This is a genomic window from Arthrobacter sp. AL05, assembly GCF_029960715.1.
Classification (GTDB): Bacteria; Actinomycetota; Actinomycetes; order Actinomycetales; family Micrococcaceae; genus Arthrobacter.
This window is the reverse complement of sequence record NZ_JASBRC010000011.1, coordinates 65,863-122,910: the sequence shown is the minus strand read 5'-3', so window position 1 is coordinate 122,910 and position 57,048 is coordinate 65,863. Positions and strand designations below refer to the sequence as shown.

Annotated in this window: 55 protein-coding genes, 1 other RNA gene and 1 riboswitch (2 of these 57 cut by a window edge); of the genes, 32 read left to right on the top strand and 24 right to left on the bottom strand. The window is 64.9% G+C overall.

Going from position 1 to position 57,048, the window contains the following annotated elements; all coding sequences use genetic code 11:
* Positions 1-646: the 5' portion of a polysaccharide biosynthesis protein gene (locus QK287_RS14055; RefSeq protein WP_282360477.1), read on the bottom strand. It extends 590 nt beyond the left edge of the window; 646 of the gene's 1,236 nt are visible here — the first part of the coding sequence; it begins with the start codon at positions 644-646; the stop codon falls past the left edge of the window.
* Between the two features lie 166 nt (positions 647-812).
* Between QK287_RS14055 and QK287_RS14050 the strand changes: the two genes are divergently transcribed.
* The 4 genes from QK287_RS14050 (at position 813) to QK287_RS14035 (ending at position 5,280) form a co-directional block, all read left to right on the top strand.
* Positions 813-1,580, top strand: a complete 768-nt coding sequence (locus QK287_RS14050; RefSeq protein WP_282360476.1) for a glycosyltransferase — start codon at positions 813-815, stop codon at positions 1,578-1,580.
* 54 nt (positions 1,581-1,634) lie between these two features.
* Positions 1,635-2,633 carry a dTDP-glucose 4,6-dehydratase gene (gene rfbB / locus QK287_RS14045; RefSeq protein ID WP_282360475.1) on the top strand — a complete coding sequence of 333 codons (999 nt, stop codon included), beginning with the start codon at positions 1,635-1,637 and terminating at the stop codon, positions 2,631-2,633.
* Between the two features lie 3 nt (positions 2,634-2,636).
* Entirely contained in the window at positions 2,637-4,049 is a 1,413-nt protein-coding gene (locus QK287_RS14040) for a bifunctional dTDP-4-dehydrorhamnose 3,5-epimerase family protein/NAD(P)-dependent oxidoreductase (RefSeq protein ID WP_282360474.1), read from the top strand.
* A 163-nt stretch (positions 4,050-4,212) separates the two neighbouring features.
* A complete protein-coding gene (locus tag QK287_RS14035; RefSeq protein WP_282360473.1) occupies positions 4,213-5,280 on the top strand; it encodes an acyltransferase in 1,068 nt (355 codons plus the stop codon).
* A 63-nt stretch (positions 5,281-5,343) separates the two neighbouring features.
* Here the strand turns inward: QK287_RS14035 and QK287_RS14030 are convergent, their stop codons facing one another.
* Complete coding sequence (locus QK287_RS14030; protein WP_282360472.1) at positions 5,344-6,945, bottom strand: DUF2142 domain-containing protein; 1,602 nt, start codon at positions 6,943-6,945, stop codon at positions 5,344-5,346.
* A gap of 197 nt (positions 6,946-7,142) precedes the next feature.
* Between QK287_RS14030 and QK287_RS14025 the strand changes: the two genes are divergently transcribed.
* Complete coding sequence (locus tag QK287_RS14025) at positions 7,143-7,631, top strand: GtrA family protein (protein WP_282360471.1); 489 nt, start codon at positions 7,143-7,145, stop codon at positions 7,629-7,631.
* A 207-nt stretch (positions 7,632-7,838) separates the two neighbouring features.
* Here the strand turns inward: QK287_RS14025 and QK287_RS14020 are convergent, their stop codons facing one another.
* The 4 genes from QK287_RS14020 to QK287_RS14005 form a co-directional block, all read right to left on the bottom strand.
* Positions 7,839-9,434, bottom strand: coding sequence for a DUF2142 domain-containing protein (locus tag QK287_RS14020; RefSeq protein ID WP_282360470.1), 1,596 nt, complete (start codon positions 9,432-9,434; stop codon positions 7,839-7,841).
* Positions 9,435-9,549: 115 nt separating this feature from the next.
* Positions 9,550-10,632 (bottom strand): substrate-binding domain-containing protein, encoded by a 1,083-nt coding sequence (locus QK287_RS14015; RefSeq protein WP_282360469.1) that lies wholly within the window; start codon positions 10,630-10,632, stop codon positions 9,550-9,552.
* Positions 10,622-12,307 (bottom strand): DUF2142 domain-containing protein, encoded by a 1,686-nt coding sequence (locus tag QK287_RS14010; RefSeq protein ID WP_282360468.1) that lies wholly within the window; start codon positions 12,305-12,307, stop codon positions 10,622-10,624. The genes QK287_RS14015 and QK287_RS14010 overlap by 11 nt, the downstream gene beginning before the upstream one ends.
* A gap of 67 nt (positions 12,308-12,374) precedes the next feature.
* A complete protein-coding gene (locus tag QK287_RS14005; protein ID WP_282360467.1) occupies positions 12,375-14,741 on the bottom strand; it encodes a GH25 family lysozyme in 2,367 nt (788 codons plus the stop codon).
* Positions 14,742-15,342: 601 nt separating this feature from the next.
* On the opposite strand from QK287_RS14005, the gene QK287_RS14000 reads away from it, so the two are divergent.
* The 13 genes from QK287_RS14000 (at position 15,343) to ssrA (ending at position 25,657) form a co-directional block, all read left to right on the top strand.
* On the top strand, positions 15,343-16,566 hold the full coding sequence (locus QK287_RS14000) for an ATPase, T2SS/T4P/T4SS family (protein ID WP_282360466.1): 1,224 nt from the start codon (positions 15,343-15,345) through the stop codon (positions 16,564-16,566).
* Positions 16,566-17,420, top strand: coding sequence for a type II secretion system F family protein (locus QK287_RS13995; protein WP_282360465.1), 855 nt, complete (start codon positions 16,566-16,568; stop codon positions 17,418-17,420). The genes QK287_RS14000 and QK287_RS13995 overlap by 1 nt, the downstream gene beginning before the upstream one ends.
* Positions 17,417-18,358 carry a type II secretion system F family protein gene (locus QK287_RS13990; RefSeq protein WP_282360464.1) on the top strand — a complete coding sequence of 314 codons (942 nt, stop codon included), beginning with the start codon at positions 17,417-17,419 and terminating at the stop codon, positions 18,356-18,358. The genes QK287_RS13995 and QK287_RS13990 overlap by 4 nt, the downstream gene beginning before the upstream one ends.
* A 54-nt stretch (positions 18,359-18,412) precedes the next feature.
* Positions 18,413-18,667, top strand: a complete 255-nt coding sequence (locus QK287_RS13985) for a hypothetical protein (RefSeq protein ID WP_226774394.1) — start codon at positions 18,413-18,415, stop codon at positions 18,665-18,667.
* Between the two features lie 3 nt (positions 18,668-18,670).
* Complete coding sequence (locus QK287_RS13980; RefSeq protein WP_226774395.1) at positions 18,671-19,069, top strand: TadE/TadG family type IV pilus assembly protein; 399 nt, start codon at positions 18,671-18,673, stop codon at positions 19,067-19,069.
* Positions 19,050-19,604, top strand: a complete 555-nt coding sequence (locus tag QK287_RS13975) for a hypothetical protein (protein ID WP_282360462.1) — start codon at positions 19,050-19,052, stop codon at positions 19,602-19,604. Before QK287_RS13980 ends, QK287_RS13975 begins: the two co-directional genes overlap by 20 nt.
* Complete coding sequence (locus QK287_RS13970; RefSeq protein WP_282360461.1) at positions 19,601-20,071, top strand: hypothetical protein; 471 nt, start codon at positions 19,601-19,603, stop codon at positions 20,069-20,071. The genes QK287_RS13975 and QK287_RS13970 overlap by 4 nt, the downstream gene beginning before the upstream one ends.
* Positions 20,072-20,136: 65 nt before the next feature.
* The gene (prfB, locus tag QK287_RS13965; RefSeq protein WP_226774398.1) at positions 20,137-21,252 is read left to right on the top strand and encodes a peptide chain release factor 2; all 1,116 of its coding nucleotides are present in this window, start codon (positions 20,137-20,139) and stop codon (positions 21,250-21,252) included.
* Positions 21,253-21,449: 197 nt separating this feature from the next.
* Complete coding sequence (gene ftsE / locus QK287_RS13960; protein WP_226774399.1) at positions 21,450-22,208, top strand: cell division ATP-binding protein FtsE; 759 nt, start codon at positions 21,450-21,452, stop codon at positions 22,206-22,208.
* A complete protein-coding gene (gene ftsX, locus QK287_RS13955; RefSeq protein WP_282360459.1) occupies positions 22,205-23,119 on the top strand; it encodes a permease-like cell division protein FtsX in 915 nt (304 codons plus the stop codon). The genes ftsE and ftsX overlap by 4 nt, the downstream gene beginning before the upstream one ends.
* A gap of 25 nt (positions 23,120-23,144) precedes the next feature.
* Positions 23,145-24,569, top strand: a complete 1,425-nt coding sequence (locus QK287_RS13950; protein WP_226774401.1) for a M23 family metallopeptidase — start codon at positions 23,145-23,147, stop codon at positions 24,567-24,569.
* Between the two features lie 108 nt (positions 24,570-24,677).
* The gene (smpB, locus tag QK287_RS13945; RefSeq protein WP_226774402.1) at positions 24,678-25,148 is read left to right on the top strand and encodes an SsrA-binding protein SmpB; all 471 of its coding nucleotides are present in this window, start codon (positions 24,678-24,680) and stop codon (positions 25,146-25,148) included.
* A 140-nt stretch (positions 25,149-25,288) separates the two neighbouring features.
* Positions 25,289-25,657, top strand: a transfer-messenger RNA (tmRNA) gene (gene ssrA, locus QK287_RS13940).
* 109 nt (positions 25,658-25,766) lie between these two features.
* Here ssrA and QK287_RS13935 read toward each other — a convergent pair.
* The 12 genes from QK287_RS13935 to QK287_RS13880 form a co-directional block, all read right to left on the bottom strand.
* The gene (locus QK287_RS13935) at positions 25,767-25,901 is read right to left on the bottom strand and encodes a hypothetical protein (protein WP_256446742.1); all 135 of its coding nucleotides are present in this window, start codon (positions 25,899-25,901) and stop codon (positions 25,767-25,769) included.
* Between the two features lie 47 nt (positions 25,902-25,948).
* Positions 25,949-26,320: a hypothetical protein gene (locus QK287_RS13930; RefSeq protein ID WP_226774403.1), complete on the bottom strand. Its 372-nt coding sequence runs from the start codon at positions 26,318-26,320 to the stop codon at positions 25,949-25,951.
* Positions 26,321-26,381: 61 nt separating this feature from the next.
* The gene (locus tag QK287_RS13925) at positions 26,382-26,759 is read right to left on the bottom strand and encodes a CrcB family protein (protein ID WP_226774404.1); all 378 of its coding nucleotides are present in this window, start codon (positions 26,757-26,759) and stop codon (positions 26,382-26,384) included.
* Positions 26,756-27,214 (bottom strand): CrcB family protein, encoded by a 459-nt coding sequence (locus QK287_RS13920; protein ID WP_282360457.1) that lies wholly within the window; start codon positions 27,212-27,214, stop codon positions 26,756-26,758. The genes QK287_RS13925 and QK287_RS13920 overlap by 4 nt, the downstream gene beginning before the upstream one ends.
* A 29-nt stretch (positions 27,215-27,243) precedes the next feature.
* Positions 27,244-27,957: a metal-dependent transcriptional regulator gene (locus QK287_RS13915; RefSeq protein WP_282360456.1), complete on the bottom strand. Its 714-nt coding sequence runs from the start codon at positions 27,955-27,957 to the stop codon at positions 27,244-27,246.
* Positions 27,958-27,973: 16 nt separating this feature from the next.
* Positions 27,974-29,260, bottom strand: a complete 1,287-nt coding sequence (locus tag QK287_RS13910) for an Nramp family divalent metal transporter (protein ID WP_282360455.1) — start codon at positions 29,258-29,260, stop codon at positions 27,974-27,976.
* Positions 29,261-29,430: 170 nt separating this feature from the next.
* The gene (locus QK287_RS13905; protein ID WP_282360454.1) at positions 29,431-30,189 is read right to left on the bottom strand and encodes a class I SAM-dependent methyltransferase; all 759 of its coding nucleotides are present in this window, start codon (positions 30,187-30,189) and stop codon (positions 29,431-29,433) included.
* Positions 30,190-30,322: 133 nt separating this feature from the next.
* Entirely contained in the window at positions 30,323-31,801 is a 1,479-nt protein-coding gene (locus QK287_RS13900; RefSeq protein WP_226774408.1) for an aminotransferase class V-fold PLP-dependent enzyme, read from the bottom strand.
* Between the two features lie 34 nt (positions 31,802-31,835).
* Positions 31,836-31,949: riboswitch (SAM riboswitch) on the bottom strand.
* 106 nt (positions 31,950-32,055) lie between these two features.
* Entirely contained in the window at positions 32,056-32,868 is an 813-nt protein-coding gene (gene hisN, locus QK287_RS13895) for a histidinol-phosphatase (RefSeq protein ID WP_226774409.1), read from the bottom strand.
* A gap of 52 nt (positions 32,869-32,920) precedes the next feature.
* The gene (locus QK287_RS13890) at positions 32,921-34,036 is read right to left on the bottom strand and encodes a ribosome small subunit-dependent GTPase A (RefSeq protein ID WP_282360453.1); all 1,116 of its coding nucleotides are present in this window, start codon (positions 34,034-34,036) and stop codon (positions 32,921-32,923) included.
* Entirely contained in the window at positions 34,020-35,450 is a 1,431-nt protein-coding gene (gene aroA / locus QK287_RS13885; protein WP_282360452.1) for a 3-phosphoshikimate 1-carboxyvinyltransferase, read from the bottom strand. Before aroA ends, QK287_RS13890 begins: the two co-directional genes overlap by 17 nt.
* Before the next feature lie 7 nt (positions 35,451-35,457).
* Entirely contained in the window at positions 35,458-35,973 is a 516-nt protein-coding gene (locus QK287_RS13880) for a DoxX family protein (RefSeq protein ID WP_226774413.1), read from the bottom strand.
* A 335-nt stretch (positions 35,974-36,308) separates the two neighbouring features.
* On the opposite strand from QK287_RS13880, the gene QK287_RS13875 reads away from it, so the two are divergent.
* Positions 36,309-37,157 (top strand): sigma-70 family RNA polymerase sigma factor, encoded by an 849-nt coding sequence (locus QK287_RS13875; RefSeq protein ID WP_348774714.1) that lies wholly within the window; start codon positions 36,309-36,311, stop codon positions 37,155-37,157.
* Positions 37,154-37,414, top strand: coding sequence for a mycothiol system anti-sigma-R factor (gene rsrA / locus QK287_RS13870; protein WP_226774415.1), 261 nt, complete (start codon positions 37,154-37,156; stop codon positions 37,412-37,414). The genes QK287_RS13875 and rsrA overlap by 4 nt, the downstream gene beginning before the upstream one ends.
* A gap of 262 nt (positions 37,415-37,676) precedes the next feature.
* Here rsrA and QK287_RS13865 read toward each other — a convergent pair whose 3' ends face one another.
* From QK287_RS13865 to QK287_RS13850, 4 genes are all read right to left on the bottom strand, one after another.
* On the bottom strand, positions 37,677-38,297 hold the full coding sequence (locus tag QK287_RS13865; protein ID WP_253032402.1) for a PadR family transcriptional regulator: 621 nt from the start codon (positions 38,295-38,297) through the stop codon (positions 37,677-37,679).
* On the bottom strand, positions 38,297-39,124 hold the full coding sequence (locus tag QK287_RS13860; RefSeq protein ID WP_282360449.1) for a DUF4097 family beta strand repeat-containing protein: 828 nt from the start codon (positions 39,122-39,124) through the stop codon (positions 38,297-38,299). The genes QK287_RS13865 and QK287_RS13860 overlap by 1 nt, the downstream gene beginning before the upstream one ends.
* 129 nt (positions 39,125-39,253) lie before the next feature.
* On the bottom strand, positions 39,254-39,853 hold the full coding sequence (locus QK287_RS13855; RefSeq protein ID WP_226774418.1) for a GDSL-type esterase/lipase family protein: 600 nt from the start codon (positions 39,851-39,853) through the stop codon (positions 39,254-39,256).
* 134 nt (positions 39,854-39,987) lie between these two features.
* Positions 39,988-43,839: a multifunctional oxoglutarate decarboxylase/oxoglutarate dehydrogenase thiamine pyrophosphate-binding subunit/dihydrolipoyllysine-residue succinyltransferase subunit gene (locus QK287_RS13850; RefSeq protein ID WP_282360448.1), complete on the bottom strand. Its 3,852-nt coding sequence runs from the start codon at positions 43,837-43,839 to the stop codon at positions 39,988-39,990.
* A 326-nt stretch (positions 43,840-44,165) separates the two neighbouring features.
* Here QK287_RS13850 and QK287_RS13845 point away from each other — a divergent pair, with 326 nt between their 5' ends.
* The 6 genes from QK287_RS13845 (at position 44,166) to QK287_RS13820 (ending at position 51,308) form a co-directional block, all read left to right on the top strand.
* Positions 44,166-45,635, top strand: a complete 1,470-nt coding sequence (locus QK287_RS13845; protein ID WP_282360447.1) for a GuaB1 family IMP dehydrogenase-related protein — start codon at positions 44,166-44,168, stop codon at positions 45,633-45,635.
* A gap of 324 nt (positions 45,636-45,959) precedes the next feature.
* Positions 45,960-47,297, top strand: a complete 1,338-nt coding sequence (locus QK287_RS13840; RefSeq protein WP_282360446.1) for a hemolysin family protein — start codon at positions 45,960-45,962, stop codon at positions 47,295-47,297.
* Positions 47,294-48,361 (top strand): hemolysin family protein, encoded by a 1,068-nt coding sequence (locus QK287_RS13835; protein ID WP_282360445.1) that lies wholly within the window; start codon positions 47,294-47,296, stop codon positions 48,359-48,361. Before QK287_RS13840 ends, QK287_RS13835 begins: the two co-directional genes overlap by 4 nt.
* Positions 48,362-48,458: 97 nt before the next feature.
* A complete protein-coding gene (locus tag QK287_RS13830) occupies positions 48,459-49,424 on the top strand; it encodes a zinc ABC transporter substrate-binding protein (RefSeq protein WP_282360444.1) in 966 nt (321 codons plus the stop codon).
* A 177-nt stretch (positions 49,425-49,601) separates the two neighbouring features.
* A complete protein-coding gene (locus QK287_RS13825; protein WP_226774423.1) occupies positions 49,602-50,417 on the top strand; it encodes a metal ABC transporter ATP-binding protein in 816 nt (271 codons plus the stop codon).
* Positions 50,418-51,308, top strand: coding sequence for a metal ABC transporter permease (locus tag QK287_RS13820; protein WP_282360443.1), 891 nt, complete (start codon positions 50,418-50,420; stop codon positions 51,306-51,308). It begins immediately after the preceding gene.
* Positions 51,309-51,321: 13 nt separating this feature from the next.
* On the opposite strand, the gene QK287_RS13815 is transcribed toward QK287_RS13820, so the two are convergent.
* Complete coding sequence (locus QK287_RS13815; RefSeq protein WP_282360498.1) at positions 51,322-51,789, bottom strand: Fur family transcriptional regulator; 468 nt, start codon at positions 51,787-51,789, stop codon at positions 51,322-51,324.
* 105 nt (positions 51,790-51,894) lie between these two features.
* Here QK287_RS13815 and QK287_RS13810 point away from each other — a divergent pair, with 105 nt between their 5' ends.
* Positions 51,895-52,551 (top strand): MBL fold metallo-hydrolase, encoded by a 657-nt coding sequence (locus QK287_RS13810; RefSeq protein WP_282360441.1) that lies wholly within the window; start codon positions 51,895-51,897, stop codon positions 52,549-52,551.
* A gap of 13 nt (positions 52,552-52,564) precedes the next feature.
* Here QK287_RS13810 and QK287_RS13805 read toward each other — a convergent pair whose 3' ends face one another.
* A complete protein-coding gene (locus tag QK287_RS13805; RefSeq protein WP_226774426.1) occupies positions 52,565-53,692 on the bottom strand; it encodes a PLP-dependent cysteine synthase family protein in 1,128 nt (375 codons plus the stop codon).
* 48 nt (positions 53,693-53,740) lie between these two features.
* Between QK287_RS13805 and QK287_RS13800 the strand changes: the two genes are divergently transcribed.
* From QK287_RS13800 to QK287_RS13780, 5 genes are all read left to right on the top strand, one after another.
* A complete protein-coding gene (locus QK287_RS13800; protein ID WP_282360439.1) occupies positions 53,741-54,619 on the top strand; it encodes a sulfurtransferase in 879 nt (292 codons plus the stop codon).
* 98 nt (positions 54,620-54,717) lie between these two features.
* Positions 54,718-55,230 (top strand): MarR family winged helix-turn-helix transcriptional regulator, encoded by a 513-nt coding sequence (locus QK287_RS13795; RefSeq protein WP_282360438.1) that lies wholly within the window; start codon positions 54,718-54,720, stop codon positions 55,228-55,230.
* Positions 55,231-55,376: 146 nt separating this feature from the next.
* Positions 55,377-55,607, top strand: a complete 231-nt coding sequence (locus QK287_RS13790) for a hypothetical protein (RefSeq protein ID WP_226774429.1) — start codon at positions 55,377-55,379, stop codon at positions 55,605-55,607.
* 99 nt (positions 55,608-55,706) lie between these two features.
* Positions 55,707-56,879 (top strand): NAD(P)-dependent alcohol dehydrogenase, encoded by a 1,173-nt coding sequence (locus QK287_RS13785; RefSeq protein ID WP_253032415.1) that lies wholly within the window; start codon positions 55,707-55,709, stop codon positions 56,877-56,879.
* On the top strand, positions 56,876-57,048 hold the beginning of the coding sequence (locus QK287_RS13780) for an HIT family protein (RefSeq protein ID WP_282360437.1). 256 nt of this gene lie beyond the right edge of the window; the window shows 173 of its 429 coding nt (coding positions 1-173); its start codon is at positions 56,876-56,878; its stop codon lies beyond the right edge, outside the window. Before QK287_RS13785 ends, QK287_RS13780 begins: the two co-directional genes overlap by 4 nt.

Genomic DNA, 57,048 nt, shown 5'->3' with positions numbered 1-57,048 from the left:
TGATGCCCGCTGTTTTCGCCTGGGTCTTGAGTTGGCCGAAGGATTCGCGCAGGTCCGCTGGCAACCACTGGCCACCTGCAGAGTAGCGCCGGTGGAAGCCGACGAGGGCCAGGACCGTCGCTACCGCGAGGAGAATGGTGTAGTACCAGAGCTGGTGGGTCAATAGCAGAACCGGCGCGGCCGCCGCGGTGGCGACGAAGCGTGGCACCGTGTCATAGAGGGCCAGTAGCCGGGGTTGCCCGACGCCGATGCAGAACCACGCAGGCGACAACCCGGCCAGGGCGACAGCCCACGACATTGCCACCGCTTCGTAGCGGAAGCCGGGTACGGCGACCGCCGCCGCCACGATTCCGGCGCTCGGCATAACGAGGATCATCAGAAGGAGCCGCGTGCGCATGCTCCGCAAGTAGATTTCACTGCGCTCGTGGCTGCCTGCGGCGCGGGCTATGGCGACCGGTCCGTCAACATTCCAGCCCCACAGCAGGATGGTGGCGGCGAACGTGCCGATGGCTTGACCAGAGATGACACTGGATATGCCCTCGGCGCCCACGACGCTTGCTATCACCGGAAGGAGCAGCAGGGGAGTGACTAAGGACAGAAGGGGGAGGATCGCAAACCCGGTCAGGCGCAGCAGTACGGTCTTCATGCGTGGGCGGGTCCTTGTCGGTCTGGAAGTCTGCCTCGATCTTACGGGACTTCCCTCACGGGACGCCGCCTGCACCAGCTCCGGCAGATCGAGGTCGCTTAGGATGAATTGACGGGGTTGCCGTGGTTTCCCGTCGGCATTGTGCCCAACCGAGCGAAGCGAGTCCATGAGTTCTTTACAGCCAAACAATGTGGCCGCCGTCCGCGCGAGCGTGTGCATGGCCAGCTACAACGGCTCGGCGTACATCACCGAGCAGTTGGCTTCCATCCTGGAGCAGCTGGGACCGACGGACGAGGTTGTCATCGTTGACGACGCGTCTACTGACGGAACCCGAGACGCCGTGCGGGCGTTCGGTGACGACCGCATTCGGCTCCTTGAAGCGGCGTCAAACCAGGGATACGTCAGGTCCTTTGAGCAGGCGGTCCTGGCCAGCCGCGGGTCACGTATCTTCCTGGCGGACCAGGATGACATCTGGATCGAAGGCCGTCTTGAGCTGATGCTGGCGGCGTTGGACAAGTATGCGGTTGTTGCGAGCAATTTCGACGTGCTTGGCGGTGGTCCGCGCCCGGCTATTGCCCGACTTCGAAGTGCCGACTCCAACCGCCGCGGCCCCAACCTGGCCGGCATCCTGATCGGCTACCGGGCTTACTACGGCTGCGGCATGGCCTTTCGTCGGGAGGTCCTAGGACTATTTGCTCCCGTTCCACGGTATTTGAAAGAGTCCCATGACCTGTGGCTTGCGATCGGCGGAAACGTCCTTGGCTCGATCGGCCACCTGGACGAGTCGACGCTGCTGCGTCGAATCCACGGCGCGAACGCGACTCCGGAAGGCTGGCGCTCCCTCCGGGTCATCGCGTCCGCGAGGCTGGTCCTTTTACGGCTGATGGGGGAGGCCCTGCGGCGCACTGCGGGGCAAAATCGCGCACCGAAGTAGCGCGCTCCAATGCCCTGATCGCTGGAGCTTTTCGGTTGACGGTAAGCTGACTGAATGCAAAAACTCCTTGTCACCGGCGGCGCCGGCTTCATTGGTTCCAATTTTGTCCACTATGTAGTTGAGAACACAGACGATCACGTGACCGTCCTGGACAAGCTCACCTACGCCGGCAACCTGGATTCGTTGAAGGGCCTTCCGGCGGGGCGTTTGGAGTTCGTCAAGGGTGACATCTGCGACGCGGACCTGGTCGATGGGCTCGTGGCCGAGGCCGACGTTGTGGTCCACTACGCGGCGGAGTCGCACAATGATAATTCGCTGCATGATCCGCGCCCGTTCCTTGATACGAACATCATCGGCACGTACACGCTGATCGAGGCGGCCCGGAAGCACGGCAAGCGTTTTCACCACATCTCCACGGACGAGGTCTACGGCGACCTTGAACTCGATGATCCGGAGCGGTTCACCGAGAGCACCCCGTACAACCCTTCCAGCCCGTATTCCTCGACCAAAGCGGGCTCGGACCTGCTGGTCCGGGCCTGGGTGCGGTCTTTCGGGCTGCAGGCAACGATCAGCAACTGCTCGAACAACTACGGCCCGTACCAGCACGTGGAGAAATTCATCCCGCGCCAGATCACCAACGTGATCGACGGGATCCGTCCCAAGCTTTACGGCAAGGGCGAGAATGTCCGGGACTGGATCCACGCCAATGATCATTCCTCCGCTGTCCTGGCGATCATCGCCGGGGGCCGGATCGGGGAGACCTACCTGATCGGCGCGGACGGGGAGCAGAACAACAAGGACGTCGTCGAACTGATCCTCAAGCACATGGGCCAGTCCCCGGAGGCCTACGACCATGTGGTGGACCGTCCCGGCCACGACATGCGCTACGCGATCGACTCCGCGAAGCTGCGCGATGAGCTCGGCTGGAAGCCGCGCTTTTCCAACTTCGACGCCGGGATCGAGGACACCATTGCCTGGTACCGGGACAACGAGGACTGGTGGCGTCCGCAGAAGGCGGCCACGGAAGCTAAGTACACGGAACAGGGCCAGTAGATTATGTCGATCGAGTTCTCGAAAAAGCTCACCGCGCACGAAACCCCGATTCCCGGCGTCGTCCTCTACGACCTTCCGGTCCACGGCGACAACCGGGGCTGGTTCAAGGAGAACTGGCAGCGGGAAAAAATGGTGGCCCTGGGCCTGCCGGACTTCCGGCCGGTGCAGAACAACATCTCGTTCAACGAAAAGGCCGGAACCACCCGCGGCATCCATGCCGAACCATGGGATAAATTCATTTCGGTCGCCACCGGCCGGATATTCGGTGCCTGGGTTGACCTGCGCGAGGGTGCCTCATTCGGTGCTGTGTTCACGGCCGAACTCGATGCCAGCCAGGCCATTTTTATCCCCCGCGGTGTCGGCAATGCCTTCCAGACCCTGGCGGACAACACCGCCTACACGTACCTGGTCAACGACCACTGGTCCGCCGACGCCCAGGGCCAGTACACGTTCCTGAACCTCGCCGACGAGAGCGCCGCGATCGCCTGGCCCGTGCCGCTGGAGGAGGCCGAACTCTCCGACAAGGACAAGGCCCACCCGCAGCTAGGGGATGTCGTCCCGATGCCGCCGAAGAAGACCCTCGTCCTCGGCGCCGACGGCCAGCTCGGCAAGGCGCTGCGGGAACTCTACGACGGAGATACTTCCGTTGAGTTCGCCGGCCGCACCGAGTTTGACCTCGGCAGCGCGGACGCGTTTGCGGCCCGGAACTGGAAAAACTACTCCACGATCATCAACGCCGCCGCGTATACCGCAGTCGACGCGGCCGAGTCGGGCCAGGGCCGGGCCGCGGCTTGGGCGGCAAACGTCAGTGCCGTCGCACGGCTGGCTCGAACCGCCGTCGAGCACGACCTGGTTCTGGTCCACGTCTCTTCCGACTACGTCTTCGACGGCACCCAAGAGCTCCACACCGAGGACGAGCCGTTGTCCCCGCTGGGGGTTTACGGGCAGACCAAAGCCGCAGGCGACGCCGTCGTTTCCGTGGTGCCGCGGCACTACATCGTGCGCACCAGCTGGGTGATCGGGGAGGGCAACAACTTCGTCCGGACCATGGCATCGCTCGCCGGGCGCGGAATTGAGCCGTCAGTCGTGAACGACCAGATCGGCCGGCTGAGCTTTACCGAGGACATTGCCGCCGGCATCCGGCACCTGCTCGAAACGGGCGCGCCCTTCGGGACCTACAACCTCTCCAACGAAGGTGCTCCGCAGTCGTGGGCGGACATCGCCGCCGACGTCTACGAACTCTCCGGCAAGTCACGGGACGCCGTCACCGGGGTCAGCACGGAAGAATACTTCCGCGGAAAATCCGTTGCGCCCCGTCCGGTCAACAGCCTCCTGGATCTGGCAAAAATAGCAGCCGCAGGCTTTGTGCCGGCAACGGCGGCCGATCGTCTACAGACGTATTTGACGAAGGGATAACCCGCCTGCCCGCTGCCGGCTGAACAGCGGCCGGCTCCGGGCGGACGGGGCCGGTCACGCTAGCCCGTCGTGTCAAAATTGGGTGCAGAGTAGCCGTGGCGTAGTCTAGCCCTCGGACCGGCGGCCCTTTTGGCTGCGTCATTGGAACCAGCCGCAGGTACTTATGTCTTTGAAATCCGCGTTTGACCCCCGCTCTAATTCGCTGAATGCGATCCGGCTCGGGCTGGCCCTTTTGGTCATGGTTTCCCATTCGTGGGCTCTTGGTGGTGCCGGGGCTGAGCCAGAGCTCGGGGGCGCAAACCTGGGTACGTGGGCTGTCTTCGGATTCTTCGGAATCTCGGGGTACCTGATCACCAGAAGCAGGCTCTCCGGCCATTCCGTCCGCCAGTTCTACAGGGCCAGGTTCCTCCGGCTGTTTCCTGGTTTCCTTGTCTGTCTGCTCGCAGTCGCATTTGTCTTCGCGCCACTGTCGAGGCTGTGGGATCCGGCGGGCAGCTTCTCCATCGTTGACCAACTCGGCTATATCCTGCGGAACATCCTCCTCTATCCGCCGTTCCTCGGCCAGTACGACATCGGTTCAACGCTGTCAGCGGTGCCGTTCACTGATGTTTGGAACGGTCCACTGTGGACGCTGTTCTGGGAAGCGAGCTGCTACGTGCTCGTGGGGGTAGCGGCCAGCCTTCTGCCGAGGCGTGTGCTGGGTCCATTGCTGGCAGCGACGCTCGTCATCGCGTCGGTGGCAACTCTCGCGGCCGAGCAAAATCCCGTGGTGCCCCTCCTGATCACCAGGACGCTGCCCATGTTGGCTGCTTTTGCCGGCGGCGCCGTGATGTTCTTTTACGACGAAAAGTTCATTCGACGGTGGGCCGTCCCGGGCGCTGTGGGGATGCTCGTTATGTCCGTGCTGACACAGACAGCCACCACGCTGGCACCGTTGCCCTTTACTTACCTTCTCTTTGTCCTGAGCGCCATCATCCCCTTGCAGCGGGTCGGTTCCCGCTTCGACGTCTCTTACGGTGTCTATATTTACGGCTGGCCGGTGCAGCAGGTGGTGGCCTTGATCGCCGGCGACAGTCTCCCGGTGTGGGTCTTCGTTGGACTGAGTGTGGCTGCAACCGTTCCGCTGGCTTACCTGAGCTGCCGCTACGTTGAGCAGCCCGCCCTGGCCTTCAAGAATGGCAGGGCCGCCGCGACCGCGGTGGCCGCCGGCGGCAAGAACCGGGCCGGCTGACAAGATCGCCGAAGACAGTTCGCCACAGCCGCCGCCTGTGATCGAATCGACTGAACCGTTCGGCTAGGTTTCCAGTGTCGCAACAGGTGTGGGCAGCGGGTCGTGGTGCGGCGCCTGAGAGCCGTTGGCTTCCACAGCGGTGCCGGTGTGCGCAGCGGCAGCTGTTGCTGGCGGCTTGACGGTTACCCACCGGTGCAGGAGGATGGCAGCTGCCACAAGGACTGCCAGGTAGAGGACGGCCAGGGTGATCCAGCCAAAGGGCGGCTGCCATTGCGGTGCTTCAACCATGTCACGCCAGTTGGAGCTGTCCTGCAGGCCGATAACGTAGCGCCGCAGACCGTACATGAAGCTGTAAAAATGGCCAAAGACGAGCAGGGTTAACACGGCGGCGCTCGCCCGGCGGCCAACTCCGGCGTTTGCGACGGAGAATGACCTCATGGCCACTCCGCAGGCCGTGACCAGTACAACTACGAGGGCAAGGATGTAGCGGCCCTGCCAGATGAGTCCCACGTCCTTCGCCAGCGGGATCTGAAGGAGGGGCGGGAGCGCGATAACGGCCACCGTGAGACAGGCCACGGTCAAGCGTCCGGCCCTGTCCGCGACAGACCAGGAGATGAAGATCGAGCCGATGATGAGCGTTGCCCATACGGCAAGGACCCCTGCCGGCCCGGGGGTGTCCAGCCAGCCAAGGTAAGAAACATAGCCGACAGCGAAGTCGAAGGTCCTGTCCAACATGATGGTCGCAATTTGAGTTGGCGTTGCGTCTATGCCTTGGCCCATAAGGTTCTGCAGGCTGTTGGCCACACGGAGCCACACGAGGGACAGCGCGCAACCGATAGCTACGATTCCGATCATGGCCCAGCCGAATTTTTGCCGGAACAATGACAGCAGTGGCCGATAGCCGAACAGCATCAGCGAAGCCACCACAGCCAGGGCCAACCACAGCAGCGACGCGGCGCGCGTGTTGGCCAGGACGACTGCGGACAGAGTAGCCGCGCCGAGCGGGCCTTTCCAGGCACCGTTCGACTGGAGGCGGTCCCACGTAAGACACAGTGCGGCGAATACGGACATGGAGGTCGCGATTTCGAGGGCATTGGGATTCACCGCGCCGGAAAGGAAAAGCACCATGGGCGTCAGTGCGAACGACGCGACGAACAGCGGCAGGCGCCACTGGCGCAGCCCTGCCAGCGAAATCATGGCAATGGCTATAAAAGCAGCGCTAAGCAGCCCACTGACAATGCGCATCGCGTAGATGGCTTTGGCCCCGGACAGGAAAAGGCTCGGCAGGCCTGTAACTGCGTAGTACATGGGGTTGTAGTTCCCGGCGCTGGTGAGTGCCTTAACGATCGTTGTGTCCGACGTGACGGGCGGGCTGCAACCGGCGGAGACCAGAGACTTCCATGCGAAGCAGAAGGGGAGCCCGTCGGTTGCGGCAATGTAAGCAGGGACATCAACCTGGGACCGTTCCCCTTGGGCTGTGCCGGATTCACCCTGCAGCTGACCCCGAACAACCGAAGCCGCCTTGATAACGTGTGACTGCTCGTCCGGTACCGAAATCAGCGGGCTGGCCACGGACCAGAGGGTTGTCAGCAGGCCGACAACCGCAAAAACTGCGAAGAACCGCAGGAGGACGACGGGAAGTGTTCGGGTTTTCAAGGCAGGCAAGGAAGGCATGATTCTCTCTGGTACGGCGTCAAGTCCTACCTCACTCTACAAGCCTGCGGTGCTTGCGCGGCAGCGACGGCAAAACGTTCGCCAGCGTTCCTGGATGGACATTGCAGTCGCCTGGTCTAGACTGTTTTGGTGTCACTGGCCTAGGACGGTGCGGGCAATCCAACGAGTACGGGCGGTATTTTCGAATCATGCGGGATAGTTCCATGAGCCTCGTCCGGCGTATTCAACATTTTGTGCGCAACGGGCACCTGGTCAAATTCCTCATTGTCGGTGCGGCGTCCTTTGCCATCGATCTCGGACTTCTTGCGCTGCTGCACGAAGGTGCCGGTGTGGATTTGTGGATTGCGACCCCCGTGGCATTCCTTGCCAGCTTGGTGTTCAACTTCCTCGTCCAGCGAAAGTTCACCTTCCAATCTGATGAGCGAGCTCACGTAAGCTTCCTGAAGTACGGGGCGCTAGTAGTGTTTAACGTAGTCGCCACGGACATCATCGTGAACGTGGTTGCAGGCTCCGGACAGTCTTACGCAATCGGCAAGGTCATTGCGACTGTTGCCACAACAGGCTGGAACTTCCTGCTGTACAAGCACTGGATCTTCAGGGCGGCGCCAGTTGCGGACGACCATATCGACGTGACGGCGGCGGGGACACCCTCCGCCGCTCACGAACGCCCGGAGTAGACCTTACCGCTTAGCTCCGGACCACCCTTTCCGGCTGTCAGTCTGGCTGCCTGAAGCCGCGGACCCCTGCAAGCACGGGGAGAGCCTTGACCGACCCCGCGCAGCGCGGATTCCCATGAGTTCAACGAGACCCCTGGTCGCCGGCTCATCGTGGGATCGCAGCGGGCCAAGACAAACGTGCTGGGACTGCTCCCTCGGAGTATCAAGTCAAACGTGCTGGGACTGCTCCCGCGGAGTATCAAGCACGGGGTCCGGAGCGGGCTTCGCGGCGTTGTTGCCGTGGCGCCGCAACGGGAGCCCCGGCAGGCGTGCCAGGACGTAACCCGGAAAAAGATAGCCGTAGAGGGCCGACGCCCCCCGGTAGATCAAGGCTGCGTAGACAACAGTGAGCACGATCCAGCCAAATGGTGGCTGCCAGTCCGGATTCGTGAGCATCACCTGCCAGTTGCCGGAGTCTTTCAGCCCAACCACGTAGCGGCGCAGAATGTAGACAAACGTATAGATGTGGGCCGCTGCGGCGAAAATTATCAGGACACGGGCGATGCTCCGGAAGCCCGGCGCGGTTCCGAAGGCGCGGAATCGAACGGCCATGCCAGCCGAGATTATGGCGACCATAAACAGAGGCAGATTGTAGCGCCCCTGCCAGATATACCCCACGGAGCTGATCAGCCCGGCCTGGACCACGGCCGGCACAACGGCCAGGGCGGCCACGGAGATCCAGAACCCGACCGCGTTCCGCCGCGGCCGTGCAGTGAACGGTACAAGCAGCGCCAGCATCAAGAGCATGCTCCAGAACTGAATGACGGCCTGCGGAGCCGGGACCTCGAGCCAGCCCATGATGCCGATGTACTGGGGCACAAAATCGAAGGCGCGATCCATCATGGTCAGGAATGCCTGATGCGGCCTGACGCCGGCCACGAGGTTCGTAATGCCCTCGGGGGCTGCCGCGGTTGAACCCGGGGCAAAGAGCATCAGGACAATCCAGAGCAGGCCCAGTCCAATGCCCACTATCATCAAGCCCGCGGTGACCAGCACGGTGCGGTTCCGCAGAAGCCGGCCCAGGCTCCCGAACCCGAAGAAAGCCACGGCGACTACAAAGGCAACCAACAGCCAGACAAGCGAAACGTTCCGCGTGTTTGCCAGCACGGCAACGGAGATTCCGACCGTGGCAATTGCGGGTTTAACTTCTGACAGGCGTGCTGAGCTTTCCAGGCAAACGAGAAGTCCGCAAAACGCTGCCATGGTCGCGGCTACTTCCAACGCGTTCGGATTAATTCCGGAGCAGAGGAACAGCACCATCGGCGTTATGGCAACAGCGGCCGCTACAACTGGCCATTTGGGTTTTCTGAGCTTAGTCAAGGCAGTCAAGCCGGCCGCCAGGAAAGCGGTGCAAAGGAGGGCGCTGGCGATCCGCATGCCGATGATTGCGGGCGCACCAGTCAGGACGAGGCTGGGGAGGCCCACCAGCCAGTAGTACATCGGGTTGTACAGTCCGGCGGAGGTTACACCGATGGTCAGATAGTTATCGTCCATGGGCACAGCGGGTGCACACGCTGCGGTGACATCGCGTTTGAAGGCTGTGCACGTCTGAGCGGAGAGGTTGGCTATGTAGGAGGGAACCTGAACATGGACGCCGTGGCCAAAGGACTGTCCTTCCTGAACCACGAACTGTCCACGTGCTACCGCGGCTGCCTTGATGGTATGCGAGGGCTCGTCCGGATAGGCCATCAAAGGGGTGGCCAGCGACCACAGAGTGGTGAGTAAGGCAAGCAGTGTGAAGATCCGAATAAATGGTCCCAGCACGTGTTTGCGCCGTCCCCCGAGAGCTACCGGGGCAGATGCAGTGGCTCCGGGTGCACCCGGAATCGGCGCGGACGCCGCACGATTGGTCCGCTGCCCTGCCAAGGGCTTGGCCTTGTTACTTATCATCGTGCTCCACACTGATCGTTCCGACTGCCGAACGGGACCGCTCCAGCGCCGCAACGCTCGGCGAGACGACCTGGGCGAAGTAGGACGAATTGGCTTGTCCGCCTTCACCAGTGACGTATTCGGCCCAGGACTTTACCAGGCGGGCCAGGGCAGGATTCTTATAGGAATGACAGAATGCCTGATAGCCGACGAACCCCAGGGAATAGCCTGGACCTCGACCGGTATGGAGGGTCAACTGGACGCCGCCGCCGGGAGCCTCGCTGACGGTGCCGCTGTCGACTGCCGTGCCTAAAGCATCGTCCGTTACTTTGACAAAATCTTCTCCGAACTTCACCGTCGCTGTTGAGAACCGCGTTCCGATTGATGCCCGGTCCATAAATGCTACGGCTCCTGCGGTAGCGTCCACCTTCGTTGCCAGATCGGCATAAGTGCCCACGGACTGCCCAGCGGTGTCCGCGGGCCATTTTCCGGTTATGGGCGGTCTCGCTGCCGTTTCAGGGGAGGACCGTAGATAGTCGCCGACGGCTTGGGTGAGTCCAGAGCCGCCTGCAGCCCAGACGGGCACGATTTTCATATCAGGCAATGCGGTGCCCGGATTAAGGTCCGCGATCTTCTGGTCGTCCCAGCGTGTGATCTTGCCTTCGAACATCGCTGCCAGAACGGCTTGGTCCAAGCGGACATTCCGCAACCCGGCAACGTTGTAGGCGACCCCGACGGCGGTAACGGATGTCGGTACGGCAAAGGCTCCCTCCGGCCCGCACGCGGCCTTTGACAGTTCCCAGTCGTTGGTTGTCAACTGGGAATCCAGGCTGGCAAAGTGGGCCATCCCCCGGAATAGCGCGTCCCTGCCGCTGGCATCGCCATCGGGCGAGAACCGCAGGGAGGTCTGCCGAAACTCCTTGCTCCAGCCCTGCTGCCAGGCAGAGATGGAGCCCATCTGGCTGATGCTGCCGATTGCCGTCAGGGAGCCGGTGACGCCAGTGCCGTATTCGGCCGCGCTGCACGAGGCAAGCCCCAGCGCGCACACCGATGCGAGCAGGGCAAGTACCTGCCTGCGAGGCTTACAGCGCATTCCGTCGATCCCCTTCGTCAGCTACCTTGACAGAGCCATTGCGGTTTCCATCAACCTTAGCCTGAGCCGGTGCGGCCGCATTCAGCCGGGAGGCGCGGGGCTGCGGCAAAGATCCTTGGGGCATGGGTCGGGCTTCCGCGCCGAACGTCCGGCTGCGCCAATGCCGCTTCGGGAAGAGCGCCCTGTACAGGAGAACTGCGCCGGCCGTAAGCGTGATCAGGTAAGCGATTGACAAACCCTGCCAGGTGAGCGGTGGCTGCCACGTTGTTTCCCACATTTCGCTCCAATTTACGTGCTCGGGGAACAGGCCCACCGTGTAGCGCCGGAGAGTGAAAACAAAGGCGTAGACATGGGCTGCCACTGCAGCAACCAAAGTCCATCGGCCAATTGACTTGGCCCGGTCGGAAAGAGGGAACGAGTGAAAGCGAAGGGCCATACCGCAAGCGAGCATCATCAGGACCACCAGCGCGAGGAGGTATCGTCCCTGCCAGATGTAACCCAGCTCCTGGATGACCTGCGACTGAAGGATGGGGGGAAGCACAAGGACCCCGATGAAAACGGGAACCAGGAGCCAGCGATTCCTCAGTGGGCGTGAGGTCACTGCGGCCAAGACCAATGCCACGAAGGCGAAGTGCCAAAATACCTGAACACCGGACGGTGTAAGCGTATCCACCCAGCCCATCAGGCCGATGTAGCCGCTGACATAGTCAAAGGTCCGGTCCAGCATCGTTACGAAGGCTTGGTCCGGTGTCACTTTGGAAGGAATCCCGCCCAAACTCTTGAAGCTGTCCGCAACAACCAGCCACCCGAGCCCGGCGGCGCAACCCAGCACCGCGATGCCGGCCATCGCCACACCGAACTTACTCCGCAAGATCTCGGCTAATGGCCGCCACCCGTAGGCGATGAGGGCTACTGCAAAGGCTATGGCCAGCCATAGCAGGGACAAGGCCCGGGTGTTGGCGAGTACGGCGCCAGAAACGCCAACGGCAATTAGCGGGGCCCGGGTGGCCGCTAGAGACTTCGAGTTCTCGAGGGCTAGACACAGATTCACGAAGAACGCGGCCGTGGTGACCACTTCCAGGGAATTTGGGTTGATCGAGCCGGCGAGGTATAGAGCCATCGGCGTGAGCCCGACGACAGCGGCCACGAGCGGCCACTGGCCATGCCGCATTTGCCGGGCAGCCATGATTGCCATCGTCATAAAGACTGCTGAGAGGAGGCCACTTGCTATGCGCATGACATAAACCGCAGTTTCCCCGGACAACAAGCGCGATGGGAGACCCACGATCAGGTAGTAGAGCGGGTTGTAGTTTCCAGCAGTCGTCGTCGCGGGGACCAGCGCCGTGTTCTGGCCGTTGATGTCTGGCGAGCAGGCGGCAGAGACCTGGACTTTAAAGGCGTAGCACAATTGGTTGCCGAGTTCGGCTACGTAGCCGGGAACTTTCACAATTGCCGGGTCGCCTTGCTTGCCGCTTTCCTGGGTTTGCAACTGCCCCCGCGCCACCGCCGCAGCCTTGATGGTGTGGGCGGGCTCGTCAGGTATTGACATAAGCGGCGACGCCAGTGACCACAGGGTGGACAGGGTGCCCAGGATGAGGAACGTGACGAGGGCGGGTATATATTTCGTCCGGGCCAGAGGGACTTCCGGCCGGCGGCCTGAACGCTGTAAGTGCATGATCATAGAAGCTATCACCAATGGCATCGGCGGGTTGACGGCTCCAACCCGGTGCCGCGGCGGGTGGCTAGAGGCTGCCTGCGAACGTCCTGCCCAAATATCCCTGGCTTGGCTTCATGCCGGTCCCGGAATAGCTCCATAGTGAGCCGTCCGGCCGCCGGGCAACAAGGTCCGGGTTCGCGTCAGCATCCAGATTCCGTGCCGACCCGAAGTTGTCATAGACGTTCCAGCCCGTTCCTACCCGCAGCGACGGCGAAAGTTTTCCGGTCCCGTCTCCCGCATAGAACCACAACGTGCCGTCTGGCCTGCGAGCAAGGACGTCGTTCTTACGGTCGCTGTTGAAATCACCAACGCCGACGATTTCCGCGAAAACTTCCCAGCCGAAGGCCCCGATCTTAACGCCCGGCTGGTATCCGGTGTTAAGGGCGTCAACCTTGCTGGTGCCACGGTAGAGCCAAAGGGAGCCATCCTTACCGCGGGCAAGGACATCGTTCTTTCCATCGCGGTCAAGATCGCCGGTTCCGACAAGTGAATCGAACATGTCCCAGCCGAATTTGCCAATTTGCACTGCAGGAGCGTAGCCGCTGTTGCTGGCATCCACACGTCCGGTGCCGGCGTAGATCCACAGACTCCCGTTCGGCTTGCGCGCCAGTAGGTCGCTCTTGCCGTCGCCGTTGAAGTCGCCGACGGCGGTCAGGGAGTCGAAGGCGTCCCAGCCGAAGTTTCCAATTTTCCGCGCAGTTCCGTAGGTTCCGGTTCCGGTTCCGGGGTAGAACCACAGGCTTCCGTCCGGCATGCGTGCCAGCAGGTCGGCCGTTCCGTCGCCGTTGAAGTCCGGGGTGCCGACGAGTGTGTCGAACGCACCCCAGCCGAAGTCGCCGATCTTTCGGGCGCTTTGATAGCCCTGGTCCCGCATGGCGGTTCCGGCATAGAAATAGAGGGAACCGTCGGTCTGGCTGCCTACAAAGTCAGCCAGCCGGTCCCCATTGCTGTCTCCGGTTCCCACAAGCTGGTCGTAGATGCCCCAACCGGTGCCGATCTGGCGGGGGTTGACCAAGACGGCTTTGCCGGTGTTGGAGTAGAACCACATGGTGCCATCCGGTTTCCTGCCGACAAGGTCGCTGGTGCCGTCGCCGTCGAAGTCCTGGATTGCCACTAGTTGGTTGAACACGTCCCAGCCAAAGTCGATCTTCCGGCCCGTTCCGGTTTGGCCGGTTCCGGTTCCGGAGTAAAGATACAGGGCGCCGTCCGCCGTGCGGGCCAGCAGATCAGCCTTCCCGTCGCCGTCGAAATCGCGGACGCCAAGGATTGCATTAAAGACGTCCCAGCCGAACGCGCCGATCTTGACCGCCCCGCGGTAGCCTTCGCTGCTGCCAGAAACGAAGCCGGTGCCGGCGTAAAACCATAGGGATCCATCCAACTTCCGCGCCAGCAGATCGTTCTTGCCGTCCCCGTTGTAGTCCCCGACGCCGACCACGCTGTCGTAGATCTGCCAGCCGGCGCCGATACGACGGCTTACCGGGTAGCGGCCGGTCCCGTCACCGGAATACAGCCAAAGCTCACCGTCGGCCCTGCGCTGAATGAGGTCAGACTTTCCGTCGCCATCGAAGTCCCCGGTGGAGATGACCTTCCGGGTGGCGTCGGTGGGCACCGGTGGCGGGCTCCCCGCGGCGAAGCGCTGAAGGCTGGCGTAGTCGCCGGCCCAGACATTGGAATCGCCGGCGAAGGGCCCCTTGTCGCTGTACTGCCAGATGCTGTAGGTCGACCAGCTGGCCGGGACCGGGCCGGCGTCGTTCGAGAAGGAGCTCGGGTAGGAAGCTAGCCATAGCGGGTTGTCGCCGAAGCCCAGGGGGTTCCCGACGCAGTCTTTCCACCAGTAATTGCCGGTGTAAATGACGGGCAGCCGTCCCGTCAGCGCATACATGGTGTTGCTGAAGTCCCTGGCCCAGGCAGTAAGTGCGCCCGGCGACATGTCGTAGCAAGCGTTGCCTTGGTAGTAGCCGTTGATGGTCTGGCCTGCGTAGGGATTGCCTTCGAAATCGAGCACGGGCGGCATCGTATAGCCGTCGCCAGTCCAGCCGCCACCGCTCTGCACGAAAATTCTGGCCTGGTCGGCGCCGGAGGAAGCGGCCGGGTTCGCGTAGTGATAGGCGCCCCGCATCATCCCGACCGCCCGTGACCCGCTGTACTGTGAGTCAAAAATTTGATTGGTGTAATAGTTGCCCTCGGACGCCTTGATATAGGCGAACCTTGCGCCCATGTTCCACTGCTGTTGCCAGTTCACAGAGGGCTGGTATTGGCTGACATCGAGACCCTGAACGCCGAACGTTGGCATCCAGGTCCCCTGCGTGGTCAGCGTTTTTGCGGCTGCATCGGGGCTGGGCGCCAGACCCTGGCCCATCTCTGCCCCGCCTCCGGCCGTCGCTGCTGCCATGGCTGCACGGTATCCCGCACTGGACCGATCCGGTGTTGTGGGGGGCACTGTGGCGGCAGTCGCAGTAGGGGCCGGTATGGCCGGGCCGGAAGCGGTCGGCTGGGCCTCGGCAATGGCCGGTGCCGGCGAGGTAGTGACCCCCGGGGCCGGAATTGCGGCCGGGGGAGTCGCGGTGACGCTCGGTGTCGGTTCAACGGCACCGGCGGGAACAGACAAGCCCGGTCCGGCGACGAGGCAGAGGGCCAGTAGGGTGGCTCCGACCCGGCTGCCCAGGTGACTGGTAGGGGGAAGTAGGGTCCGCTTCATTTTTCGCTCCGGAACAACGACACGATTGCGGCCGTGCCACGCTGGTCACGCGCCCGAGAATCAGCACATCAAGGCTGCCGGGTGGTGAGAATGTCTGACTTGTCGGGCTCACCCTATCTGGGGAAAGTAGTGAAACCAGAGTTTCTTGTGTTACCAATGTGAAAATTGTTGTAAAACTGCGGGTAGTTTTCCACATCCGCCGCACCGGACTCTTGTTCCGAAGCGTGGGGAGCCCTAGTTTTAACCCAATTGCAGCGCCCCCGGAGCAGGGCGAATAGGCAAACTGGGGGCCATTGTGGAGGCTGTTCGCATTGTCGAGGACGAAGTCCGCGAGCTGATTCGCCGCCGCGGACTGGACCCCATGCGGCAGGCCGGTGAGGTCCGACGCCTGGTCGAGGCCGCCGTCCTGGATTACGACGAGCGCGCATTGCTGGCCCCGCTCCCGCCCATCGGCCCGCTTGAATCGGCCCGGAGGTTTGTCTTCGACGCCGTGGCCGGTTTTGGGGCACTGCAACCCCTGCTCGACGACCCCGCCATTGAGGAGGTCTGGCTAAATGCGCCCAACGAGATCTACGTCGCCCGCAACGGTGAATCCGAGCTCACCTCGGTCTCGCTCACGGAGCAGCAGGTACGGGACCTTGTGGAACGGATGCTGAAGAGCTCCGGGCGACGGCTCGACATGTCCTCTCCTTTTGTGGATGCAGCGCTGCCCGACGGTTCCCGCCTGCACGTCGTCATTCCTGACGTGACCAGAAAGCACTGGGCCATTAACATCCGCAAGTTCGTTGTAAAAGCCAGTCGGCTTGAGCACCTGGTGGAGTTGGGCACCGTGACGCCCCAGGCTGCCCGGTTCCTCGGTGCGGCCGTGGCAAGCGGACTGAATATCCTGGTCTCCGGCGCCACCCAGGCTGGCAAGACCACCATGCTGAACTGTTTGGCCGCGAGCATCGGAACCCGCGAGCGCGTTATTACTGTCGAGGAGATTTTTGAGCTGCAGTTTCCGCTGCGGGACGTTGTGGGGCTGCAGTGCCGGCAACCCAACCTGGAAGGCGAAGGTGAAATCCCCATGCGCCGGCTGGTCAAGGAGGCACTGCGCATGCGCCCCGACCGCCTGGTGGTGGGCGAGGTGCGGGAGGCCGAGAGCCTGGACATGCTGATCGCCCTTAACTCGGGCATGCCGGGCATGTGCACCGTCCATGCGAACTCGGCCCACGATGCCGTCACCAAGATCTGCACGCTGCCCTTGCTTGCAGGCGAGAACATCTCCAGTGCTTTCGTCGTCCCAACAGTCGCATCCTGCATCGACCTCGTGGTCCACTGCGCCCGCCACGCCAGCGGACGCCGGGAGGTGACCGAGATCCTGTCGTTGGGCCGGCGTGTGGAGAACGGCATTATCGAATCCTCCATGGTCTTTGCCCTCGCTGACGGCCAGTTGCAGCCCAGTGCCAATTCGATGCCGGCAGCGGAGAAGTTTGCCCGGGCAGGGTACGACGTCGCAGCCCTGCTGGAGCCGCGCTGATGGCTGCACTGATCGGCATGGTGGCGGGCGCCGGATTCCTGCTGATCTGGTGGTCCGCCTGGGAACAGCCCAAGCCAGCCAGCCCCGCACGGCGCAGCAGCCGGCTGGAGGATCTTCTGCGCACCGCCGGAATCGAGAAGGTCAGTGGCTCGGGCCTGGCGGCGACGTGCCTGGGTGTCGGTGGGTTCACAATGTTTGTTTTCTTCGCGGTGACCCGGTCATGGCCCATCGCGGGCTGTTTTGGCCTTTTTGGTGGCTGGCTGCCAATGGCCATCGTTTCGTGGCGCGCACGGAAGCGGACCGCCGTGCTGCGACAGTTGTGGCCCGACGTCGTTGACCACCTCCGCTCGGCGATTAGGGCCGGCCTGTCGTTGCCGGAGGCTTTGATCCAGCTGGGCGAAAAGGGGCCCGAGGAGCTCCGGCAGGTGTTCCGTGACTTTGGCTCCGACTACCGTGCCGGCGGGCAGTTCGGCCCCTCCCTGACCCGGCTGAAGGACCGTCTGGCGGACCCCGTCGCCGATCGGATTATCGAAGCGCTCCGTCTGACGAAGGAGGTGGGGGGCTCCGATCTGGGTCGGCTGTTGGGAACCCTGGCGGAATTCCTCCGGGAGAATGCCCGCACCAGAAGCGAACTGGAGGCCAGACAGTCCTGGACCGTCAACGCAGCACGGCTTGCGGTCGCCGCCCCCTGGCTTGTCCTGGTGCTGATGGCCAGCCGCCCCGAAGCGGTAGCTGCCTACAACACTGCCCTCGGTGCCGCTGTACTGCTCGGCGGACTGGCAGTTTCCCTGGTCTCCTATGCCACCATGCTCCGCATCGGTGCCCTCCCTGCGGACGAGCGGGTCCTTCGATGACCGGCCTGATGGCGGCAGCTGTTGTCTGCGGAGTCGTCCTGGGCATTGGCCTCTGGCTGTTGCTTGTCCGGCTGCCGTTTATGCGGCCGACAACGTTCGTGGAACGCATCAGCCCGCAGCTGAAGGCCCACAATCTGGAATCCCGGCTGCTGCGCACGGCGCCGGGGAACATCACACCGTTCGGGCCGCTGGAAAGAATTCTGCGCCCGGTCATCGGCGACGCCGTGAGGTCGCTGGGGCGGTTGAATCCGGTTTCCTTGACCTTGAACCGCCGTCTGTCCAGGGCAGGGAGTGCCGCGTCGCCAGCCGATTTCCGGGCAGAACAACTTCTCTGGGGAGCCGGCGGCTTTGCGGCCGCAGTCGGCGCCGTCGTGCTGTTCGGTGCGGCCGGGCGTTTCAGCCCGCTGGTCGCCGCTGTGCTGGTCCTCGGCAGCGCCGCCGGAGGGTTTCTGTTGCGGGACTATCTGCTGGGCGTCCGGATCAAAAAGCGCGAAGCGCGGATGATGGCGGAGTTCCCCAGCATCGCCGAACTGATGGCGCTGGCTGTCAGCGCCGGCGAGAGTGCCACAGGGGCACTGGACAGAGTGTGCCGCAGCGCCCGAGGCGAGCTCTCCCAAGAATTCGCCCTGGTCCTCGCCGAGACCCGGGCGGGGAAGCCGCTCGTGGACGCCCTGCAGGAGTTCTCCGCTCGGACCGAACTCGGCCCTCTTCTCCGTTTTGTGGACGGGCTGATCGTGGCGGTCGAACGGGGAACCCCCCTGGCTGAAGTGCTGCGGGCCCAGGCGCAGGACGTCCGGGATACCGCCAAACGCGAGCTCATGGTGTCGGCCGGAAAGAAGGAAATCGGAATGATGGTGCCGGTCGTGTTTGGCGTCTTGCCGCTGACGGTCGTATTCGCCGTGTTTCCCGGACTCGCCGCCATCAGCATGGGCCTCTAACCGCAGCAAAGGAAAACACCGAAATCAACCGAACATGCGAACCAAGGAGTGAACGTGAAAAAGATCCGCAACCAGATGACACTGTTGCTTTGCACCATCAGCATGCTGCCCGTACCGGCAAGACATTCCACGGCGCAGGATGCCGGAGAGCATCCTGAACGGCGCAGCGATCCGAGCGAACGGGGCGACGTGCCCGGCTGGGTGATGATTACCCTGATGTCCGCCATCCTCGTCGCCGCCCTCCTCGCCCTCGCCGGCCCGGCCTTGGAGGCACTGTTCAACCAGGCCATGGACAAGGTAGGGCAGTAACACGTGCCCCTGCCCCGAGGCGGCTGGGGCAGGACTGACGAACGTGGCTCGGCAGTGGTGGACTTTGTGCTTGTGGGTGGACTGCTGACGCTGTTCTTCCTCGCCATCATCCAGCTCACCCTTGTCATCCACGTCCGGAATACCCTGGTCGACGCCGCGGCCTCGGGCGCCAGATACGGCACCCTCGCCGACCGCGGTTCCGCGGATGCCCGGGACAGGACAGTCCAGCTGATCGGAGTCGCCCTCAACCAGGATTTTGCCACCGACGTCACTACCAGCGAGGCCACGTACCAGGGTATCCGGACCCTGGAAGTCACTGTGCGCGCGCCCTTGCCCGTGATCGGGCTGATCGGTCCCCGCGCAGCCCTGGAGGTGAAAGGGCATGCTGCCATTCAGCCCTGAGCGTCCACCGCACTGGCTCTCACCGCACTGGCATTCAGCGCACTGGCAGCCACCGCGCTGCCAGTTTCGGCACAGGCTGTCGGCGGTTGAGTGCCGCGCAGTCAACGCCGGCCTCCCGCAGAACGCAGAACAGGGAAGCGCTGTCGTCGAATTTACGTTCCTGTCGCTGTTGCTGATGGTGCCGCTGGTTTACTTCATCATCACCATGGGAGCGCTCCAAAGCGGCTCATTTGCGGTCGTCGGTGCCGCGGACCAGGCCGCCAAGGTTTTCGTGGCGCAGCCCGACGGCGCTGCCGCCCGGGCAGCCGCAGAGCAGGCCGTGCTGCTGGCGCTCGCAGACCACGGGCACCCCGCGGCGGATGCCCGGGTCGAGACCACATGCGCCCCGGCCGACTGCATGGCCGCGGGCACGGCCGTGACGGTCACCGTCCACCTCACCGTACCGCTGCCTTTTGTCCCCTTCGGCGACGTGCTGAACCTGAACGCCGGTCAGCTCAGCGCCTCCGCCACGCAGCTGGTGGGCCGCTTCCGATGAGCGGCTCCGGGGCACCGCAACTACGCTCCGGCCAGCGCCGCGACGACGGTCAACTGATGGTGCTGATCATCGGGTACGTGCTGCTCGCCGTGCTTCTTTCGACAGTTGTCATTGCCGCCTCCAGTGTCTATATCGAGCACAAAAAGCTCCTGTCGATGGCCGACGGCGCCTCGGTAGCCGCGGCAGACAGCTTCACACTCGGACAGCTCGAAGCGGCCCGCGGCAACCCCACCGCTGTGCTGACCGGCGCCCGCGTACGGGCAACCGCCATCGAGTTCCTGGACCGCAGCAATGCCTTCACCCGGTTCGCCGGCCTCACCGTTGGCCCGGGGACGGGGAGCCCGGACGGGGCCACCGCCGTCGTGGTGCTCAGCGCCGCCGTCCACCCGCCCGTGGTTAACTTCCTGATCCCCGACGGCATCAGGATCGAAGCGAGTTCTACGGCGCGCTCCCGGCTTTCACGCTAGAGCCCCGGCGCTGCCAGGCAGCCCAGTCCGGGCGGCCTGCGGGGATAGCGTAGGGTTAAAAAACCATGGCAAACATTGATTTTCCCGCAGAAATCCGCGCCCTCCGAGCCACCTACGCCTCGATCGAGAATGTTTCGAATGTTGAGGGGCTGAAGGAGGACATCGCCGAACTCAGCGAACGGGCCGGCGAACCCAATCTGTGGGACGACCCCGCGGCCGCGCAGGTGATTACCTCGCGGCTCTCGCACCGGCAGTCCGAACTGGCACGCCTTGACTCGCTGGCCTCCCGGATAGACGATCTTGAGGTCCTGGTGGAGCTGGGCCAGGACGAGGATGACGCCGCCTCCATGGGTGAAGCGGCGACGGAACTCGAGTCCGTGCGCAAGGCACTGACGGAACTCGAAGTGGTTACCCTGCTTTCCGGCGAGTTCGACATCCGCGAAGCCGTCGTCACGATCCGAGCCGGCGCCGGGGGAGTGGACGCGGCAGACTTCGCCGAAATGCTGCTGCGGATGTACCTCCGCTGGGCTGAACGCCACGGCTACCCGACCACCATCATGGACACCTCCTACGCCGAAGAAGCAGGGCTCAAGTCCGCCACCTTCGAGGTCAAGGCCCCCTACGCGTACGGCACGCTCAGCGTCGAAGCCGGCACCCACCGCCTGGTGCGGATCAGTCCCTTCGACAACCAGGGCCGCCGCCAGACCTCCTTCGCCGCCGTCGAAGTCATCCCGCTGATCGAGCAGACGGACTCCATCGACATCCCGGACAATGAGATCCGCGTCGATGTCTTCCGTTCCTCCGGCCCCGGCGGCCAGTCGGTCAACACCACGGACTCCGCCGTGCGCCTCACCCACATCCCCACCGGCACCGTCGTGTCGATGCAGAACGAGAAGTCGCAGTTGCAAAACCGTGCGGCCGCACTGCGAGTGCTGCAGTCCAGGCTCCTGTTGCTGAAGAAGCAGCAGGAGGACGCGGAGAAGAAGGCATTCGCCGGCGATGTAAAAGCCTCCTGGGGCGACCAGATGCGCTCCTACGTCCTGAACCCGTACCAGATGGTCAAGGATCTCCGCACCGAGCACGAAGTCGGCAACACCTCGGCCGTGTTCGACGGCGAGATCGACGATTTTATTGATGCCGGCATCCGCTGGCGGACCGACAACCGCAACGCCGACAAATAGCCGCACACAACCCCGTCTTCCGCGGCACACCCGTCCCGGCCGCCTAATCCTGCGACACGCCCCGGCACTCGGGCCGATCCGCCGGGGCCCGTGCGTATAGTCGAGAAGCCGGAGCTCTACTTCCCCCACTAGAAAGCCCGCGCGCCGGCAGCAGAACCGGGACGTACCTGTCCATGTCCTGCAGGGTATTTAGGGCCATGATCCGTTTCGAAAATGTCACCAAGGTCTACGACCAGAAGGCGCGCCCCGCCCTGGATTCCATCAACCTTGAGATCGACCGTGGCGAATTCGCCTTCCTCGTCGGGGCCTCCGGTTCCGGAAAATCGACGTTCCTGCGCCTCGTCCTCAAAGAGGACCGTGCCTCCTCCGGTGCCGTCTACGTGGCCGGCCAGAACGTTGCCAACATCTCCAGCTGGCGGGTACCCAGGCTCCGCCGCGGCATCGGCGTCGTCTTCCAGGACTTCCGCCTGTTGCCCCAAAAGACTGTCTTCGCGAACGTCGCCTTCGCGATGCAGGTCATTGGCAAGGGCCGCAGCGTCATCCGGGACACCGTTCCCGAGGTCCTCAAGACCGTCGGGCTCGAAGGCAAGGAAAACCGCCTTCCACACGAACTTTCCGGCGGTGAGCAGCAGCGCGTGGCTATCGCCCGCGCCGTCGTCAACCGCCCCGGCATCCTGCTCGCCGATGAGCCGACCGGCAACCTGGACCCCACTACCTCGATGGGCATCATGGGGGTGCTGGACAAGATCAACCAGAACGGCACCACAGTAGTGATGGCAACGCACGATGACGACATCGTCAACGAGATGCGCAAACGCGTCGTCGAGCTCAAGAACGGCGTTGTCATCCGCGATGAGGCCAAGGCCCTCTACACCTCCATGATCCCGGTCGTGGGACAGTCGCGCCGCCTGCGCGACGCCAGCGGGCGGGACCCGCAAGGGGAGGGCCAGCTGTGAGGCTCCAATTCGTCCTCGCCGAAATCGGCAGCGGCCTGCGCCGCAACCTCTCCATGGTGGTCTCCGTCATCCTGGTGACTTTCGTGTCCCTGACTTTCGTCGGCGCCGCTGGCATGCTGCAGCTGCAGATCAACCAAATGAAGGGCTACTGGTACGACAAGGTCCAGGTCGCCATCTTCCTGTGCAGCGACGGTTCGACGGCGGCCAGTTGCGCCAGCGGGCCCGCCACCCCCGAACAGCAGGCCAACCTGGGCAAGCTGCTGGAATCGCCGGCCGTTGCCCAGTACGTCAACGACTTCCAGTTTGAGTCCAAGGACGATGCGTACAGGCACTTCAAGGAACAGTTTTCCAATTCCCCGATCGTTGACTCGGTGACGCCGGACCAGCTCCCGGCCTCCTTCCGGATCAATATGAAGGACCCGGAAAAGTACCAGATCATCAGCGAGACCTTCTCATCGCAGGCCGGTGTGGAAACCGTGATCGACCAGCGCCAGCTCCTCGAACGGCTCTTCTCGGTCATGAACGCCGCCTCCCTCGTGGCCGTCAGCGTCGCCGGCGTGATGATCATCTGCGCCATCTTGCTGATCGCCACCACGATCCGGCTCTCCGCCTTCAGCAGGCGACGGGAAACCGGGATCATGCGCTTGGTCGGGGCATCGAAAATAGTGATCCAGCTGCCGTTTGTCCTGGAGGGCGTGATAGCCGCAGTGATTGGCGCGGCGCTGGCCTCGGGAACACTGTGGGCCGTGGCGCACTTCTTCCTGGGCGGATACCTCTCCAAGCAGTATCCGGACACCGCGTTTATCTCCGCGGGCCAAACCCTGGTGCTCGCACCGGCCCTCATTGGCCTTGGCGTGCTGCTGGCAGGCGTATCATCGCTCCTAACCCTTCGTCGATACCTGAAGGTTTAGCGTGCGCAACGAAAAAGGGATCCCCATGACACCGATGCACCGAACCGGCCCGCAGCCGGTTCCCCTCCGGCGAGCCGTGGCCGGCCGCCGCAGCCGCATCGTCAGCGCCGCGCTAGCCCTGGTTCTGGTGGCGGCCATGGGAGCTTCGGCCCCGGTGGCCGTCGCCGACTCCCTCGAAGACCAGCAGGCAGCCCTCCGGGAGGAAGCGGCGAAGGTTCAGCACTCGCTGGAGTTTGTTGACTCCAAGATCGCCCAGGCGGCCTCGGACCTCGTCCTTTACCAAGGCCAGCTCCCCGGTGCCCAACAGGCCCTGCTCGACGCCCAGGGCCGCGTGGCAGCTGCGGTCAAGGAAGCCGAGGCCCTCGCAGCCCGGGTGGACCTTGCGCAGCAAAACAAAGCCAAGATCACCCAGCAGTTGGAGACGGACAAGCAGAAGATCACCGACACGAAGAAACTGATCGGGCAGATCGCCACCCAGGCGTACAAGTCCGGCGGTGTGCCGTCCAACCTTTCGCTGTTTTTCGGCCCGAACAACGGCGGCAGCCTTACGGACACCATTGACCTGGCCGACCAGGCGATGCGCAGCCAAAACGCCGCCATGGACAAGCTGACCCAACAGAACGCCACGAACATCAACTCCCAGGCCAGGCTCGAAGCGGTGGAAGCCGAAATCAAGGACCTTAAAGCCAAAGCTGATGCCGCGCTGGCCCGCGAACAGGCAGCCCGCGGCGAGGCAGAGGCCAAAAAGGCCCAGGTGGACCAGCTCATCGCCGACACCACCCGGATCGACGCCGAACTTCAGGCCGCCAAACCCGGAATCCAGACCCAACTCGCCCAGGTCAAGTCCCAGCAGGACGCCGTTGCCGCGGACATCGCCGAACGCGACCGCAAACTGCGCGAGGCCTACGAAGCCGAACAGCGCCGGATCGCCGAGGCGGCCGCGGAGGCTGCCGCCGCGGCCGCCCGCGCCCAGGGGCAGGCCCAGGCGAAGCCAGCACCGTACGTTCCTGCCCCCCAGGGATCCCCGTCGGCCTTCGGCCTGCAGCATCCCCTCAATGGCGTCCCGATCACCTCCGGCTTCGGCTGGCGCTCGACACCCCCCGGGACCATCGACTTCTACGGCCAGGGCGGCTATATGCACACCGGAATCGACTTCGGCGCCGCCTGCGGCACGCCGGTCTTTGCCGCGGCGGCGGGAACGGTATTTTCCGCCGGCTGGGCCAATGACGGCGGTGGCAACAACGTAAAGATCTCCCATGGTGTGATCCAAGGCAACTCGCTGACCACCATCTATTACCACAACACCTCAGTTGTCGTCTCGCCGGGCCAGCAGGTCAGCCGGGGCCAGCTGATTGCTTACTCGGGAACCACCGGCAACTCCACCGGCTGCCACTCGCACTTCGAGACCTGGCTTAACGGCCGAGCCGTGGATCCGATGAACCTGCTCTGATCCGCCCGGAGCGGAAGCCCTGCCGGTGCGCTGCTGCTCTGCCGTAAACTGGCATAAGCCTGCGCCGTTTCGGCGTACGGCACACCCGTCGATTCAAGGAGTTCTACCGTGCCGAAAGAAAGTGGCCGTAAGGTAGTGGCCACCAACCGCAAGGCCCGGCACGACTACCACATCCTCGATACCTATGAGGCGGGAATCGCACTGATGGGGACGGAAGTGAAGTCCCTTCGGGAGGGCCACGCCTCCATGGTCGACGGCTTTTGCACCTTCTACAACGACGAGCTGTGGATGGAGAGCATCCACATCCCCGAATACCACCAGGGGAGTTGGACCAACCACGCCGCACGCCGCCGTCGGAAGCTGCTGCTGCACCGGGACGAACTCACCAAGATCTCGCACAAGATCCGCGAATCCGGTTTCACGATCGTCCCACTCCAGCTGTACTTCGTGGATGGGCGGGCCAAGGTGGAGATCGGCGTAGCCCGCGGTAAGAAGGAATACGACAAGCGTCATACCCTGCGCGAGCAGCAGGACAAGCGTGAGGCCCTGCGGGTGATGCGCGAACGGAACCGGCGGTAGCCGTGGCCGTCCCCGGCCTGGTGGAATGAATCTGCGATGCCGTGCGTTATGCTGGAAGCCAGGCAGCCAATGGTGCGGTACCGGTTCAGCAGCACGGAAACGGTTCGGCAACATAGCAGCTTGGTTTGATAAAAAAATACGGGGATGATCGGTTTCGACGATGTTAGTCGCGACAGGTGAAGCGGGCCGAGGATGCAGAATTATCTCGTAAACGCTGTCTGCAAACCAATAAGTGCCAATTCAAAACGCACTGACTTCGCTCTCGCTGCCTAAGCAGTAAGACAGTCCGTCAGCCCGAGGTTGCTATTGCCCCGGATCCTGGCGTCATTTAGATAGCCACTGCTGTTTACCCCCGTCATCGGGGTGAACGGGACTCTTTGATGACTGGGCCCGGATCAGCCAGCTGTTTGTAGCGTGGCTGGGGCCGAGAAAATCCAACGCAAACTGCGCCCGGAGAAGCCCTGACAACACGACATCGGACGGGGGTTCAATTCCCCCCATCTCCACCATCGGAGCACCGGAAACGTTGCTCCACCCCGTAAAGTCCCACACAAAAGGCCGGAAGCTGACGCTTCCGGCCTTTTGCTTTGCCTGCACGGCCCGGCTGGCGGGTTGCGCTCAGTGCTTCTTGATGTGCGATACCGGGTCCGCGTGCGTCTCCGCGACGTTTTTGGACTTCTTCTCGGCCCGTTTTTCCTTGATGGTCTTCACCGGCTTTTTGGCCATGCTCCGGTGCGGTGATTTGTCAGGCATGCGGGTGCTCCCTCACAGCGGGGCCGGAATGGCCCCATATGATAAAGCTACGCCTCCGGCACCGCGACGTCGACGATTCCAACGAACCGGCTGCCCACACCCTCATACTCGCTGCGGACCAAGCCGGCAGCGGCTGCGGGACGCTCAAACGAGGCGTGGTGTTCGCAGCAGACGTAGGTGAAGTCCGGCCACCATTTCTTCGGCCGGGCCGCTTCGGAGAAGCCGCAGACAGCACAGGAAAGCTGGACCCAGACGGGGCGTTTACCGGTCCGGTTGGCCTTGGACTGGACCAGCCACTGCGGCGGGTTGTCAAGGAGTTCGCCGAGTTCGGTTTCGCTCAGCCGGGACGGGATGCCGTGACGGTGAGCCATTTCCAGCGGAATGTCGAGGACTTGGGCTGCTTCACGTCGGGTAACCATGCTTCAACGATACGGGATCGGATGCTCCGTCATCGCAGTCGGGAGGCCGGCGTTAGGCTCGTCACAGGGCAGTGAGGGAGAGCCCGAGCGCTGCTGCGGCGAGGCCGAGGATTAGGTTGGCGGCGACGTTGAGGGTGGCGGCGCGGTAGCGGCTTTCGCTCGCAAGCCGGACAGTGGCGGTGGTCCAGGAGCTGAATGTCGTGAGGCCGCCGGCGAGTCCCGTCGCGAGGCCGGACTGCCACTCGGGCCCCAGTCCCCAGTGTGCCGTGCCGCCGATGGCCGCGCCGATGATAAAGGAACCCGTCACGTTGACGGCGAGGGTGGTCCAGGGCCAGTGGGAATGACGGGCCGGGAAGGAGTTAGCAAACCAGGAGTCGACGGCGAAGCGCAGCAGGGCGCCGGCAACACCGAAGGCTCCGACGAGCAGTGCCGTGATCATGATGCCCGGCCGGTCAGATCAGCCATTGCCTTTCCGGTCTTCCACCCCGCGGCCGCCGCACCGAGCCCCAGGACGAGTGAGAGTCCCAGATAAACCAGCGAGCTGGTTTGGAAACCGGCCCTGAACTGCTGGTCCAGGGCGAACACCACCGCCGAAAACGTAGTGAAGGACCCCAGCAACCCGGGTCCGAGTCCGGCACGCAGCCAGAACGCCGTCTTCGGCCGCGCGATCCAGACGGTGGTGAGGGCCGCGAGCACAAAACTGCCGAGGACGTTGATCGCCAAGGTGGTCCAAGGGATTGTCCCGGCGGATTCCGGGAACACCAGGCCAGCCCCGTAGCGCAGCTCCGTTCCGATCAGGCCGCCGACGGCGACGGCCGTCCATGCATGCCAGCCCGGCGACCGGTCATGCGCCGCACCCGCCGTCCGGGGGAGCGACTTTGCCGTGTGTTTCATACCCCGGCTCCGGTCAACTCGGCCCGCACTCAGGACCGCCCGAGGCTGCAGCCGGGATGGGCAACGTCACTGTGGACCCAGAGGGCGGAGGCGACTTCCTCGGCCAGATCCACTTCCTGCCCGGCCGCGCCCGAGCCGATGCGAACTACCAGGGCGCCGCCGAAAGGCTTGCGCCCCAGCACCTCGACGTCGTCGTCAAGGTCGATTTCTTCCGCGGAAAGGTAGCGCAGGAGCTCGGGGTTTTCGTCACTGATCCGGGTAATCCGGCCGGTGTGCCCATCGTCGAGCTCGCTCATCCGGTGCGCCACCGGGATCAGGACGGAGCCGTCGGCGGCAGGAATCGGATCCCCATGCGGATCACGCCGCGGGTTCCCGAGCTTGGCTGCCATCCGCTCAATGAAGGTGTCCGAGACGGCGTGTTCGAGCAGCTCGGCCTCGTTGTGAACCTCGTCCCAGCGGTAGCCGAGTTCCCGGACCAGGAATGTTTCGATGAGCCGGTGCCGTCTGACCATGGACAACGCCAGCCGGACACCGTCGGCGGTGAGGGTGATCGCGCTGTACGGCTGGTGGTCCACGAGTCCCTGGTCCTTGAGCTTACGGACCATTTCGGAGACCGAGGAGTTGGCGACGCCGAGGCGTTGTGCCAGCTGGGTGGAGGTGATCGGCTTGTCCTGCCACTCCGTAAAGGAATAGATGACCTTGACATAGTCCTCGATCGAGGAAGAGGGCAGGCTGGTCTTCACAGCATCCAGCCTACCGTTAGCCCGCGCTGGCGAAGGTCAGCCACAGCAGTGCGAGGTTAAGCGCGACCACCAGGATGACGCTGACGACAGCTGCGATCCGAAGCGCCATTCCATCGGCGAACCGGCCCATCAGCGACTTGTTACTGGTCAGGACAACCAGCGGGATCAGCACAAAAGGGATTCCGAAGCTCAGGACAACCTGGCTCAGGACCAGTCCCCAGGTAGGATCGAAACCCACGCTCAGCAGCACCACCGCCGGTACCAGGGTGATGATGCGCCGCAGCATCAGGGGGACCCGGATCTTGAGCAGCCCCTCCATAATTGAGCCGCCGGCGTAGCAGCCAACGGACGTGGAAGCCAGTCCGGAGGCGAGCAGCCCGACGGCGAAGATGACGCCGATGACGGGTCCGAGGCTGCTGGTGATGGCGGCATGGGCTCCTTCGATGGTGTCTGTTCCGTCCGCACCGCCCAGGGTCGATGCGGCCAGCAGCAGCATCCCGATGTTCACAAGACCGGCGAAGGCCAGGGCGACGACCACGTCCCAGCGGGTCGCCTTGACCAGCCGGGCGAGGGCCGGGGCGGGAACATGGACGTGCGGGTCCGGACGATGTCGGTCCCTGGACAGTGCAGAGTGGACGTAGATGGCGTGCGGCATCACCGTGGCGCCGAGCATGCTCGCGGCCAGCAGCACAGTCTCGGGACCCCGGAAGCCCGGGATCAGCCCGGCTGCCACACCGGCAGGATCAGGCGGGCTAACAAAAAGGCCGGCCAGGAACCCGATGGTGATGATGCCGAGCAGGAAGATAATGATGAACTCAAATGGCCGCTGCTTGTTCCGGGCCTGCACGGCGAGGAGTCCCATGGAGACGGCGCCGACGATTACGGCGCCAAGGGGCAAAGGCAGTCCAAAGAGCAGGAAGAGCGCGATTGCCCCGCCCACCACCTCGGCAAGGTCCGTGGCAGCAGCCACGATCTCGGCCTGCACCCAAAACGCCCGGCGCCAGAACGGCTTCAACCGCTCACCAAGAATCTCCGGCAGGCTTTTACCGGTGACAAGCCCGAGTTTGGCGGACTGGTATTGCACAAGCACGGCCATGATGTTGGCTGCCACCAGGACCCAGACGAGCAAGTAGCCGTATTGCGCTCCGGCGGTGAGGTTGGCCGCCACGTTGCCGGGGTCCACGTAGGCGATCGCGGCAACAAATGCCGGCCCCAGCAGGCCGATCATGGCCCGGCGCCCGGCCGGTTTCGGCCGGGCGGCCGTCGCCGGTCCCGCGCCGTCGTGTCCTGTTACGTCCAGCACTGGGCTCCCCTGCTAGGTGCGTCGCCGTCGACGCGGGCGGCAACGGCGGGTGGATGCCTGCGCCGAAGTTTGCGAACGCCTATAAATAATTATTAGGCATACCGAAACCCTAAGCCACGGTGGCGGTCCGCGGCAACGTCGACGGGATCAAAAGGACCTTTTCGCCGGTGTCAGGACCGCACGGCCCGCCAGCTCTGTGTCAGGTAGGGGAGCGGGATCACTTCATCGCCCTGATGGCCCAGGTGCTCGTGCAGATACCAGTCGAGGTTGCCAAGCACCTTGGTGCGGGTGGCCTGGCCGGCCGCCAGGTAGTAGCTGCGGGACTTCGCCAGCGCCAGGATGTCTGCGCCGCGCACCGGATCTTCCCACCGGGTGAGATGGCTCTCCAGTCCCGTAAATTCAGGTCCCAGCGGCGGTGTGAAGTGCGGTTTGTGCACGTCTCCGGCATGCATAATGCGCGAGAGCCGGTGCACCCAGGGAACAGACGTGTCCAGCTGGTTCCAGATCAGCCCCAGGACACCGTGCGGGCGGAGGATCCTGGCGATTTCCGTGCTGGCCAGGAGCGGATCGCACCAGTGCCAGGCCTGGGCGACTGTCACCACGTCGAAAGCACTGTCGGGCAGCCCCGTCCGCTCCGCGGTACCCTCGACGGCGGTGACCCCGGGAAGTGCCCGGCGCAGCTGTTCCAGCATGTCCGCGGAGGGGTCCACTGCCGCCGTGCGCAGGCCGCGCCCGACCAGCAGCGCCGTGAATTTCCCGGTTCCGGCGCCGAGGTCCGCGGCATCCGCTGCGCCGCCGGGGATCAGCCAGTCAGCGGATTCCTCGGGATACCCGGGCCGGACGCGGTCGTAGTGTTCCCCGCCGTCCTGAAAGCTGTGCCCCAGCTCCTGGCGCCGCCCCTGGGGCAGCTTGGGTCCGCCGCGTGCCACGTTTGATCTCCTTCGGCAGGTCCGGGTACGTACCTTGTGAATTTACCGCACCGTGCAGGGGCCGCGTTTGCAGGGGCCGCGTTTGCAGGGGCCGCGTCTGCCGCCGGAGCCCGCGGCGCCGCACCGGCGGCCGTTAGTCCAGCGTGCAGGGCGCCGCCCCGGCCGTGCCGGGGGTGTTGGGGGCCCAGTGCGGGTAGCTGCGGGTGTCGTTGGACGGTACCCAGCGGCCTGCGTCCACCACGTAGTCCCAGCCGAGGCCGTTCCCGAGCAGCTCCCGGACTCCGGTGAGCAGCCGCTGGGCGTCATCAAGCCTGGAGCCCAAACCGAAGCTTGCCCGCAGCGACCCCGAGGGCAGGCCAAGCCGCCGGAGCAGCGGATGCGCGCAAAACCTGCCGTCGCGCAGCCCCATACCGTGCTCGGCGGACAGGTAGGCTGCCACCAGGCCCGCGTCGTAGCCTTCCACCGAGAAGTTGACGACGCCGATGGTGCCGGCGCCGGGAGGGGTTTGTGACCCGGTGCCCGCCCCCGGCCCTGCAGCCGCGTCGAAGGTACCGCTGTCGGAGAAGATCTGGTGGACCGTCACACCGTCGATCCGGGCGAGGCCTTCCACCAGGAAGGACCGGATGGCGTTCTCGTGCGCGTGCCACTGGTCCGCGTCCAGCCCGGCGATGATTTGCGCGGCCCGGGCCAGGGTGGCGGCGCCGAGCACGTTCGGGGATCCGCCCTCATGCCGGGCGGGTCCCGTGGTCCAGCTGACAGCATCGATCCGGGCGTCCTGGACGGCCCCGCCGCCCGCGAGGTGCGGGATGCCGGCGTCGAGCCAGTCGGGACGCCCGATCAGGACGCCGGCACCGAAGGGTGCGTAGAGCTTGTGCCCCGAGAAGGCGATGTAGTCGAGGTCGTCCGTGGAGACGTTGATCCGCCGGTGCGGGGCCAACTGGGCGGCGTCGACGACGATCCGGGCGCCGTAGTCGTGCGCCAGCGCTGCCAGGTCGCGGATTGGCAGGATCTCGCCGGTGACGTTGGAGGCCCCGGTCACGGCAAGCAGGCTGACGCCGCCGTGGGCGAGTTCCTGGCGGAGCAGCTCCAGGGTGGCCGCGAGGGTGGGGGCGGCAATGACGCTGCGGTGGGGTACCCGCTGCCAGGGCAGGAGGTTGGCATGGTGTTCAATGTCGAGGTAGAGCACCTCGCCGGTATGCTCGCCGTCGACGACCGGCAGGCAGCCGGCCAGCAGGTTCAGCGAATCGGTGGTGTTCCTGGTGAAGATCACCGCATCGTCCGGCCGGCCGCCAACGAAGTCGCGGACAATCCCGCGGGCGTTCTCGTAGACCGAGGTGCTGATCTGGGAGGCATAGCCGGCGCCGCGGTGGACGCTGGCGTAGAACGGCAGGATCTCGTTGAGGTAGGCCGAGACCACGGACAGCGCCGGAGCCGAGGCACCGTAGTCCAGGTTGGCGTAGCGGACATGTCCGCCCTGGATGAGAGGCGCCTGGATCTCGGCGCCGGTCACCGCGGCCAGCGGCCGGCGGGCAACGGCGAACCGCGGATCGGGATGTGCCGGACCGGTCTTGGCCTGAACCTCGGCGCCGGCAGGAATGGTGGCAGTCGTCATGGGGCCTCGCTCGAAAAGGACCCCACGCACCGGGGATCCGCGCTTGCCGGGTCCGTTCCGGACCGGCCAGGTCGTCACCCGGGGCACCCCGCCGCGAATGGAGGGTTGCCGGCCAGCAAACCGGGGTTTAGCGCTGGCACTCGTGACCTGGTTCGAGCCTAGGCCATGCCGGCTTCCGTGGAAAAGGCAGGGCAGGATTGTGAAGTCCTTTGTGACGGGCCGGTACCGAAGCTGCCGAACGGCGCCGGACGCGCTTACAGCAGGTCGTCCAGCCCGGGGTTCAGACGCTTGAGGACTTCGGAGTGCAGAATGGAGTTGGTCGCGAGGGCGTTGCCGCCGAAGGGACCGTCTTCTCCTTCGAGGGAGGTAAAGCGGCCGCCGGCCTCGGTGACGATCGGAACCAGCGCGGCCATGTCGTAGAGGTTGAGTTCGGGTTCGCAGGCGATATCAACGGCACCTTCCGCCACCAGGCAGTAGGACCAGAAGTCGCCGTAGGCGCGGGTCCGCCACACCTCTTCGGTGAGCCCCAGGAACTCGTCAAGGTTGCCGCGCTGCTTCCAACCTCCCAGGCTGGAATATGACAGCGAGGCATCCGGCAGGCTCGCGACGTTGGAGACCTTCAGCCGGGTTGCGGCCGCCAGTGAACGGCCCATGTACGCACCGGCGCCTTTTGCCGCCCACCAGCGCTTTCCCAGCGCCGGGGCACTGACAACGCCGACCACCGGCTCGCCCTCATCGACGAGGGCGATCAGCGTCGCCCAGACCGGGACGCCGCGGACGAAGTTTTTGGTCCCGTCAATCGGGTCGATGATCCAGCGGCGGGAGCCGTGGCCGGAACTGCCGAACTCCTCCCCGAGCACGGCGTCGCGGGGCCGGGACCGCGACAGCTGGCCACGGATGGCCTCCTCGGCGGATTTATCGGCGTCAGTGACCGGCGTCAGGTCCGGCTTCGTCTCGATCCGAAGGTCGAGCGCCTTGAAGCGGCTCATGGTCTGGGCATCTACGGAATCTGCCAGGACATGGGCAAGGCGCAGGTCGTCGTTGTAGCTCGAAGCGGGTTGACTCATGCTTCCAAACTACCGTCAAAGCGGGCAGGGAAGCGGTAGGCGCCGCGGCCTGCTAGGAGACGGTGCCCAGTTCCTTAACGTCCTGGGCTTCCAACCGCGGGTCTGTCCCGAGCAAACGGCGCAGTGAGGCGAGCCTGGCCGGACCGGATTCTCCTGCCTGGCCGGAGGCCACCCAGGCGTCCACGCCGCAGTTGACGGCGCTGGAATCGTGCTTGCAGCCCCGTTCGCAGTCGTCGGTGCCGGGCTCGAGGTCGGGGAAGGACCGTAGGATCCGGTCCGGGTCCACATGCGCGAGCCCGAAGGAGCGGATGCCCGGGGTGTCGATGATCCAGCTCCCCGCCGGCGCATCGTTGACTTTGAGGGCCAGCGCGGAGGATGAGGTGTGGCGGCCGCGCCCGGTCACGGCGTTGACACCGCCGGTGGCGCGTTCGGCGCCGGTGAGGGCGTTAACCATGGTGGACTTGCCGACGCCGGAATGGCCCAGCATCACGGTGACCTTCCCGTCGAGGTAGGCGCGCAGCTGTGCGACGGCGTCCTTGTCCAGCCGGGCGGAGAGCCCGTCATCGGAGCGGGCATCGATGCCCGAGGCGGCGGAGTCCGCCGTCTTGGAAATAATCACCGGGAAAGCAAGGTGCTGGTAGTTGGCGAGGAGCTCGGCAGGATCCTTGACGTCGGCTTTGGTGACAAGCAGCAGCGGATCGATCCCGGCGTCGTACGCGGCCACCAGGGCGCGGTCGATAAATCCGGTCCGCGGCTCGGGATTGGCGGCCGCCACCACGATCACCAACTGGTCGGCGTTGGCGACGACGGCCCGCTCGATCGGGTCCGTGTCGTCGGCGCTGCGCCGCAGCAGGGTCCTGCGGTCCTGGATCCTGACCAGCCGGGCCAGGGTGTCGGGCTCGCCGCTGACGTCGCCGACCAACGAAACGAAGTCGCCGGCCACTACCGGGTTGCGGCGCAGTTCGCGGGCGCGGGCGGCGATGATCTTCCGTTCTGCCCCCGTGCCTTCGGCGACGACGGCGGTGTAGCGTCCGCGGTCAACGGTAATGATCCGCCCGGTCACGGCATCGTCGTGGCTGGGCCGGTCCTTGGTGCGGGGCCGGGTGCCTTTTTTGTTGGGGCGGATCCGGGCGTCGGATTCGTCCCAGGAATCAGTGCTGCGTGCCACCGGAGGCGTCCTTCTCTGCCGGGGAGGCCCCTGCGGGAGGCGTGTTTCCTGCGCTGAGGCCAAGCATGGACTCCCACAGTTGCGGAAAGTCGGGCATGGTCTTAGCCGTGGTCCCAATATCCTCGACAACGACGCCCGCTACGGCCAGGCCGAGGATGGCGCCGGCCGTGGCCATACGGTGGTCGGCGTAGCTGCGGACGACGCCGCCGTGCAGCGGGGCGGGCCGGATGATGAGGCCATCAGAGGTCTCCTCCGCGTCTCCGCCGAGCCGGTTGATCTCCGCCACAAGGGCGGCCAGCCGGTCCGTTTCGTGCCCGCGGAGGTGGGCGATGCCACTGAGCCGGGAGGGACCGCTGGCTAGCGCGCAGAGTGCGGCGACAGTGGGGGCAAGTTCGCTGGTCTCGTGAAAGTTCCCGCCGGTGAGCTCCGGGCCGCCGGTGACGGTCAGGGTACCGTCGGTGAGCGACACGGTGGCCCCCATCTCCGCTAGCACGCTGCGCCACATATCGCCGACCTGCGTCGTCGGGGCCGGCCAGTTCGGGATGCGGACGGTGCCTCGGGTGGCCAGGGCCGCCGCCAGGAACGGACCGGCGTTGGAAAGGTCCTGTTCGATCCTGACGTCAAAGGCCCGGATGGGTCCGGGCGAGACAACCCAGTGGTTTGGGCGGGAATCGTCAACGGCTACCCCGGCTCCGCGCAGCACGGCGACGGTCATGGTGATGTGGTCAAGGCTGGGAACGGGCATCCCTGGGTGTTCGTGGCTCTGGTGTTCGAGGTGCAGTCCGTCCACAAACCGGGACCCGGCCAGGAGCAGTGCGGACACAAACTGCGAGGACGCGCTGGCGTCAATAACGAGGTGGCCGCCGCGCACGGCGGCCGCGCCGTCGACGGTGAACGGCAGCGAGGATGCCGGGCCTCCGTCGGGCGCGCTGACCCTGACGCCCAGCCCGGTGAGGGCTTCGATGATGGGGCCCATTGGGCGCTCGCGCGCGTGCGGATCTCCGTCGAACAGCGTCAGCCCCGGGCGCAGGGCCGCGAGGGGCGGCACGAACCGCATAACCGTCCCCGCCAGCCCGCAGTCCACCACTCCCGTCCCCCCGGCTGCCGCCTGGCTGATGGGCGTGATGGCCAGGTCCGGGCCGAAATCGCCGTCGCCGGGCACTTCCGTGATCCGGGCCCCGAGTTGCCGCAGCGCCGCGATCATCAGGGCGGAGTCCCGGGAGTGCAGCGGAGCCCGGAGCCGTGAGGGCCCGTCCGCGAGGGCGGCCAGCACGAGATAGCGGTTGGTCAGGGACTTGGACCCGGGAACGGTGACTGTTGCGTCCACCGGGTGTCCGGCGAAGGGCGCCGGCCAGAGTGCGGCAGCGTTCGCCGGCAGGGGGTGTGCGGCTGCTGTGGGGGTGGTGCCGGTCATTGCTGCTTTAGGCTCCGACGGTGTGGTCTACGGCTTTGCGTACGGCCTTGTCGGCTTTTTTCATCTGTTTGCCGGTGCTCTTCCGGACATCGGCCGCAAGGTGCTCAGCCCGCCAGGCCAGGCTGGGACGGCCGTCCGTGTCGACTGCGGCCAGCAGGACGCCGCCGGTCAGTGAGACGTTCTTGAGCAGCTGCTTGCGGCGGGCGTTGCGGCCCTCAGTGGAGGTGATGTCCGCGCTGCGCCATTCGACGTAGCTGTTGAGCGCCGAGATGACAGCCAGGATGCTTGCGGCCAGACGTGCCGACTTGCCGAGGGCAAACATAAGGCCGGCCCCGACCTGGGTGCCGCCGATGACCCGGGCGAGGACTTTTTCGCTGGTCTGGAACGGCAGGGACTCCGCCGCGCGGCGCAGCAGGGGTGAGAGCTGCGTGGCGGTGTCATCCGCGTTCTTGAGCTTGTCCAGCCCGGCAAGGACGAAACTGGACGCCAGCATGGGCCGGGCGAGAAAGCGGACAAACGACATGAAATTCCTCCTGGGTGGGCGGACCGCGGGAATGAAGCGGGAGAACCGGTTCTAGTCTTGCACTTTTGTGGAATATTTGCCCGCCGGGCGGGGTTGTCAATAGCAGATTTCAGGCCCTGGTTTAGGGCTGGATGTAGGTTCAGCGGGAGTCAGATCGGCCCGGAACGACGGGCTGGAACACGGTGCCACGGGCAAACGAGTCAGTCGTGGCGCAGGAAGGCGGAACTATGGTTCTGGTGAAGGATACGCCGTTAAGGAACAGTCTCTTGGCGACCAGCGGGAAACCGGCGTTAGGAGGCGGGCAGTTGTGGGCTGATGCCCTGCAGCAGGCAACCATGCCGGCAGGCCGGGACGGCCGCCGCACTCTCACAGTAGACTTGGGGGCAATGAGCACCATGGATCCGGCCGTCACGGCCAAGCACACGGTCGCCGGAAACGGTGCCACACCCGCCAAGCCACCCGCCGCCAGTCCTGCTGGCGCACCGTCAGGGGCTACCCCGGAGATTGACGCCGGGCTGGACGCGGCGGCCCGGGAGACGATCGTGGACGGTCAGGCGCTGGACACTGCGACTGAAACGACGCAGGAACGCCGGGCGCGGTTCGAACGCGACGCCATGCAGTATGTTGACCAGCTGTACTCCGCGGCCATGAGGATGGCCCGAAACCCCGCCGACGCCGAGGATCTCGTCCAGGAGGCGTACACCAAGGCTTTCTCCGCGTTCCATCAGTACAAGCCCGGCACCAACTTGAAGGCCTGGCTTTACCGCATCCTGACGAATACCTACATCAATCTTTACCGCAAGCGCCAACGCGAGCCCCTGCAGTCCAACTCGGACACCATTGAGGACTGGCAGCTGGCCCGGGCCGAGTCGCATACGTCCTCGGGTCTGCGGTCGGCCGAAGCCGAGGCCCTCGACCACCTGCCGGACTCGGATGTGAAGCGGGCGCTGCAGTCCATTCCGGAGGAGTTCCGGCTGGCGGTCTATTTTGCCGACGTCGAGGGATTCGCGTACAAGGAAATTTCAGAAATTATGAACACGCCGATCGGGACCGTGATGTCCCGCCTGCACCGCGGCCGGAAGCTGCTGCGGGATATGCTCGGCGACTACGCCGCCGAGCGCGGATTCAGGGCTGCAGATGCAATCGCGGCTGCCGGAAGCGACAAACAGGAGAACAGGAAATGAGCGACTGCCAGGGACTGGGCGACTGCGACGACACCCGGATGCAACGTATCTACGAGTACCTCGACGGTGCCCTCACCCACGATGACATCGCCGAAATCAAGGACCACTTGGACGGCTGCCCGGAATGTTTTGAGCAGTACGACCTCGAATGTGTCATCAGGGTCATGGTGAAGCGTTCCTGCAGCGAGGCAGCCCCGGAAAACCTCAAGAACGCGATCCTGGACCGGATCCACTCGAGCAACCCGGTTGAGGCCTGACCGGGCCCAAGGTTCGGCTCGACCGCCAAAAACGAATGACCCCGGAAACCGTGAGGTTCCGGGGTCATTCGTCTAAAGCTGTCATTCCAAGCTTTGCTTAGGCGTTGGGGCGCTTGCCGTGGTTCGCGCCGCCACGCTTACGGTCACGACGTTTACGTGCACGTTTGCTCATAGCTGGCCTCCTTAATTTTTGGTACTCAAAAGAGCTGCCCTCAAGTCTCCCACATCGGGGCACCCGCCGCGAACCGGCGGGGCGGGCGGATCACTCGAGGGAATTGCGGATGGAGATCCGTGCCTGGTCCAGTACCGTCTTGACAGTCTCCAGCGTCACCGGCGTGATCGGGTGCCGTCCGCCGTGGCGGCGCAGTTCCACCCGGACGTCGTCGCGGAAGGCCTGCACCAGCATCTCGGCCTCCCGCAGCCGGGTGTCGCCTTCCGGTGAGTAGCGCTGCCCGGCCAACGCGGCAACTGTTGAGCCAGCTGCGCGGGCCGAGGAACGCGCGGCCTCGGCCGTTGCAGCCAGCTCGGCCCGGAGGCCGCGCATGTTGACCTTGATGTCCTGCCGCAGGTTGTCGGCCAGCCGCCGGACGGACGCGCTGATATCTTTTTCCACGCCTGCAAGTTCGTCCCGCCGGCGCTCCAGCTCCAGGAGTCCGCCCGGGGTGATGCTGTAGTAGGTACGGCGTCCCTCGCTGTGGGTGTCCACCAGCCCTTCCTCCTCCAGCTTGCCCAGCCGCGGATAGATCGTTCCGGCGCTGGGGGAGTAGGTTCCGCCGAAACGTTCGCTGAGCGCCTTGATCAGCTCGTAGCCGTGCTTCGGACCCGATTCCAGCAGTGCCAGCAGATAGAGCCGCAGGGCCCCGTGGGCGAAGACCGGGGGCATCAGCGTTCCTGTACGGTGTCCGCGCCGGGCAGGCCGTGGAAGATCGACGTCCTGCCGGACACTGAATTGGTCCGGACCAGCATAAGTTGGGTGTCCGGGCCGGCGATGGTCTGGACCGTGCCTCCTGGCTGATTGTACTTCTGGTCGTCAATGACGATGGTGCCGCTGGCGGACTTGGCAATGATGTCCACGCCGACATCGTGCGGGAGCCGGATGGTGACGTCTCCGGAGACTGAATTGGCACCAAAGTCCTGGGCGAAGCCGTGCAGGTCGAAATTGAGGTCGCCACTGACGGTGTTGGCGCGGATATTGCTGAGGTCACCCGAGGCCGTGACCTCGCCCGAGACGCTCTTGGCCGTCAGCACGCCGCGATGGTTGCGGGCGATCACTTCGCCGCTGACGGTGTTGAGTGAGAGGTCCCCGGCGGTGCCGTCGGCCAGCACGGAACCGGAGACCGTGTTCAGCCGGGTGTGCCCGCTGACCCCGGAGACCATACCGTCGCCGCTGACGGTCCCGGCCTCAATGTCGATCCCGGCCGGCGCGGCGATGCTGATGACCAGCGAGTTGCTGCTGCTGTTGTTGACGGTCCCCATAAGGTTCTTGAACCACCCCTGCGGCCCGTGCAGCTGGTGGCGGACCTCGAGGCGGCCGTTCACGATGCTGATCGCCAGCGGGTCGCCATGGACCTCGGATACTTCGATTCGGGTGACGGGATCATCATGGGTGACGATGTCGAAGCGTCCCCGGACGATGCCGAGCTTAAGCGAGCTGACGCCGTCGACGTCGATGGTCTGCGGACCGGTGACGGTCCAGTTGTTCTCTGTCATGGCTCCTCCAGGAGGGCGATACTTCGTGCGGATAGTTGCGATATATCGTGACCCATAAGTCACGATATATCGCCGTCCTGGCACGGTCAAGATATATCGCGGAGTTTTCCCGGGGACGGATACCGGCGGCTACGCCGGCGCGTCAATCCCAAGCCACTGGAACCAGCCGCGGTGCAGCACGAGCCACGCCATCAGGCCGTAGCCGGCCTGGCCGGGGGTGCCGCCGTTCGCGGCCAGGTCCTGGCGCCACTGCTCGTGATTGAGCAGCGGCGAAAAGGTGTCGACGTAGAGGTGCTTGCGCCGGGTGGTGACGTCGGCAAATGCGGTGTTCAGTTCGCCGAGCCGGCGGTTCTGCGCGGGATCCAATGTTGGCGGCGGGCCCACGATAAAGACCTCGATCTTGTTCTGCGAGGCCGCGTCCAGGATGTTGGCGAGGTTGAGCCGGCTCCGGGCAGTCGAGAGCCCAAATTCGACATCCCGGCCGGAGAGTCCAATTACGAGGCGGTTTTCGCAGTGGTCGTTGAAGCGTCGGCCGGCTTCCGCGAGCCAACGGGCTGCCAGCCCTTCGGTGCCTTCCTGCGGGCAGGGGAGGGAATAGCATTCCAGGGACAATCCGTCCTGCGGCGTGCGCGCCAGCACCCGGCCCAGCCAGCCCAGTGCGCGGGGATCACCCAGCCCGGCCAGCATTTCATCGCCAACGGCTGCGATCCGCAGCTTTCGATCTTCCACGACTACCTCTTCACTCCAGAGCGTCCAATAAACCGTTCCCCGGGACCATCCGTGATGGCGGGGGACTCCGCCGGTTAAACACCGGTGCCCGGCCGGAGTTGTGTAGGTGCACCTCCGGCCGGGCAGCGATGACCTTACTTACGTGCGAACGCCTGTTTGAGCAGAGCATCCTGCTCGGCCGCGTGGCGCTTCATCGATCCTGCCGCTGTGGAAGCCGAGGCGGGACGGGAAATGAGGCGCACCCGGCGCTCCAGGGCGTCGGGAAGGTTCAGGCCGATAAAGGGCCACGGCCCCTGGTTCGCGGGCTCGTCCTGCGCCCAGACAACTTCGGCGTTCGGGTACTTGGCAAGTTCGGCGGCAATCTCGGCGGCGGGCAGCGGGTAAAGCTGCTCAACGCGGACGATCGCTGTGGTCTTGTCACCGGTCTTCTGCCGTGTGGACAGGAGATCGTAGTACAGGCGGCCGGAGACGAGCAGGACACGCTCGACGGCGTCGGCCGGGAGCTGCTCATGCTCGGGGATGACGGTCCGGAAGGTGCCCGTGGTGAAATCCTCGACCGAAGACGCTGCGGCCTTGAGCCGGAGCAGCTGCTTCGGTGTGAAGATGATCAGCGGTTTGCGCGGCCGGCTGTACGCCTGCCGGCGCAGCAGATGGAAGTGCGAAGCGGAGGTGGTGGGGTTTGCCACGACCATGTTCTCTTCGGCGCACATCAGCAGGAACCGCTCGATCCGGGCGGAGGAGTGGTCCGGCCCCTGGCCTTCGTAGCCGTGCGGCAGCATCAGCACAAGCGAGGAACGCTGGCCCCACTTCTGTTCGGCCGAGGAGATGAACTCATCGATGATGGTCTGCGCGCCGTTGACGAAGTCACCGAACTGCGCTTCCCACAGCACCAAGGCGTTCGGTCGTTCCACCGAATAGCCGTATTCGAAGCCCATCGCCGCGTATTCCGAGAGCAGGGAGTCGTAGATCCACAGCTTGGCCTGGTCCTCGGAGAGGTGTGCCAGGGGCAGCCACTCGTCGCCGTTGGCGCGGTCGTGGAAGACGGCGTGACGCTGCACGAATGTGCCGCGGCGCGAGTCCTGCCCGGCGAGGCGGACGGGAACACCTTCCATAATGAGAGAGCCGAACGCCGCAAGCTCCCCGAAGCCCCAGTCGATGCCGCCTTCACGGGACATCGCTTCACGTTTCTCCAGCAACTGCTTGAGTTTGGCGTGGACGGTGAAGCCCTCGGGGATATCAACGTGCGCTTTGCCGATGCGTGCCAGTGTCGCAGCGGAGATTGCGGTCGACGCCGGGGCGTTGATACCGGAATCGGACTGCTGGGCCATGGGACGCTCCAGATCGGACACCGCGGCGGAATCGGCAGTGATAATCGGAATCGGGGAAGTCTGCGCTGCATGGGTTTCGGCGAAGACGCGCTCCAGCCGTTCCTGGTAGTCGCGCAGCAGCTGTTCGGCTTCTTCTTCGGTGATGTCGCCGCGGCCGATCAGCGATTCCGTGTACAGCTTGCGGACCGAACGCTTGGCTTCGATCAGGTTGTACATCAGCGGCTGGGTCATCGAGGGGTCGTCGCCCTCGTTGTGGCCACGGCGGCGGTAGCAGACCATGTCGATGACAACGTCCTTGTGGAACCGCTGCCGGAATTCGTAGGCGAGCTGCCCGATCCGGACCACTGCTTCGGGGTCATCGCCGTTGACGTGGAACACCGGCGCCTGGATCATCTTGGCGACGTCCGTGGAGTAGGTGGAGGAACGCGACGATGACGGGGCGGTGGTGAATCCGACCTGGTTGTTGACCACGATGTGGATGGTGCCGCCGGTGCGGTAGCCGCGCAGCTGGGAAAGGTTCAGCGTTTCCGCGACCACGCCCTGGCCGGCGAAGGCAGCATCGCCATGCACCATGATCGGCAGGACGGGGAAAGCCTCGCCCTGATCGAGGCGGTCCTGTTTGGCCCGGACAATGCCTTCAAGGACGGAGTCCACGGCCTCAAGGTGGGACGGATTGGCAGCAAGGTAGACCTTGGTCTGCTTGCCGTTGTCCGAGGTAAAGTTGCCCTCGGTTCCGAGGTGGTACTTGACGTCGCCGGACCCCTGCACGGAGCGCGGGTCCTGGGTTCCTTCAAATTCGCGGAAAACCTGGGCGTAGGTCTTCCCGGCAATGTTGGTAAGCACGTTGAGCCGGCCGCGGTGGGCCATGCCAATTGCCACTTCGTCGAGTTCGTCCTCAGCCGCATCGGAGATGATGGCGTCCAGCAGCGGGATCAGCGACTCGCCGCCTTCCAGCGAGAAGCGCTTCTGGCCAACGAATTTGGTCTGCAGAAACGTCTCGAAAGCCTCGGCGGCGTTGAGCTTGGAGACGATGCGCAGCTGTTCGTCACGGCTCGGCTTGGAGTATGGGTGCTCCAGTTGGTCCTGGAACCACTTGCGCTCTTCGGGGTCCTGGATATGCATGTATTCGATGCCCGTGGTGCGGCAGTAGGCGTCGCGGAGCACACCGAGGATGTCTCGGAAGGCGAGCATCGGCTTGCCGCCGAAACCGCCGGTGGGCCATTCGCGGTCCAGGTCCCACAGCGTGAGGCCGTAGGTGAGGACGTCAAGGTCCGGATGCTTGCGCTGGACATATTCCAGCGGATCGGTGTCGGCCATCAGGTGGCCGCGCACCCGGTAGGCGTGGATCAGCTGCTGGATCCGGGCGACCTTGTTGATTTCGTCGGCCGGGTCCACCTGGAGGTCCGGGCTCCAGCGCACCGGCTCATAGGGGATGCGCAGGGATTCGAAGATGTCATCGTAGAAGTTCTGCGCGCCCAGCAAGAGCTGGTGCACGAGCTTCAGGAACTCGCCGCTGCCGGCGCCCTGGATGACACGGTGGTCGTAGGTGGAGGTCAGCGTCAGGACCTTGCTGATGGCGTTCTGGGCGATAATCTTCGCGCTGGCGCCCTGGAATTCCGCCGGGTAGTCAAGCGCGCCGACACCGATGATGGCAGCCTGGCCCTTGGACAGGCGCGGCACCGAGTGCACCGTTCCGATGCCGCCGGGGTTGGTCAGCGACACCGTGGTGCCGGAGTGATCGTCAGCGGTCAGCTTGCCGGCGCGGGCACGCTTGATCAGGTCCTCGTAGGTGTGCCAGAACTCGGAGAAGTTGAGTGTCTCCGCCTTCTTGATGTTCGGCACCATCAGCAGGCGGCTGCCGTCGGGCTTCGGCATGTCGATGGCGATGCCAAAGTTCACATGCGCCGGCTGCACGGCTACGGGCTTGCCGTTGACCTCGTCGTAGTAGACGTTCATCGAGGGGAACTGGGCCAAGGCGCGGATGACCGCGTAGCCGATCAGGTGCGTGAACGAAACCTTGCCGCCGCGGGCGCGGGCCAGGTTGGAGTTGATGACCACGCGGTTGTCGATCAACAGTTTCGCGGGAATCGCCCGGACGCTGGTGGCGGTCGGAACTTCGAGGCTGGTGATCATGTTGGTGGCGATGGCCTTGGCCGGGCCGCGAAGGACGGATACCACGTCTTCCTCGGGGGCCGTCGGCGCCTTGACGTTCTTCGGCAGCTGAGCCGGGATGGGCGCCGCGCCGGGGCCGGCCTCCGATGTTTTGGAGCCGTCGCGGGCGACGGTTGCCGGGGCTTTCTTCGCGGCTGCAGGCGCCACGGCCGGCGCGGGTTCGGCTGCCGGCGCGGGTTTAGCAGCCGGAGCGGGTGCTGCCGCCGGAGCGGGTGCTGCCGCCGGAGCGGGTGCTGCCGCCTGCGCTGCCGTCGTCGCAACGTGGGCTACAACAGGAAGTTCGCGGGTGGCGGGGTGCGCAACTGTCGCTGCGCCCGAGGCCCCGTTGGTGACGGAACTGTCTCCGGCGTCGAAGGATTCGAACAAGGGCCACCATTTGGCGTCCACGGTGTTCTTGTCCTGCTGAAAACGCTCGTACAGTTCGTCAACGAGCCACTCGTTTCCGCCAAATTCCTCTGGTAGACGGTGGCTAGGCTGCTCTGGCACTTGAATTACGCCTCTTCCATGAGTTTGATTCCCACTGGTGTCACGGTGCGTCAGCACGGCGATTGAACCAGTCTCCGCGTCCAGTGAACCCAGACCCATGCCAGTCTAGTGACGATTCTCGCCAAACCGCCAATAAGGGTGACTCAAATCATCGAGTCGACTCAACGCGTCTCCGCGTCACCCAATCCAGTCCTCCCGGGGCCTCCGGCCGACCGCCGCGTGGCGTCGGAGCGCCGGGAAGGGCGGGGTCCGCGGCCGTTCAAAACCCTCGATACAATCGCAGGGAGAACCCGTTCAGCACCGGAATGCCTACCTAAGGAGCAGCCGTGCGTTTTCTGACCGAGCCCACCACTGACCTGACCTACTCGGACCTCTTTCTTGTGCCGTCCCGTTCGGAGGTCACGTCCCGGCTGGATGTGGACCTCTCGGCGGATGACGGCACGGGCTCCACGATTCCCCTCGTCGCGGCCAACATGACTGCAGTGACGGGCAAGCGCATGGCGGAGACCATGGCGCGGCGCGGCGGGCTGGCGGTCCTGCCCCAGGACGTGCCGCTCGACGTGATCCGTGACGTGGCGGCCTGGATCAAGGAACGCCATCCCGTCCTGGAAACCCCCGTGACACTCTCGCCGTCCAGTACAGTCATCGACGCACTGCATCTGATGGGCAAACGTCCGCACGGGGCCATTATGGTGGTCGACGATGCGGGGGCCGTGACCGGCATCGTCCGGGCCGCGGACTTCGAAGGCCAGGACCGATTCGCCTCGCTCTCCTCGGTCATGCGCGTCCAGCCGCTGGTGCTGGACGCTGCCCTGTTGGAGGACGCGCCCGACGGCGGCGCCGGGGCGGGGTCGGGTCTGCGCCGCGCTTTCGACGCCATGGACGCCGCCGGCAGCGACTTTTCGCCGGTGCAGCGGAACGGTGTCCTCGCCGGGGCGCTCACCCGGAAGGGCGCGCTGCGTTCCACCTTGTACCGGCCGCTGCTGGACGCGCGCGGCCGGCTAAAAGTCGCCGCCGCCGTCGGAATCAACGGTGACGTTGCCGGGCGTGCAGCGGAACTGCTCGCCGCCGGCGTCGATGTGCTGGTCCTTGATACCGCCCACGGGCACCAGCAGAAGATGTTTGACGCCTTGGCCGCGGTGAAGGGACTCAACCCCGGTGTGCCCGTGGTGGCGGGGAACGTGGTCACGGCTGAGGCAACCCGGGAACTCATCCGGGCCGGCGCGGACATCGTGAAGGTCGGGGTGGGCCCGGGTGCCATGTGCACAACGCGCATGATGACGGCCGTGGGCCGACCGCAGTTCTCCGCCGTGCTGGAGTGCTCGGCCGCCGCGCGGGCCGCGGGCGGACGTGTCTGGGCCGACGGCGGTGTCCGTTACCCGCGCGACGTTGCGTTGGCACTGGCTGCCGGGGCGAGCCAGGTGATGATCGGGTCCTGGTTCGCCGGGACGCACGAAAGCCCGGGGGATCTGCAGCAGGACGCCGGCGGCCGGCAGTTCAAGGAAAGCTTCGGCATGGCGTCCGCACGGGCCGTGCAGAACCGCAACCAGCGTGAGGGCGCCTTCGAAAAGGACCGCAAGGCCCTCTTCGAAGAAGGGATCTCCACGTCCCGGATGTTTATCGATCCGGCCCGGCCCGGCGTTGAGGATCTGCTGGACATGATCACGGCCGGGCTGCGCAGCTCGATGAGCTATGCCGGAGCTGCCGATCTTGCCTCGTTCCGGGAGCGCGCCGTAGCTGGCATGCAGTCCGCCGCCGGCTACGAGGAAGGCCGGCCTGTCCCGCAGAGCTGGTAGCCGTGGCGACGGCACAGGCAACCGCCGGGGCCCCATCCGGGGTCGCCGCGTCGGCGGCGGACGCAGGCGTTCCTGTAGACTGAAATCCTTATGGACAGTAAATCTAGGTGCCGGCCTGGGGGCTGTCAGCGGGGAACGGAAACCCTTGCCGCGCAGTTGACCCGAAGAGCCGGCAAACCCCGTTCACGCTCCCACCATTCTCCGGCGGCACGCCGGCCACATGCCTTCAGGGGCACCCGGTCGTTCCAGGAAACAGGGTCGGCCCCGGCCGACCATCCTCCGCCGGGACCCTCCCGCGGTGCAGCCCCGGAAGCAGGCCGCTAAATGGAGTGGCTACTTCTCGCAGCAGGCCTGCTGCTCATCCTCGGTACCGGCTTTTTTGTAGCCGTTGAATTCTCCCTTGTTGCCTTGGACCAGGCCTCGGTCCAGCGGGCCGTGGACAACGGCGATACCGCCGCGGCGCCACTGCTCCGATGCCTCAAGTCGCTGTCCACCCAGCTCTCAAGCTGCCAGCTGGGCATTACCATCACCACCCTGCTCACCGGCTACGTGATGGAGCCATCGGTGGGCAAGCTGCTCGAAGCTCCGCTGGCCGTCCTGGGATTGCCGGCGGCGGCAGCGTCCTCCGTGTCCCTGGTCCTGGCGATGGCCTTCGCGACCCTGCTGTCCATGCTGATCGGCGAGCTGGTCCCGAAGAATATGGCCATTGCACTGTCCTTCCAGGTCGGCAAGGCACTGGCCCGTCCGCAGCTGATGTTCACGGCGATCTTCAGGCCCACCATCGTGGTGCTCAACGGCTTCTCCAACAAGGTCCTGAATATTTTCGGCCTGGAAGCCAAGGAAGAGATTTCGGGTGCGCGGACGCCGGCCGAGCTGGCCTCCCTCGTGCGCCGCTCGGCGGCGATGGGAACCCTCGACGCCGGCACCGCCAACTTCATCGACCGGACGCTCAAGTTCTCGGGCCGGACTGCGGCGGACGTAATGACCCCGCGCATCAGGATCGAGACAATCGACGGCCACCAGCCGGTCTCGGACATCGTGGAAGCCGCACGCCGCACCGGATACTCCCGGTTCCCGATTATCGGTGAGTCATCGGACGACATCCGCGGCGTGGTGCACATCAAAAAAGCCATTGCCGTTCCCGCGGACCGGCGCGCCAAGCTGGAGGCGGGCGCCATCATGACTGATGTGCTCCGGGTTCCGGAAACCATCCACCTTGATGCCCTGTTGGCGGAACTCCGCGAAGGCAACCTGCAGCTGGCCGTTGTCCTGGATGAGTACGGCGGGACCGCCGGTATCGCCACGCTGGAGGACCTTGTCGAGGAAATCGTCGGGGAAGTGGCCGATGAACACGACAAGGTCCGTCCCGGCCTCTTGCAGAGCGCCTCGGGCGACTGGTACTTCCCCGGCCTGCTTCGTCCCGATGAACTCTCCGAACAGATCCCGGGCCTGACCGTGCCCGATGAGTCTGCCTACGAAACGGTGGGAGGCTACGTTATGAGCCAGCTGGGCAGGATTGCCGCTGTGGGGGACACCGTCGACGTCGCGGGAGGCACCTTGGCTGTGACCCGCATGGACGGGCGCAGGATTGATCGGATCTGCTTCAAGCCCGTCCCCGTGCACCGCGAGGAGCACTCCCGCGGCCAGGTAGGTGCCGCATGAGCGACTGGGCAGGAATCCTCTGGCTCATTGTCCTGCTGCTGGGCAACGCTTTTTTCGTGGGCGCTGAGTTTGCAGTTATGTCCGCGCGCCGAAGCCAGATTGAGCCGCTCGCCGAGGCAGGATCCAAACGGGCGCAGACCACCCTGCTGGCCATGGAAAACGTCTCGTTGATGCTTGCCTGCGCGCAACTCGGGATCACGGTTTGTTCGCTGCTGATCCTGCAGGTTGCCGAGCCGGCCATCCACCACCTGATGGCAGTGCCGCTGGAAGCCGTCGGCATTCCGGTGGAGATCGCCGACATCGTCGCGTTCGCCGTCGCGCTGTTGTTGGTTACTTTCCTGCATGTCACCATCGGTGAGATGGTCCCGAAGAACATTTCGGTCTCGGTGGCGGACCGTGCAGCCTTGTTGCTGGCCCCGCCGCTGATTTTCATCGCGCGACTCGTGAAACCTGTGATCGTGGCGCTCAACTGGGCGGCCAACCACATCCTGAAACTTATGCGGATCGAGCCGAAGGATGAGATCACGTCCTCCTTTACACTCGAGGAGGTCCAGTCGATCGTGCAGGAATCCACCCGCCACGGACTGGTGGACGACGACGCCGGGCTGATCACCGGGGCGCTGGAGTTCTCTGAACACACGGCCTCGGATGTGATGGTCCCGCTCGACAAGCTCGTGATGCTGAAGGCGAACACCACGCCGGCGGAGTTCGAGAAGTCAGTCAGCCGCACCGGTTTTTCCCGCTTTCCGATGCTCGACGACGACGGTATGCTCTCCGGCTATTTGCACATCAAGGACGTGCTGTCCATCCCGGACGCCGCGTACCACCAGCCCATCGCTGAGAGCCATATCCGGTCCTTGGCTAACCTGGCGATGAGCGACGAGATCGAGAAGGCCATGTCCGTGATGCAGCGCACCGGGTCGCATCTGGCGCGCGTGATCGGACCGGACGGCCTGACCCAGGGTGTGCTGTTCCTCGAGGACGTTATTGAGCAGTTGGTCGGGGAGATCCGCGACGCCACCCAGGCGACCGGCTACCGACGGCTGGGCCAGGACCAGCAGTAGGCTTCGTGTATCCCTAAATAGGAATCATTCCTATTTAGGGATAAACTCGGCTTATTGCTATTGCTCCTGATTCTCAATAACTGATCCGAGGTTACCCGTGCGTCGTCCTGCCGCCCGTGCCGTCGTTGCCGCCGTTGCCGGCATCACCTTGATGCTTACCGCCTGCACCCCAACACCGCGGAACTCCGCTGCGGGTGCGGGCGACGGAATCGTCGACGTCGTCGCCTCCACAAGTGTGTTCGGCAACATCGTGGGCACCATCGGAGGAGACAAGGTGCGGGTGACTTCCATCATTTCGCGCACCAGCCAGGACCCGCACTCTTATGAAGCCACTACGCAGGACAAGCTGGCTGTGTCCAAGGCCGAGCTGGTGGTGGAGAACGGCGGAGGCTACGACGACTTCCTGCAGAAGCTGGCCGAGGACACGGGACTGGACCACAACAACATCCTCAATGCGGTGGAGCTCTCCGGACTGGCCCCGGAGGAGCACGCAGGCGCATCGGCCGCTGCCGATGAGCAGACGCACGGGCATGGCGGCAGCGGCTTCAACGAGCATGTCTGGTACAGCCTGCCTGCCATGGCCAGGCTCGCTGATGCCGTCGCGGCGAAGCTTGGCGAGCTTGAACCGTCCGGGGCCGGAACTTTCCGCAGCAATGCTGCGGCGTTCAAGAATTCACTCGGCGGGCTCGAAACCAGGCTGGCGGAAATCAAGGCCAGCACCGGCGTGGCGCCCGTCGCCGTGACGGAACCTGTGCCGCTCTACCTGTTGGAGGCTGCCGGCTTGGAAAACCAGACCCCGGCCGACTACACCGCCGCAATCGAAGAAGACACGGATGTCCCGCCGGCGGTGCTCAAAGCCACGACCGACCTCATGGGCTCGGGCAAGATCAGGCTGCTTGCCTATAACCAGCAGACCGAAGGGCCGCAAACGGCCGCCGTCAAAGACGCGGCAGCGGCCGCTGGGGTCCCGGTCGTGAACTTCAGTGAGACGCTGACGGAGGGCAACAGCTATCTGCAGTGGATGACGGACAACGTCGACAACATCGCCAAGGCCCTGGCCTAAACGCCGCCCCCGGCGGCAGGACCACCGGCGGCAGGACCACCGGCGCAGGCCCGCGGGTAGCCGCGGGCCTAAGATGGGCGGGACAGTGCTAGCAGGCCCCTGGCCGGACCCGCCGATCCGACAGCCCACCCAGAGAACGCGAGTCCCGGGCTTGCGAAGAATTCGAGGAAACCCAAGTTGACACCCGTAGTGAGCCTCCGTGGGGCCTCCCTGACGTTCGGCAAGCGGACGTTGTGGGAGGGCCTGGACCTGGACATTAATCCGGGTGAATTCTTCGCTGTGCTCGGACCTAACGGCAGTGGAAAAACTACCTTCCTCAAGGTCCTGCTGGGACTGCAGGAGCTTAGCTCCGGCTCGGCCGTGCTCGCCGGCCGGCCCGTAGAGCGGGGCAGCCGGGGGATCGGCTACGTTCCGCAGCAGAAATCCTTTGATCCCGACACACCCCTGCGCGCCCGCGACCTCGTTGGGCTGGGGGTTGACGGCCACCGGTGGGGACTGCGGCTGGGCGCGGCAAAGGTGAACCGCCGGATCGATGAGCTGCTCGAGCTGGTGGGGGCATCCGACTACGCGATGGTCCCGGTGGGCCAGCTGTCCGGCGGCGAGCAGCAGCGGCTGAGGGTGGCGCAGGCACTGGCGACCGACCCGCAGGTGCTGCTGTGCGACGAGCCACTGCTGTCCCTGGACCTCCAGCACCAGCAGGCCGTGAGTGCGCTCATCAACCGGCAGTGCCATGACCGGGACAGTGCTGTGGTTTTTGTCACGCACGAGATCAACCCGATCATGGACTATGTTGACCGGGTCCTCTACCTGGCCGGCGGACGGTTCCGGGTGGGCCCGCCAGCGGAAGTCATGACCACCGAGGTCCTCTCAGATCTCTACGACAGCCACGTCGAAGTGATCCACGCCAACGGACGGCTGATTGTGGTCGGGCTGCCGGACGGCGCCACGCATCACCACGAGGACACCCATGTGGTGGCGGGGGAGGTGGGCTAGATGGACCTGGAAAGCCTGCTGGCATCAATCTTCAACTTCGAGAACTACGGCGAATTGCTCGCGCTGGTCCAGAATTCCCTCTGGGCCGGGGCGGTCCTGGGCCTGCTCGGCGGACTAATGGGAACCTTCGTAATGAAGCGGGATCTGGCCTTCGCCGTCCACGGAATCTCAGAACTCTCCTTTGCCGGTGCCGCCTTTGCCTTGCTGATCGGGGCTGACATCATCCTGGGCTCCCTGGTGGGATCCGTTGTGGCGGCGCTGCTGCTGGGCCTGCTGGGAGTCCGGGCCCGGGACAAAAACTCGATCATCGGCGTTATTATGCCGTTCGGCCTGGGCCTGGGCATCCTTTTCCTCTCCCTGTACGAGGGCCGGGCCGCCAATAAGTTCGGGCTGCTGACCGGACAGATCGTCTCCGTCGGAACCGTCCAGCTCCAGGTGCTGGCTGTGGTTGCCGTCGTCGTTATGCTTGCCCTTGTGAGCATCTGGCGGCCGCTGACCTTCGCAAGTGTGGACCCCGACGTTGCGTCCGCGCGCGGCGTGCCCGTGCGGGCGCTTGCCCTCGGGTTTATGCTGCTGCTCGGTGTCAGCGTTGCGCTTTCCATCCAGATTGTTGGCGCCCTGCTGGTGCTGGCACTGCTGATCACACCCGCTGCTGCGGCCATGCGGTTGACGTCTTCACCCGGGCTGGTGGTAATCCTCAGCGTGGCGTTCGCCATGACCGCCACGGTCGGGGGCATTATGCTGGCCCTCGGCGGGCGGATCCCCATTAGTCCGTATGTGACGACGCTGTCGTTCCTGATCTACGTGATCTGCCGGGTAGTTGGCGGGGTCCGGGCCAAACGCGGACTGAATGGACGCGTACTGCGGGATGCCGCCGTTCCGGCGGCCTGAGCTGCCGCCGGCGCTACTTCCCAGCCTGGCGGGCAGTGCAATCCGGGCAAAGCCCGAAAATCTCGACGGTGTGTTCCACCACTGTGAAACCGTGTTCGGTTGCCGTCCGCGCGGCCCAGGCCTCGACGGCGGGGGCCTCTACTTCGACGGCCTTGCCGCAGCTGCGGCACAGCAGATGGTGGTGGTGCCCGGTGACGGCACAGCGGCGGTACACGGCTTCTCCGTCGGCGTTCCGGAGGACATCCACCAGGCCCTCATCCGAGAGGGACTGCAGGATCCGGTATGAGGTGGCAAGGGACACCGAGGCGCCGCGGTCCTGCAAAATCCTGTGCAGCTCCTGGGTGCTGACGAAGTCGGTCAGTTCGTCCAGGACGGCGCTGACCGCTAGGCGCTGCCGGGTGACACGCTGCTCCTTGGCCGGAGCCGGGGCCTGGGCAGGCACCGTAGCCCGGGCGCCATCGGCGGAGGCGCCGTGGGACATGGTGGAACTCGCTTCGGTGGAGGTCTGGATACGGTGTGATGGCAAGGTCCCAGATTACCAGCCGGGCACATGGACACCGCCGGGCCAGGACCTTAGGCTGGCCTGATGTTGCTCACGAAGTTCACCCATGCCTGCGTCCGGCTCGAGAAGGACGGCAAGGTGCTGGTGTTCGACCCCGGGACCTTCTCGGAAACAGACCGGGCCCTCGCCGGCGCGGATGCGGTGCTGATCACCCACGAACACGCCGACCACATCGATGTCGAGGCCGTCACTGCCGCACTTCTTGCCAGCGCCACCCTGCAGCTTTTCGCGCCGGCCGGGGTCGCAGCGCAACTGCGGGAAAAGGCGCCCGAGGCGGCGTTAAGGGTCCACCCGGTGGAACCCGGCGACGAGTTTGGAACGGCCGGGTTCGCCGTCCGGAGTTTCGGCGGGCAGCACGCACTGATCCATCCGCAGATTCCGGTGGTGGCCAATATCGGCTACCTCGTGGACGGGAACGTCTACCACCCGGGCGATTCCTTCATTGTGCCCGATGGTGTGGACGTCAGGACCCTGCTGGTACCGATCCACGGGCCCTGGAGCAAGGTGGGGGAGGTCATCGATTTTGTGATCGGCGTCCGGGCCCGGAAGGCCTACCCGATCCACGATGCCCTGCTCAATGAGAGCGGGCGCGGACTGGTGGAAGGGCATGTATCCCGCTTCGGAGCCAAGTACGACACCGAATACCTGCACCTCTCGACCGGTGACGCAGTGGAGGTTTAGGAAGGCGTTCAGCCTAGGACGGCCAGGCTCCGCTGGCGAAGAATTCCCGGATGGTCGCTTCATGCGGTTCGGGGTCGAGGCCCTGGGACCGCAGCCACTCCGGGCTGTAGTAGTTTCCGGCGTAGCGGTCTCCGCCGTCGCACATCAGGGACACCACGCTGCCCCGGTGTCCCTGGGCGATCATCTCTGCGATGAGTTGCCACACACCCCACAGGTTGGTTCCAGTGGAAGGGCCGGCGTGCAGGCCGGCATGGACAAGCAGGTGCCGCATCGCGGCCACCGACGCCGCGTCCGGAACCGGGATCATGTGGTCAATGACGGCCGGGACGAAGCTGGGTTCCAGCCGCGCCCGGCCGATGCCTTCGATCCGTGACGGCTGGCATTCGCCGGCCGGCGCGGCGAGCGCGGCCCTGCCGGGCACCGGCGTGCTGGCGGGCGTGCCCCGGCTTTCCAGCCACCCGGGGTAAAACGCTGAATTCTCCGGATCCACTACGGCCAGTTCGGTGTTGTGGCGGTGATACCGGAGATAGCGGCCGATGGTTGCGCTGGTGCCGCCGGTGCCGGCGCCAACCACGATCCAGCGGGGGACCGGATGCTCTTCCAAGGCGAGCTGGTCGAAGATTGACTCGGCAATGTTGTTGTTGCCCCGCCAATCCGTGGCACGCTCGGCATAGGTGAACTGGTCCATGTAGTGGCCGTTGGTCCGCCGTGCGAGTTCCGCGGCCGCCTCATAAACCTCCGAGGCGTGGTCCACCAGCAGGCAGGAACCGCCGAACTGTTCGATCAGTGCGATTTTCTCGCGGCTCGTGGTCCGGGCCATCACCGCAATGAACGGCAGCCCAAGCAGCCGGGCGAAGTAGGCTTCGGAGACTGCCGTGCTGCCGCTGGAGGCTTCAACAATCGTGGTGCCTTCGCAGATCCAGCCGTTCACCAGCCCGAACAGGAACAGCGAGCGGGCCAGCCGATGCTTAAGGCTTCCGGTCCGGTGGGTCGACTCGTCCTTGAGGTAGAGCCGGACGCCCCACTGTTCGGGCAGCGGCACCGAGTACAAGTGTGTGTCGGCGGAGCGGTTGTTCTCTGCGTTGACTCTGCGAATGGCCTCATCGGCCCAGGCCCTGTCCTGCTCTCGCGCTGTGATCACCGCACAAGCCTACCTGCGGCGCCAGATTCCCCTGGTTAGAGTTGGGGCATGCAGACCCTTATGGACGTCGCGGCCCTACATAACCGCCTCGGCGCAGACAGCATGGAACGGCGGACCGTGTTGCTTGATGTGCGCTGGGCGCTCGGCGACCCGAACGGCCGGGAGCACTACCTCGCCGAACACCTGCCCGGGGCGGTCTTTGTGGACCTCGCCAATGAACTGGCCGGGCCCGCGGACCCGCGCCGCGGCCGCCACCCGCTTCCGAGCCGGGACCACTTCCAACGATCAGCCCGCTCCTGGGGCATCCGCACCGGCGACGTTGTGGTTGCTTATGACAACAGCGGCAACCTCGCCGCCGCCCGGCTCTGGTGGATGCTCCGCCAGGCCGGGGTCCGCGATGTCTGCCTGCTCGACGGCGGCCTGGCCGCCTGGCTCGACGCGGGCTTCGACGTCGAAAGCGGAGAACCTGCAACGGGGCAAGGCGACGTGGTGCTGACGGGGCCTGCCATGGAGGTGGTTGACGCGGGCCAGGCGGCAACGTGGGGGCAGCACGGACTGCTGCTCGATGCCCGGGCGGGGGAGAGATACCGCGGCGAATTCGAGCCGGTGGATCCGCGAGCCGGCCATATTCCGGGCGCCGTGAGCGCACCCACCACGGCCAACCTTGGAGCGGATGGTAAGTTCCTGCCCCCGGACGTGTTGCGGGAACGCTTCGCCGGTCTCGGGGCGCGCGCCGACGTGCCCATCGCGGTCTACTGCGGATCCGGCGTCACGGCGGCCCATGAAATTGCAGCCCTTGAGATCGCCGGATTTCCTGCTGCGTTGTATCCGGGCTCGTTCTCCGAGTGGTGCAACAGTGTTTCCCACCCTGTGGTGACCGGGGACGAGCCGTACGGCGGGAACAGTTCCGGGGACTCACCGCGCTAGCCATTCGTTCGTATTCCCGCCCCGGCCCGGGCTGTGGCTCTTGCCGTGGTGCCCACCCCTTGACAATCCTTGGGCCATTTAGTTAACTACTTAACGAAATGACTAACAGCGAACATCAGGACATCGTCGGCAGTGCAGTCTTCAAGCTCCACCGTGCTACGGCCCTGGTGGACCGGATAGCAGACCGCTACCTTCTGGAACATCACGGAATCGGCTACTCGGGTTTCCTGGTCCTCCTCACCCTCGGCACCTCCGGGCCCCAGGCTCAACGGCAGATCGCGGACGCCCTCGACGTCTCCCGGGCTTCCATCACGCAGCGGCTGGGACGGCTGATCGGCGACGATCTGGTCATCGTGCGACCGGACCCACGGGACGCCCGGGCAAACACGATCTCGTTGTCGCCCAAGGGAACCGCGCTGCTGGCGAGCGCGTGGCAGGGTCTCGAAACCCGTCAGGACGGAGTCGATGCGGGCGTGGATGAAGAAGCATTGGTTCAACAGCTCGACCGGATTATCGAAAATGCCCTGCGCGTCCTCCGGCCCGAAGAAGCCCGGCGGCCGGGCCGGGAGGTCCCGGCACCGGACCCGAGCGGGGGTTCGTTGTGCCGGTAGATCAGCTCGCCGCGTTAGCCGCGTGCGTAATCCTGGCCGGCCTCGGGATTTTTCAGCTTGCACTCATCTGCGGAGCTCCGCTCGGCAGGATGGCGTGGGGCGGATACCACACCGTCCTCCCGGCCAAACTCAGGATAGGGAGCGCCGTGTCCGTTGTCCTCTATGGCCTGTTTGCCTATACGGCGTTGGCAAAGGCCGGGCTCGCCCCGCCGGTGATCAACGACGACGTGACCGCGGCCGCCGCCTGGGCGCTGACGGCATACTTCGCCCTGGGCGTTGTGATGAATGGGATCTCGCGCAGTAAACCCGAACGACTCACTATGACCCCGACAGTACTGGTCCTCGCACTCCTCTACCTTGTCCTGTCGCTGAACTAGCATTTCCTTGCTGAACAGACGTCCGGGCTGCGGCGGGCGGTACCGCCGACTTCCCGCGGCGAGTGGCATAGCGGCCGCTCCCGCGGGTAGCGTCAAACTATGACACCTGGACGCCCCGTACCGCCGCCCCTTGCCAAGCCGCTTCCCGATCTGACCACGGGCACTACCGACAGCACGGACACCCTCACCCCGGGCCCGAGCCTCGCCGCCGCTTACGGCGCTACCGCCAGCGACAGCGGGTTGGTTCCCTTGACGGTTGCGCGCCGCGCGCCGAAGGACGACGACGTCGAAATCGCCATCGAGTTCTGCGGACTCTGCCATTCGGACGTCCATGCCACACGGGGCGAATGGGGAACCCAGAACTATCCGCTGGTTCCCGGCCACGAAATCGTGGGCCGGGTCAGCCGTGTCGGCTCCGCAGTCGACGAGTTCAGCCTCGGCGAGCGGGTGGGCGTCGGGTGCCTGGTTGATTCCTGCCGTGAATGCGAGAGCTGCCTTGACGGCCTGGAGCAGTACTGCGAAAACGGCATGACCGGGACCTACGGCGCGAAGGACCGCCGCAACGGGGACGCCATCACCCAGGGCGGCTACGCCACCTCTGTGGTTGTGGACCGCCGCTACGTCCTGCATATCCCGGACGGCCTTGATCCGGCTGCCGCCGCCCCGCTGCTGTGTGCAGGCATCACCACCTATTCCCCACTGCGCCACTTCGGCCTCGAGGCGGGGGACGTTGTCGGCGTCGTTGGGCTCGGCGGACTGGGTCACATGGCTGTGAAGCTCGCCAAGGCCATGGGCGCCGAAGTGAAGGTCTTCACCACCTCGGAGTCCAAGGTCGCCGCCGCCCGCGAACTCGGCGCCGATGACGTCATCCTGTCCCGCGACGAGGCCGCGATGGACGCCGCGAACCGCAGCATCGACGTCATCATCGACACCGTCGCCGCGCCGCATGACCTCAACCCTTACTTCCGGACCCTGCGCGTGAACGGCGCACTCTTCCAGCTCGGGCTGCCCTCCGAGGAGATGCCGCCGGTGAACCCGGGCGCATTGATCCGCCGCCGGATCGCCTACGCAGGCTCACTGATCGGCGGCATCGCCGAGACCCAGGAAATGCTGGACTTCTGCGCCGAGCACGGTGTCACCTCCGACATTGAGGTGGTCCGCGCCGACCAGCTTAATGCGGCCTACGACCGCATGGTGGCCGGAGACGTGAAGTACCGTTTTGTCCTGGACACCAGTACCCTCGGAACACCCTCGGAAAGGGCAGACGCATGAGCACTCTCTTCACCAGGATCATCAACGGCGAGATCCCCGGCCGCTTCGTCTGGCGCGAGGACGACGTTGTGGCGTTCCTTACGGTAGGCCCGCTCGCCGACGGACACACCCTCGTGGTGCCAACCGCGGAGGTGGACCGCTGGACCGATGCGCCCGCTGAAATGCTGGC

Bases quoted from the DNA above. Each gene is read 5' to 3' on its own strand.
- QK287_RS13995 (WP_282360465.1), top strand. From the start codon at position 16,566: ATGGCTGCACTGATCGGCATGGTGGCGGGCGCCGGATTCCTGCTGATC.
- QK287_RS13970 (WP_282360461.1), top strand. From the start codon at position 19,601: ATGAGCGGCTCCGGGGCACCGCAACTACGCTCCGGCCAGCGCCGCGAC.
- QK287_RS13990 (WP_282360464.1), top strand. From the start codon at position 17,417: ATGACCGGCCTGATGGCGGCAGCTGTTGTCTGCGGAGTCGTCCTGGGC.
- QK287_RS14025 (WP_282360471.1), top strand. From the start codon at position 7,143: ATGCGGGATAGTTCCATGAGCCTCGTCCGGCGTATTCAACATTTTGTG.
- QK287_RS13900 (WP_226774408.1), bottom strand. From the start codon at position 31,801: ATGACGACTGCCACCATTCCTGCCGGCGCCGAGGTTCAGGCCAAGACC.
- QK287_RS13835 (WP_282360445.1), top strand. From the start codon at position 47,294: ATGAGCGACTGGGCAGGAATCCTCTGGCTCATTGTCCTGCTGCTGGGC.
- QK287_RS13880 (WP_226774413.1), bottom strand. From the start codon at position 35,973: ATGTCGTTTGTCCGCTTTCTCGCCCGGCCCATGCTGGCGTCCAGTTTC.
- QK287_RS13815 (WP_282360498.1), bottom strand. From the start codon at position 51,789: ATGTCCCACGGCGCCTCCGCCGATGGCGCCCGGGCTACGGTGCCTGCC.
- QK287_RS13935 (WP_256446742.1), bottom strand. From the start codon at position 25,901: ATGCCTGACAAATCACCGCACCGGAGCATGGCCAAAAAGCCGGTGAAG.
- QK287_RS14040 (WP_282360474.1), top strand. From the start codon at position 2,637: ATGTCGATCGAGTTCTCGAAAAAGCTCACCGCGCACGAAACCCCGATT.
- QK287_RS13820 (WP_282360443.1), top strand. From the start codon at position 50,418: ATGGACCTGGAAAGCCTGCTGGCATCAATCTTCAACTTCGAGAACTAC.
- QK287_RS13925 (WP_226774404.1), bottom strand. From the start codon at position 26,759: ATGATCACGGCACTGCTCGTCGGAGCCTTCGGTGTTGCCGGCGCCCTG.
- ftsE (WP_226774399.1), top strand. From the start codon at position 21,450: ATGATCCGTTTCGAAAATGTCACCAAGGTCTACGACCAGAAGGCGCGC.
- QK287_RS13950 (WP_226774401.1), top strand. From the start codon at position 23,145: ATGACACCGATGCACCGAACCGGCCCGCAGCCGGTTCCCCTCCGGCGA.
- QK287_RS14010 (WP_282360468.1), bottom strand. From the start codon at position 12,307: ATGCACTTACAGCGTTCAGGCCGCCGGCCGGAAGTCCCTCTGGCCCGG.
- QK287_RS14035 (WP_282360473.1), top strand. From the start codon at position 4,213: ATGTCTTTGAAATCCGCGTTTGACCCCCGCTCTAATTCGCTGAATGCG.
- aroA (WP_282360452.1), bottom strand. From the start codon at position 35,450: ATGACCGGCACCACCCCCACAGCAGCCGCACACCCCCTGCCGGCGAAC.
- QK287_RS13860 (WP_282360449.1), bottom strand. From the start codon at position 39,124: ATGACAGAGAACAACTGGACCGTCACCGGTCCGCAGACCATCGACGTC.
- QK287_RS13865 (WP_253032402.1), bottom strand. From the start codon at position 38,297: ATGCCCCCGGTCTTCGCCCACGGGGCCCTGCGGCTCTATCTGCTGGCA.
- QK287_RS14005 (WP_282360467.1), bottom strand. From the start codon at position 14,741: ATGGCAGCAGCGACGGCCGGAGGCGGGGCAGAGATGGGCCAGGGTCTG.
- QK287_RS13840 (WP_282360446.1), top strand. From the start codon at position 45,960: ATGGAGTGGCTACTTCTCGCAGCAGGCCTGCTGCTCATCCTCGGTACC.
- rsrA (WP_226774415.1), top strand. From the start codon at position 37,154: ATGAGCGACTGCCAGGGACTGGGCGACTGCGACGACACCCGGATGCAA.
- QK287_RS13875 (WP_348774714.1), top strand. From the start codon at position 36,309: ATGCCGGCAGGCCGGGACGGCCGCCGCACTCTCACAGTAGACTTGGGG.
- rfbB (WP_282360475.1), top strand. From the start codon at position 1,635: ATGCAAAAACTCCTTGTCACCGGCGGCGCCGGCTTCATTGGTTCCAAT.
- QK287_RS13930 (WP_226774403.1), bottom strand. From the start codon at position 26,320: ATGGTTACCCGACGTGAAGCAGCCCAAGTCCTCGACATTCCGCTGGAA.
- hisN (WP_226774409.1), bottom strand. From the start codon at position 32,868: ATGAGTCAACCCGCTTCGAGCTACAACGACGACCTGCGCCTTGCCCAT.
- QK287_RS13795 (WP_282360438.1), top strand. From the start codon at position 54,718: ATGACTAACAGCGAACATCAGGACATCGTCGGCAGTGCAGTCTTCAAG.
- QK287_RS13920 (WP_282360457.1), bottom strand. From the start codon at position 27,214: ATGAAACACACGGCAAAGTCGCTCCCCCGGACGGCGGGTGCGGCGCAT.
- QK287_RS13785 (WP_253032415.1), top strand. From the start codon at position 55,707: ATGACACCTGGACGCCCCGTACCGCCGCCCCTTGCCAAGCCGCTTCCC.
- QK287_RS13975 (WP_282360462.1), top strand. From the start codon at position 19,050: ATGCTGCCATTCAGCCCTGAGCGTCCACCGCACTGGCTCTCACCGCAC.
- QK287_RS14050 (WP_282360476.1), top strand. From the start codon at position 813: ATGAGTTCTTTACAGCCAAACAATGTGGCCGCCGTCCGCGCGAGCGTG.
- QK287_RS13800 (WP_282360439.1), top strand. From the start codon at position 53,741: ATGCAGACCCTTATGGACGTCGCGGCCCTACATAACCGCCTCGGCGCA.
- QK287_RS13810 (WP_282360441.1), top strand. From the start codon at position 51,895: ATGTTGCTCACGAAGTTCACCCATGCCTGCGTCCGGCTCGAGAAGGAC.
- prfB (WP_226774398.1), top strand. From the start codon at position 20,137: ATGGCAAACATTGATTTTCCCGCAGAAATCCGCGCCCTCCGAGCCACC.
- QK287_RS14015 (WP_282360469.1), bottom strand. From the start codon at position 10,632: ATGCGCTGTAAGCCTCGCAGGCAGGTACTTGCCCTGCTCGCATCGGTG.